Source organism: Pseudodesulfovibrio sp. JC047 (assembly GCF_010468615.1).
Classification (GTDB): Bacteria; Desulfobacterota; Desulfovibrionia; order Desulfovibrionales; family Desulfovibrionaceae; genus Pseudodesulfovibrio.
Window position 1 is genome coordinate 56,198 of the sequence record NZ_WUEH01000012.1, and the last position, 48,180, is coordinate 104,377.

Below are 48,180 nucleotides of genomic sequence, written 5' to 3' on the forward strand. Positions count from 1 at the left end.
CGCGCCGTATGGGCAGAGATATCGACACCAGAAATTCCGAATGCAGAGGCTCAACACGAGCAATCCGCCGAGTATGGACAGCGACAGGGCGGACGGATTGGTGAAGAATGCGAGCATTTTTGCGTCGGAGACCCGATTATACGGGCTGGAAATGAATGACTCCAATGCCTGGGGAGTCATGGAAAAAATGGCATAGCAGAAGCCGCCCAGAAGCAGATATTTCAGGCCCATCAGGGGGAAATTGATCCATTTGGGGGGAGTGATGGCCAGATGCAGTCGGCGTCCCGCCAGTTCCAGAAGGTGTGAAATGAATCCGACCGGGCAGATGTACCCGCAGAATCCTTTTCGAAAAAGCACGGCCATGAGCAGAATGGCAATGAAGATGGCCAGACCCGCAGGGTGGACTGTATCCCATGTCCCGGAGTGCAGGAATTGACGGAACCCCATGAGCGCGCTGATGGGAAGGAACCCTTCGACCGCGCCGGGTTTGGGAACAAAGATTTGGGATGTGCCAAGTGCCCAGGCCATGAAGGCCGCGAATCGGAATCCGACATAGGCACAGAAAAGGGTGAAAGCTGCTTGGACGGTCAGACGAAATGTGGTGGGAGTGATACGTTGTTTCATGGAATACCTACTGGATTTGGTGGGGTTCCTATACCAAGCCGGAGTGAAGGGCAACTGTGTGCAGATCATGCACACGATAACGAAGAAATGGATTGTGTGGATGACGTGACCGCACGGTCTGGAACTGTGTGGTGAGCATCAGGCGGAGTCTTTGGTCGCGTGCGGTTCGATGGAGGATATGTCCATTTCCCGACAGATGTGGGAGGCCAGCCCGATTCCCGCTTCGGCAAAGACGTTGAACGATGTGGAGACACCGGCTTCCTGAAGGATTTCGACCTCATCATCATACGTGGCCATGGCCGCGATTTTTCCCGAATATCCACGGTGTTTCAGTCGCTCGACAACAAAGAGCTGTGATGTCAGATTTGGTACAGTGAGGATGACCAGCGAGACTTTGGCTCCAATGGTGGGGAGCTTGTGCCAGAAATCCGGGTCCGTGACATCGGCGAGAAGAACCTGTTTTCCGCGTTCCTGAAGGGCATCCACGGTGTCGGCGTTGAAGTCGATTCCCAGCACGACCGGGCCGAATTTGTCCGTGAAATATGCATAGGCTCCGGTCCCGACTCGGCCCATGCCCACGACCACGATCTGCCAGGTCCCGGCGTCGTATTGTTCTTCATCTGGGTGCCGTTCCACTGTTTCGAATCGCTTCAGCATTCGGCGAAAGGTGTTGAAGAGCCTGTCAGCCATGGCATTGAATGGTGAGGCGATGACAAAGGAAAGAGACATGGCCACAGCCAGGGCCAGCAGCCAGTCGCGACTGAGCCAGCCGTTGGCAACGGCCACTCCGCAGACGATCAGACCGAATTCGCTATAGTTGGCGAGATTGAATGAGGTTATCAGGCTTGTTCTGGCTTTCAGACGGAATCGGGTGAACAGAAAAAAGAACAGGGCGACCTTGATGGGCGTGGCCAGGACAAAAAGTAGGGCCGCGTTCAGGGTGTTGATCGACGGAAGCCCGGCGAGTCCTATTTCCAGGAAAAAACCGACCAGAAGAAAATCCTTGATGGAATAAAGCGATGTGGCGAGGTCGCTGGCTCTGGCATGAGGGGCGAGCAGCATTCCCATGATGAGCGCGCCGAGGTCCGCCTTGAGTCCCACGATGTCAAAGGCCCAGGCTCCTGCCACAAAGGCGAGGAAGAACCCGAACAGGATTTGCAATTCGCCGTGCCCGATACGGTTGAGGATGCGCATGAACAGCCAGCGGGCCACAGGCAGGGCCGCAATGACCGCAATGGCCCATGCCGAGGGGATTTTGCCGGTGGAAAAGGCGAGGAACAGGACCGCGAAAATATCCTGAATGATGAGGACGCCGATGGCGGTTCGTCCGTTGAGTGACGAGGAACGGCCGCTTTCATCAAGAATTTTGACGGCGAATACCGTGGAAGAAAAGCTGAGGGCAAAGGCAATCAATGCGGCGGTTCGCCAATCCAGATCCGTGAAAAATGTCAAGCCGGAGGCCGCCAGACCAAGGAGGCCGATGGTGAAGAGTGTCACGGTGATGAGCATGTGCAGGGATGCCCCGGCCCAGACTTCGGGACGGAGCAGGCTCTTGATCTTGAGTTTCAGCCCAATGGTGAACAGGAGAATCGTGACACCGATGTCGGCGATTTCCTGAATGATCGGTCCGGTCGTGTATCCCTGTGTGGAAAGAATGAATCCCGCGACAAGGTAGCCGACCAATGGAGGGAGCCCTGTCCGGCTGGCAACATAGCCGAATCCAAAGGCACAGACGATGACGAGGGGGTCGATATACATGAAGGAATCCTAGGTTTTCTGGGAGTCTTGTACTTGAACGACACCACGAGTGATGATGCCGACCATGAGCGCGAACATGACGTAACTGACCAGGCATTGGACGATGAGCATGAGTTTGCCGTCCCATGTGGAGGGGACAAAATCGCCGAATCCCAAGGTGGTCATGGTCACGACCGTATAATAGAGGGAATTGAGAAAAATATCTCCTCCATCCATCATGAATCCGAAAGGAGGACGACTGCCGAGCAAAAGGTGTGCGCCTTCCAGCGTTGCATTGAGCAGCGTGAATCCGGCAAGCATGGTCATATAGATGCGCATGAGTTCGGAGACGTCACCCCAAGTGGCAATGTTGCCGGGTTTGAGCATCTTTATGATGTGGTGATTGAAAATTTTCAGGTGCCAGGCGAGAATGAAGATGACCACGATGGTGACGAGAATGACCCCTTCGGCGTGCAGCAGAAGCAGGACGTCGAGCGCACCGCCGATGAATCCGAGAATGGTGGCATAGAGTATTTCTGTTGGTTGGAAGGGGTGGGAAGACTGTTTGTGCCTGCGTTTGATGCGTCGATTGCGGTTGATGTGAAAGAGGAAGACAATTCCCCCGGTGAGAAGCCCGTTGCAGATGCCGATGAGTATGTCCTCCTTGCCAAACATGCCTTGGGCCAGAGCGGTCACGGTTTCTTTGGGAAGGATGCCACTGAGGACATACAACAGAAAGACACCGATGAAAAAGCAGGGGACGAAGTGAGTGAAGGCGATGAGCCAGAATGAGGCGGTCGGTGTTTTTTTCATGGTGGTGTTCTTTGTCTTGAGACTTTTCGTGTGCCGGTCTGTCTTTTTTATTGTGGAGTGTTCAGATGAATGACGGCTCTGGTCCCAATGGAGAGTCGCTTGATGGATTTGGCCCAATATTTGGCGATGAGTATGTCTATCAAACCTGTTTTTTTCGCTTTTTCAAGCGCATCAGAGAGTATTTGCGCAAGTTGTGGTTGCGTGGGGCTGACATAAAAAATGAAGTCGCGATCATACATAATGAGAATATGCGGCTCGATGGCAAGGTCAGGATGCAATTCGGATTCACGGAGAATCTCATTCATGCCTCGGGAAAAGTAATCCACGCCGCGAGTGCCTTTGGCCACCATGCCGTAAATGTGATGCCATTGGGGAACTTCCAAGTAGGGTAGGTCATTTGCTTTCCAGACATCGGCGTCGAACCAGCGAGAGCCGAGTCCGCCGATTTTTCCGAGTTTCTTGAAATCGTGAAGTGTCGAAACTGCGCGGTAGTCGTTTTTTTGGGCCGGAGGAACCAGAAGAATGCGTTTCCCTACCATGCCGTTGGTCAGATTGACGGGAATCGGAAGATAGCGTCGGTCCTTTTCTTCGGAACGGACCCGCCACAGCACGTTGAATTCACCCTTGTCCAACATGTCCAATTCTCGCAGGTGTGGTATGTCGTATACCTGACGGATAATGGTTGTATGCCCGGCCTGGGCGAGTGCGGAAGACAAGAGTTCGACAAAATACCGGTGACTGCCATCGGAGTATCCGGGGATCGAGAGCGTCAGGGATTGGGCACGAGCGATGCCCCCGCTTGCGATGAACAGGATTAGCCCGAGTAGTATGAAGAAAAAACGAAAACGGTTCATTGAGACTCCTGTCTCTAGTTTCCTTGAAGCAAGACGCCAAGTCAATGGGGTCATACATATCTTTTTTATGCGATAAAAGCACGTTTGCGAGACGGATCAATACGGTGTCCTGAGTGTTGTTGAGCTTGACTATATTGGCGATCTGGCTTAACAAACCACCTCTTTGCCCGCGCTGGACGGGAGTTGTGCGCGTGGTAGATATTTGGAAAACGAGATAATCCCGGGAGATAGGACAGTTGTTCGAGAGCCTGCAAGAGAGACTTGGCAACACTTTTTCGAAGTTGAGCGGCCAAAAGGTCCTTGATGAAAATAACATCAAGGATGGTTTGCGTGAAGTGCGTCTTGCACTGCTCGAAGCCGACGTGAACTTCAAGGTGGTCAAGCAATTCGTCGATCAGGTCAGGGACCGAGCCCTCGGCGACGAGGTTATGAAAGGGCTTGACCCCGGCCAACAGATTATCAAGATCGTCAATGAAGAGTTGATAGAACTCCTTGGCGGTGAACAACAAGGTTTGGACCTGAAGGCCCAGCCACTCAAGGTGATGATGGTTGGTTTGCAGGGGTCTGGTAAGACGACCAGTTCCGGCAAATTGGCGATGTATCTTCGCAAACAGCATGGGAAAAAACCGTATTTGGTGCCTGCGGACGTGTACCGTCCAGCAGCCATCGATCAGTTGAATACCCTGGCAAAACAGCTCGATGTGCCTGTCTATCCGTCCACGACGGATATGAATCCAGTTGATATCTGCAAGGATGCACTGGTCAAGGCCGAAGAATTGGGATGCGACCTTGTCCTTTTCGATACTGCGGGTCGGTTGCACGTTGACGAAGTCTTGATGGAGGAACTTGCCACCATCAAGCGGGAATGTCAGCCGCAGGAAATTTTGTTTGTGGCGGATGCCATGACCGGTCAGGATGCGGTCACTGTTGCCGAGAGTTTCAATGAAAAACTCGAAATTTCAGGCGTGGTCCTGACCAAGATGGATGGTGACGCCCGAGGTGGTGCCGCCCTGTCCATCAAGACCGTGACCGGCAAATCGGTCAAGTTCGTGGGTGTGGGCGAAAAACTCTCTGAATTGGAGTTGTTCCACCCTGACCGTATTGCCTCGCGTATTCTCGGCATGGGCGACATGATGACGCTCATCGAGAAGGCGCAAAGCGAAATCGATGAAGATGAAGCCAAGGCCATGGCTGAAAAGATGGCCAAGGCTGAATTCGATTTTGAAGATTTTCTTGGACATATGCGCAAGCTCAAGAAGCTTGGTTCCATGGAAGGGCTGCTCAAGATGATTCCCGGTATGGGGAACATCATGAAGCAGATGGGCAACGCGACGTTGCCGGAAGATGAAATGAAGCGCACCGAAGCGATCATTTCGTCCATGACCATGCAGGAACGTCGTCAACCAAAACTCATCAATGCGAGCCGCAAAGAGCGGATTGCCAAGGGTTCCGGGGTCAAGGTTGCCGATGTGAATGTGCTCATCAAGAATTTCAAGCAGATGAGCAAGGTCATGCAGTCCATGATGGGCGGCGGCAAAAAGAAGAAAGGTAAATTCGGTTTGCCGAAAATGCCTGGCTTGGGCGGTGGAATGCCGAACATGGACGCGCTTGGCGGAATGCCTGGCATGGGTGGAATGCCCGGAATGCCGGGGATGCCCGGGATGGGAATGGAGGAAGAGGGCGGAAAACGTTCTTTATCCAAGAAAACCCTGAAGGCGCGTAACAAGAAGAAATTGAACAAGAAAAAGAACAAGAAGAAGAAAAAGAAGAGATAGGAACTGAAGGCGATTCGTCTTTGAACGATATTAACTTGCCATAAAGTCGGCAAAAACGTATTAATCAATTATTGGGAGAATAAGCTCATGGCTATGAAAATCAGACTGACCCGGATGGGTTCCAAGAAGCGTCCTTTCTACCGCGTAGTGGCTCTCGACTCAGCCGTTCGCCGCGATGGACGCCCCGTAGAATTCCTCGGGCATTACAATCCGATGGTCGAGCCCAACGAAATCAAGCTCGATATGGATAAAATCGAAAAATGGTTGGAAAAGGGCGCAGAGCCCAGCAACACCGTTCGTTCTCTGCTGAAAAAGGCCGGCAAGTAGCCTCGTGCTTCAACATGCAGAAAAGGCTGTAGGCCTTCCTGTATGGTCCGGTTCACATTTGGCAGCTCAAGTTCATGGCACGAGACGATGTGCCAGCCCCGGAGGTGACGTCATGTTGAAAGAGATGATTGAGTACATTGCCAAGTCCTTGGTGGACAACCCGGACGAAGTGCAAGTTTCGGAAGTCGAAGGCGAACAGACCTCGGTGATCGAACTGAAGGTGGCCAAGGAAGATCTTGGCAAGGTGATCGGCAAACAAGGTCGCACGGCTCGCGCCATGCGGACGTTGCTCGGTGCCGCATCTACCAAAGTTCGAAAACGCTCCGTTTTGGAGATTCTCGAGTAGTTTCGGTAGATCGATGACCATGAAGCAACCCGCTAAGGGATTTATCCCTGTGGGTGGGGTGGTCAAGCCGCACGGAATTCGTGGGGAGTTCTGCATAAAGAGTTATGCAGACTCCCCGTCCATTTTCGGCACGATCCCCGCCGTCTATCTTCAGGATGGGAAGAAACCACCACAACCCGTCACCATTGCGTCTTGGCGTGAGCATAAAGGCCTTGTCCTGCTCACGGCCAAAGGTGTGACTGATCGCGATCAGGCGGAAGCCCTTCGTGGTCGGACTGTTTTGGTGCGCGAAGTGGACCTGCCCGAACTGGGAGACGACGAACAATATCTGTATCAGATGATTGGTTGTCGTGTTGTGGTGACGGATGGGACAGATGTTGGTGAATTGACAGGGTATTACGAAACCGCTGAACAGGACATTTGGGTCATCGTCAACGAAGCCGGGACAGAAATTCTGCTTCCTGCCGTGCCCGAGTTTGTTCTGGATATCGACCTTGACGAAGAATGTATCACCATCGATCCCCCCGAGGGACTGCTGGATTTGTATCTGAACCCGGACCCACCCAAGAAAAAGCGAAAACGTCGTCCGCCTCGCACGAAAAAGTCAAAGCAGTCATGAACTACCATCTGGTTTCTATTTTTCCGCATTATTTCGAATCCCCGTTGTCAAATGGCCTTATGAAAAAAGCCGTTGAGAACGGGTTGGTCAATCTGGATTATGTCGATGTGCGGCTGTTTGCCGGAGGCGTCCACAAGTCCGTTGATGACCGTCCTTTTGGTGGTGGTCCCGGCATGTTGCTCAAGCTCGATTCCATGGTGAAGGCCCTTGATTCTGTCGAATCCAAGGGGCGTATCCTGATGATGTCGCCACGCGGCAAGCCGCTGGATCAGGCCATGGCTCGTGAGTTGTCGCAAGAAGAGGACATCACGCTGATCTGTGGCCGATATGAGGGGATTGATGAGCGGTTGCTCGATCTCTATCCCGTCGAAATGGTTTCTGTGGGAGATTTCGTGCTCAATGGCGGTGAAGCCGGTGCCGTGTGCCTGGTGGAAGCCGTGTCCCGTCTCTTGCCCGGTTTCATGGGCCATGAGGATTCAGGCGACGAAGAATCCTTTTCTGCCGGATTGTTGGAATATCCGCATTATACGCGGCCTGATACCTACGATGGGTTGAAGGTCCCTGACGTTCTGCGTAGTGGTGACCATGGCCGTATCGCGGACTGGCGTCGTGAATGCAGTCTTTCAATGACGTTAAATGACCGCCCCGACATATTGCCGGGGGCGACCTTGACGGTTGAAGACATCGATTTTTTACGGGAACAGTCGCGAACTCGACTGGGGCGCAATCTGTACATTGCGTTGTGTCATTATCCCGTGGTCAATAAATTTGGTGAAAAGGTCGCTGTTTCAGTAACCAATCTGGACCTGCACGACATGGCGCGGGTGACTCGTAGTTACGGGCTGGGGGGATTCTACGCCACCACGCCCATCGACGACCAGAAAGCCCTGGCCAATCGGCTGCTTGACCACTGGAAGGATGGGGCCGGAAGTCTGGCCAATCCCGACCGGGCCGAAGCCTTTTCCAAAGTGAAGGTTTTTGACGATATTGACGCTGCTGTCCTTGACATTGAGGCGCAAACAGGGCAATGTCCCCGCCTCGCGGCTACGTCAGCACGGCTGGATCGTCGCAAGAAAGCCGAGCCTGCAATGACCTATCAGGAATTGCGAAGCTGGCTTGCCAACTCTCCGGTTTTATTAATTTTTGGAACCGGACACGGTTTGGCGGAAGAAGTCCTCTCCAAAACCGAAGGCATTGTAAGGCCGGTGCGGTATTTGGACGACTACAACCATCTGTCGGTACGAAGTGCGGTTGCGATTATCGTGGATCGGCTTATCGCGGATGAGTACTAAGAATTTAGGAGACTATCATGGACATTATCAAAAAGATCGAAGCCGAGCACATTCGTTTGGATATGCCCGAGTTCAAGGCCGGTGACACCGTCAAGGTTCACTACCGCATTATCGAAGGTGAAAAAGAGCGTATCCAGGTCTTCCAGGGCGCAGTTCTTCGTCGTCGTCGCGGCACCACCAACTCCACCTTCACCGTTCGTAAAATTTCTGACGGTATCGGCGTTGAGCGCGTGTTCCCCATGCACTCCCCCTTCATCGATCGCGTTGAAGTGGTTTCCGAGGGTAAAGTCCGTCGGTCCCGCATCTACTATCTGCGTAACCTGCGCGGTAAGGCTGCTCGCATCAAGTCCAAGCAGATCTGGGAATAGTCTTCGATCTCGCGGTTACCAGTATCGCGACTCGAAAAATATCACCCATTTTGTGACGATATATATGCCCGGAGTATCTCTTGATACTCCGGGCTTTCGTGGTTGACACGTTGTTGTCGAGTGGTGCCTTCGGCGACTGGGGGAAAGGGAGAGACAAACCCTTTGAAAAGGGTTTTTTCTCTCCCTTTCCCCCAGACCCCCTATCTCTCTTTTTTCCTGAACTTTTTATCGCTCGCTTCGCTCGAAGCTCTTCAGTATCAGGACGCTCTTTCATGGAAAATCAGTCCATTTGCCGACGAGTGCCTGATGCCACCCCCGCCGAAGGCGCACCAAAAAGTTTTGGAGATTCTCAAGAACCTTTTTCAAAAGGTTCTTGAGCCGCCGGAGGCATCTTTTCCTTCGCCTGTTTTTGCTTGCTGGGGGATTGTGATTGAGGCACAACGGTCACGGAGGAATTGATGCACCAGATATCATTGTATTCGGTGAAGGGGTGTGCGGTCACGGAGATTGCGGGCGTTGATGAGGCCGGGCGTGGGTGCCTGGCTGGTCCAGTGGTGGCCGGGGCGTGCATTTTGCCGGTGGAGTATGACCTGCCGGGGCTGAATGATTCGAAACAACTTTCGGCATCGAAACGTGAAGTTTTGTACGATCAGATTCGGGAACAGGCGGTTGCCTGGTCGGTGGGCGTTGCGTGGGCACCGGAAATCGATTCGATCAATATCTTGCAGGCAACGTTTCAGGCCATGGCCCGGGCCGTACACGGATTGAAAGTCGAACCGAAATTTTTGCAGATTGACGGTGATAAAACCATCCCACCACATGCCTTGCAGCACATGATTCCGCAGGAATCCATCATTCAGGGCGATGGAAAGATCCCTGCAATTTCAGCCGCATCTATCATGGCCAAAACATTTCGGGATCGGTTGATGGTCAAATTGGCCAAACTGTATCCGGGATATGGCATTTCCAAACACATGGGGTACGGAACCAAAGACCATATGGAAGCCATTCGAAAACTCGGCCCGTGTCCACAGCATCGGTTGACATTCCGGGGCGTCAAACCGGAAACGAAGAAACAGGAACAGGCTCGGTTGATTTTTTAGGGAACACGACAGATTTCGTTGAAAGGGAAAACGCTCCGTCTGCGGTTTGCAGGCGGAGCGTTTTTTTGATTGTTGACAACGAGACCGGACAAGGCCGGAGTGCCGGTGGTTATTTGTAGGTCGCCATGGTTCTGGCAAAACCGTCCATGGCGCGGAGAATGACTTCTTCGCTGACACAGAATGCAAGGCGGACATAGCCGGGACAGCCGAAGCCGGTGCCGGGCACAGCCAGAATCTTTTCTTCTTGCAGGGCCGCGCAAAAGGCGACGTCGTCCCCGTCCGGGGCCTTGGGGAAGAAGTAAAAAGCGCCTTTTGGCATGGTGTATTCGCATCCGGCGTTGTCCAGAACCGAGGCCATGGCTTTGCGACGGGTGTCGTAAATGGACGTGTCCACGGAACTGCCAAGGGCCTTGCCGAGGATCTTTTGAGCCAGAGCAGGGGCGTTGACAAAACCGAGAATGCGGTTTGCCAAGACAATGGCACTGACGAGCCTGTCCTTGTTTTCCATGGCGGGGTTGACCAACGCGTATCCGATGCGCTCACCTGCCATGGAGAGGTTCTTGGAGAACGAGGAGCAGACCACGGAATAGGGGTAGACATCCAACATGCTGGGCACGGTGACCCCGTCAAAGGCGAGGAACCGATATGGTTCGTCAGCCAGAATGTAGATGGGCTTGTCGCGATTTTCGTTGTGCTTGTGGAGAATGGCGGCCAGACCGTCCAGCTCCTGACGGGAATAGACCGCACCCGTGGGGTTGTTGGGTGAGTTGATGATGACAACGCGGGTCTTGTCCGTGATGGCGGCGTCCATGGCTTCGAGATCCAGCTCGAAGGTCAGGGGCTTGGCCGGGACGGAAACCAGTTTGGCACCGTGGTTCTCACTGTAGAATCCGTATTCCACGAAATACGGGGCGGGTGATAACACTTCGTCGCCGGGTTCGAGCACGGCCCGGAAAAACGAGTTGAGTGCACCAGCCGCGCCACAGGTCATGACCAGACAGTCGGCGGTGACAGGGACACCCTGTTCTCGACTGACTTCCTGAGCCAGCTTTTCGCGAACGTCGGGATACCCGAAGTTGGGCATATAGCCCATGAAAAATGGGGTTTCCGCCTGGGCCGAAAGGTCGGCCAAAGCTTCTTTGATGGCCGGCGGCGGGGGGAGATCCGGGTTGCCCAGGCTGAAGTCGCAGACGGCGTCTTCACCATATTTCTTTTTGAGGGCAATGCCTTCTTCGAACATTTTTCGGATCCAGGAAGATCCTTTCATGTACTCAGCTATTTGTGATGAGATCAATTGCATTTTTCGCTCCTTTGCAGCGTTGACGGGTCACTGTAAGACAAAGAGTGTCTACTCGCAAGACTCTCGGTCTTGGAGAACAATGGCTTTTTTGGCGATGGCGGACGGGGGCAAAAGAGAGGGAACAGTCGGGGCGTTCCGCCTTGCGTGAAGAACGTTTCAGGGCTACATGGATGCAAACAGATGAATTCTTTTTGGGGGAGGGGGCATGGAAACGGTATCGACAGCGGCCCGACAACAGGCGATTATAGAAGAGCAGCGTCAACGCATTCGGGAGCTCGAATCTGAATTGGATAAATTCCAGGGCGTTATGGATTCCATGTCCGATGGATTGCTGATTCTTCAAGATACGTTTTTTGAATGTAACCAGAGCGCGTGTCGAATCTGGAAGGCGGATAAAGGGGAGATTCTGGGGCGGTCTCCGGCGGAATTCGCGCCGGAAAAACAACCCAATGGGCGGAATTCCCGGCTCATGGCACAGGAGAAGATCCGGGCGGCCGCCGAAGGGACACCGCAGCGTTTTTTCTGGAAGGATAAGCGGGGAGACGGATCGCTTATTGATACGGAAGTCACGCTCAAGGCCATGGTCATCAATGATGAAGAATATGTGGTGGCCACCATTCGTGACATTACCGACGACCTGCGCAAGGAACGCAAACGCGCCACCCTGTTTGACCGGATGGAGTGTATCATTGAGAAGCGGACCGAGGAGCTGCGGTCTTCGCATGACGCCTTGAAAGATGAACGCTCGTATCGAACCCGGGTGGAAGAGGATCTGGAGCGAGCTGACATGGAGTTGAGTCAGGTCTTTGAAACGTCCATGGACGGTCTGATCGTGACGGATAACAAAAAGAATATCCTCAAGATCAACCGGGCGTTTTCTGAACTGTCAGGATTCGGGCACGATGATATCCAGAGCAAGAAATGTTATGAAATTTTTCCATGTCAGGGATGTGACGGGGTGCACTGCATGGCGTCGCATCGGCTCATGGGGCGCGATCTGGCTGATTATGAAACCGAATGTCGGGCCGCGTCCGGGCAATTGATTCCGTGCTCGTTGACCGCGACCAAGCTCAAGGATTCTGATGGGGTGCCGCTGGGCATGGTGGTGAGTTATCGGAATATCACGGACTATCGACAATGGGTGGAGGCCTTGCAACATTCCGAGGCCCTGCACCGGATCACCCTGGCGTCCATCTCCGATGCCGTTTTCATCACCGACGATGACGGGCATTTCATTTACATCAGCCCCAGCGTGAAAAGCGTTTTTGGCTACACCGAACACGAAGTCCGGTGGTTCGATACGATTTTCGCCTTGTTGGGTGACGATTTTTATGACCGGGAGCGGCTGGCGAGTTTTGGTGAAATCCGCAATATCGAAGTGTCGGTGTGTGACAAGTTAGAGCGGCAACACGAACTGATGGTCAACGTCAAAAAGGTTTCCATCCAGAGTGGAACCACGTTGATTACCTGTCGGGATATCACGGAAAAGCGGGAGGCCGAGCGAGAAGCCAGTCTGAAACAGGAGCAACTGGTGCAGGCTGGAAAGATGGTCAGCCTCGGTATTCTCGTGTCCGGGGTGGCGCATGAAGTGAACAATCCGAACAATTATATCATGCTGAATTCTCAACTGCTGGCCCGTATGTGGGCCGGGGCCATTCCAGCCTTGGACCGGTATTATGCGGACAATGGGGATTTCACGCTTGGCGGTTTGAAGTACAGCCAGGCCCGGGATCGGGTGCCCCGGTTGTTTGACAGCGTGTTGGAAGGCTCGGAGCGCATCAAGCGTATCGTCAAGGATTTGAAGGATTATGCCCGGCATGATTCCACGGAAATGGATCAGGGCGTGTTTCTCAATTCCGTTCTCAAACACTCCTTGAATCTGTTGGCCAATCAGATCAAACAGGCCACCTCGCATTTCGAGGTCGAGTATGACCATGGTCGCCCCATGGTGCGCGGGAATTATCAGAAAATCGAGCAGGTCATCATCAATCTGGTGCAGAATGCCTGTGAATCCCTGCCGGAAAAACGGTGTGCGATGAGTGTGAAGACCCGGCTGGATGCGGAAACCGGCACGGCAGTGGTTGAAGTCGTTGACGAAGGAGTGGGCATTTCAAAAAACGATTTGCCCCATGTGACCGACCCGTTTTTCACGACCAAGCGGGATATTGGCGGGACCGGACTGGGATTGTCTGTTTCTCACAAGATCGTGAGCGAACACGGCGGCACCCTGGAATTCTTTCAGCGGACAGGCAATGGCACACGGGCCATGTTGATTTTGCCTGCCGAACCGCATTCAAAGTAGGATAGCAGCATGTATACCCCTCACGTCCTTATTGTGGATGATGAATCCGCTTCCATTGACAGTTTTGAATTGATTCTCATGGCCGGTGGCGTGGCCAATATCACCCGGTGTGACGACGGACGTCAGGTCATGTCGCTTCTGGACGAACGGCCATATGATCTCATGTTGCTCGATCTGGTCATGCCCCATGTGACTGGCGAGGAATTGCTTGAACAGATCAAAGAGACGTATCCCAATGTCGAAGTGGTCATTATTACCGGCATCGACACCGTGGATTCTGCGGTGAATTGTATGCGGTTGGGTGCGTTTGATTATCTGGTCAAACCCGTGGATGAAACCCGGCTCATGTCCACCGTGACCCGCGCCTTGGAAATGCGTCGTCTCAAGCGGGAAAATTCCAGTTTGCGGAGCGGCTTCTTGTCCGATGCCCTGGACCATCCTGATGCCTTTGCCGCAATGATCACCCGTGATGCCAGGATGCTGCGCATGTTTCGATACGTGGAGGCCGTGGCCGGGTCGGGACAGCCTGTGCTCATCACCGGGGAATCCGGGACAGGCAAGGAACTCTTGGCCCGTGCGCTGCACACACTGACTTCGGCAGAAAATCCCTTTGTGCCGGTCAATGTGGCCGGGGTGGATGACACGGTGTTCAGCGATACTTTGTTCGGTCATATCAAGGGGGCGTTTACCGGCGCGCAGGGAGCACGTGCGGGGCTGGTGGATCAGGCATCCGGCGGCTGTCTTTTTTTGGATGAAATTGGCGACTTGTCCGCAGCCTCGCAAGTCAAATTGTTGCGATTGATTCAGGAACGGGAATATTTGCCACTCGGTGCTGATCTCCCGAAACCCGCTGAGGCACGCGTGATCGCCGCGACCCATTGCGATCTGGAAGCGGCCCGGGATGATGGCCGATTTCGGGCGGATTTGTACTATCGTTTGTGTATCCATCATGTGCATATTCCGCCGTTGCGGGAACGGCCCGATGATCTGCCGGTGCTGATGGAGCATTTTGTGCGCAAGGCGTCCACGATGTTGGACCGTGAGCCGCCGTCCATCCCGGATCGATTGATACGGGGACTGGCAACCTATGCGTTCCCCGGCAATGTGCGGGAACTGGAATCCATGATTTTTGACGCGGTCAGTAATTGTTCGGGTGATGTTTTGCCCCTTGCATCTTTTCGTGAACGGATATCGACAGAAAACGGGTCCCCGCGAGCGGATATGGACCTTTCAGATTGTATGGTTTTTCCGGACCCATTGCCAACCCTGGCCCAGGCTTCGGACATGGTGGTCGAGGAGGCCATGCGACGATCCGGCGGAAAACAGACCGCTGCCGCCCGGCTTTTGGGAATATCTCAACCGGCCTTGTCCAAACGGCTGAAACGCATGGCGGCGACGGACCGCTGATCTGCCGTGAATAGGCTATAACAAAAGGAATACAATGCCTTTTGTTATACTATGTTTTTAGTTCATTTTTTTCAGATAGATAGAGGCTTTACGCTCTGAAAATATTCCAATTGGAATACTTTCAGGGCTTTTTTTATGCGAAGTATTTTTAATTTTTATTCATATATTTCAAAGACTTTTGTGTTTCATGATTCTGGCATGAATCTTCCTATAGGGGATGCAAACACAGGAATTATTGTATGGATGATAACACTCCAGAAGGGGGAACTATGCGTAAAGACAAGGAAACGGCCATAGGGGAAAGCAAACGCTTTTCGCGGCGTGGCTTTTTGAAAACTGCGGGAAAGACTGCCGGTGGTCTGGCCGCGGGTATTTTTTATTTGAAGGAGTCCGGTTCATTGGCCTTTGCCGCACGCCCAGACGGGTGTGAAGTTCCCCCGGCCAGGTATGAACTCCGTTTTGACCCGTCCGTGTGTGCTGGCTGCGCGTATTGCGAAGTGGCCTGTGCGCAGTATCATGCCGGGGATGCCGATCCATTGGCCAGCCGGAACACGTTTGTGCTCAAGCCCGTGCTTGATTTCATCGGGGTCAGTGCGCTGTCTGCCAATGTTCCGGGATGGCCGCAGGATTTGGCCCGTGCGACGTTTGCCGAATTTTCGGAGAACGATCTGTGTCAGCAATGCGCGTCTCCCGAATGTATGGACGCTTGTCCGGAGAACGCGATCTATGTTGACCCGAAGACCGGCGCGCGCGTGGTCAAGGAAGAACTCTGTGTTGGCTGTGGTGACTGTGAAGAGGCCTGCCAGTTCAACATGATAAAGGTCAATCCACATACGGATATCGCGACCAAGTGTGACCTGTGCGGTGGTGATCCGCAATGTGTTGCCTGGTGTCCCACGCACGCCATTACCTTTCACAAGATTTAAGACTTCCGGGAGAAAATGCTATGACACAAGAAGTATACGGTAATATGGGCGTCATCTTGCGTGTGGATCTGACCACCGGGTCGATCGAACGCGAGGATGCGTCCAAATATAATGAGAAATGGCTGGGTGGTCGGTGTTTGGGGCATTACCTGTTGTTCAATGAAGTGGATGTGGCCAAGACTGATCCGTTGTCACCGGACAACAAGGTCTATATTGGTACTGGCGCATTGGGGGCGACGACCTTTCCCAGTTCAGGCCGGACCCACGCCACGTATCTCTCACCCATGAACTACTCGGGGTGGGGCGATTCCAACTGTGGTGGACATTTTGGCCCGGCACTCAAGCGGTGTGGGTATGACATGCTCGTCATCAGCGGCAAGGCCAGCAAGCCGGTCTGTCTGTACATCGAGGACGACGAGGTTCGTTTGGAATCCGCAGCCGATGTTTGGGGCAAGGGGACCATTGATACCCAGGCGGAACTGATTCACAAATACGGCGAACCTACCAAACTGCTCTGTATCGGGCAGGCCGGTGAAAATCTGATTCGATATGCCAATGTCCGCACGGAAACCACCAACTCCATGGGACGATGCGGTATGGGCGCGGTCTTCGGGTCCAAGAATCTCAAGGCCGTGGTGGCCAAAGGGTCCAAGCCGGTCAAGCTGTTCAAGCCAAAGGAGTTTTACAAGGTCACCAAGCAGCTCCGTGATGAGTTGATGGACCCCAAATTTGGCAAGGTGCATAGTGCTAGCTATGAGCTGATGTCCAAGTGGGGTACGCCCGGTATTACCAATCTGATCGGCACCACGGGTATGGTCCCCATCCGCAACTGGCAGCGGTGCGGTATTGATCCCAAGTTCGACCGTCTGGTGCGGGCTTGGAGCGAGGATCACGGGACCCGTCGAGAAGCCTGTTTTGCCTGTCCTGTGCATTGTCACGCGGCCTATGCCGTCAAGGACGGCAAATATCCCACACGCGGTGGTGGACCTGAATATGAAACCACCACGGCCCTGGGCCACAAGTGTGACATTACCGATGAAAAAATCGTGCTCAAGCTCAATTCCATGTGCAATGACTATGGGTTGGACACTGTTGAAACCGGAGCCATGTTCTCCACGCTGATGGAATTGATGGAACGGGAGTTGATCGACGCGTCATTCATCGACGGGCTTGATTTGCAGTTTGGCAACGGAGACGCCTGCGTGGCATTGATGCCCAAGATCGTGTTCCGCAAGGGATGTGGCGACAAATTCGCTGACGGACCGTACCGTGTGGCCAAGGCGTTGGGCGAAAAGGCCCTGCAATCCGTGTATCATCAGAAGGGCATGTGTGCCACGGGTGTTGAAACCCGGTCCACCATCGGGTCCATGTTGCAGTTCGCGGTTTCGCCGCGCGGTTCGCACCATCTGAACGGACTGCCCACAGCGGAGTGGGTCAACATCCCGCCCGTGGCGGTCAAGGTGTCTGGATTCAAGGAAGGCGGTGATGTCCGGTCCTATCATCCTCAGGCCAAGGCCCGGCTGGTTCAGTATTATGAAAACATGTTCTTCTTGTCCGACAGTCTGGGTATCTGCAAGTTCAACTTCGGTCATCTCGGGTACTGGCACGACAAGGTCGAGGATCTGGACCACATGTACGATCTGATCTGCAAGTCCATCTATTATGCCTCTGGTATCAAATACACGACAGAGGATCTGTTCAAGATCTTTGAGCGGTCCAATCAGATCGAGCGAGCCACCATTGTGATGCGTGGAATCCGTCGCAAGGATGATCAGCCCAACTGGAAATGCCTGAACAAGGAATGTCCGGGCGAGCATCCGGTGGGACCGATTCCGTTGCCGCCGATTGATGGGGTGAAATACAACAAGGTTCTGGACGCCTATTACAAGGAACGCGGCTGGAACCAGGACGGTATCCCGGAGACAAAGCATCTCAAGGAACTCGACCTCGACTTCGTGGCTGCAAAAATGAACAAGGCACTCTCCGTTTAATCAACCAATTCGAAATACGGGGCGGACCATGTGGTTCGCCCCTTTTCATGTGCTGGATGCACGCTGTGTCGAGTGGGGTTTAGTGTGTCAGCCCTTGGGACCAGACATAATAGAACCCCGCCTTGGGCGGCATGATGAATCGGGCGTCCACCCCCAACAGGTTCATGGGTGCCGATGTGGTCGAATCCAGCGTGTTATACGGGTTGTCATTGGGATAGACACTGCGCCGATAGCTGACAATCCGGCTGTCTTCGGGCAATCCGGAAAGGTCCCGGGCTTTGGCAAAGGCGTCCTGAATGTAGCCCACTTGGTCAATCAGTCCGATGTCCTGCGCCTGAGTAGCGGTAAAGACCCGGGCGGTTTTTACGGTATTCATGGCCGACGCGGACAGGGAGCGGTGTGTGGCGACCAGTGTGTGGAAGCGGGCCGCGAAATCATCGATGATGGCCTGGAACAGTGCCTTTTCTTCTGCCGTGGTCGGACGGAATGGCGACCCCATATCCTTGTCATTGCCGGATTTGGAGACCTCGACATCCACGCCGATCTTGTCCATGAGGCCGACCAGTTTGGGACGGATGAACACCACGCCCACCGAGCCGGTGATGGTGGTGGGGTGTGCCAGAATCCAGTCTGCCGGAAGGGCGGCGTAATAGCCTCCCGAGGCAGCCACATCCATCATGGCGACCACGATTCTCTTGCCGGTGCGTTCCTTGAATTGCATGAGTTCGTGATAGATGACATCGGACCCGGTGGTGGTACCGCCGGGAGAATCAATGGTCAGGACCACGCCTTTCACCGCTGCGTCTGCTTCGGCGAGCTTGAGTGCGCTGACCAACTCCTGAACCGGGCTTGGCTTGGCACGGAGCATCTCCTGCCTGGGCTGCGAAGAAATAAATCCCTGAAGGTGGATCAGGGCGATTTTCCCCTCGCCTTTTCCTTCGACCACAAATTCCTTGAGCGGTTCAGTGGCCGGAGACGCGAAGATCTTCAGCTTGGGCGCACACGCCGGGATGGTCAAAATCACCAGCATGAGTGCGAGAATGCAACGGATAGGCATGGGGCCTCCTTTATTCCATTGAAATCCAGGCAGTGTCCTGTTTGGAGCTTTCGAGACACGCTTCCATGAAACGGACGCCTCGCAGTCCATCGTCGCCTGTGGGGAAATCAACGGCCTGTCCATGGATGAGTGTTTCGCAAAAAGAGGTGTAGATGTTGGCAAAGGCCAGCAACCATCCTTCAGGATGCCCGGCGGGGGTGTGCGAATAGGCCATGGCTCCGGGCATGAGGTCCGGGCTGCCGCGTCGTAATGTTCGGGTTGGTTTTCCCAGCGGCATGTGGTGGAGGATTTCCGGGTTTTCCTGAAACCATTCCAGTCCGCCTGTTTCGCCGAAAATGCGGATTTTCAAGCCGTTGACCGATCCGGTTGCGGCCTGAGAATACCAATACATCCCGCGCGCGCCGGAGTCGTATTCGGTCAGGATGGTCCCGTTGTCATCAAGCAGACGGCCTTCCACCAGCGAGTCGAGTCGGGCGGCCAGCCGGGTGACCTTCAGGCTCGTCACGTGCGGAACGAGATATTCAATGTGTGATCCGACATCGCCAAGTGAGAGCGTGCCGCCACTCCTGACCGGGTCGGTGCGCCATTCGGCCTGCATGTGCCCGGTGGTTTCAAGCAGCTCCGCCAACCACCCTTGTGGGTATTCACAGTTGATGAATCGGACCGCGCCGATGTCGCCCCGGGCGATCATTTCCCGCATCTGTCGGACCATGGGGTATCCGGCATAGGTGTATGATACACCCAGATGCAAGCCCTTGTGCCGGGCGAGTTCCACCAGCTCTTCGGCCTGGGCGGACGTGTGGGTGAACGGCTTGTCGCACATGACATGAATGCCGTTTTCCAGACACGTCTTGACGTTGGAATAGTGCGCCTCATTGGAGGTGACTACCACGGCGAAATCAATATCACCCGCTTCGAGCCGGGACAATTCCTCAGGCGTGGCGTACAGCCGGTCCTCCGCCAGTTCCAATTGGGCACCGAGTTGCCGAGTTTTTTCCAGATCTCGGGAAAAACAGCCCGCTACCAATTTGGCATGGCCGTTCAAGGCCAGAGCGTGTCTGTGTACTTTGCCGACGAAGGCACTCGGGCCACCGCCTATCATTGCGTATTTGAGCATGAATTTTCAACCTCCTCCTATTTCCCTATACCGTAGATACATATAAATTTAAATGCGAAGAACGGGAAAATTCCATGCTCCATTCGATTTTTTTGAGAGGAACTTCGTTCTCAGCGTGAAAATTCCCTGTTTCAGACGGCTCTGGCCTCCTGATACCCCCTGTGCTAGTAATCGCAGGCATGGGGTTCTTTACAAAACGTCTCTCAACACAGCGAATCGGTTCATTAGGTGAACGCGCAGCAGCTCGGTATCTGGAAACAAAGGGATACCGTGTGCTGGAACGAAATTGGCGGTATCGTCAGTGGGAGCTGGATCTTATTTGTCGGGATCGTGAGACCGTGGTTTTTGTGGAAGTGAAGACGCGAAAAGCGCACTCCATGTCTTCTCCCGCAGACGGACTGACACCCGCGAAACAGCGTCGATTGGTCAAGGCGGCCAGCCATTACCTGACGCAAAAAGATTTGTGGGACGCGCCCTGTCGATTTGATCTGGCCGCCGTGACAGAAAATGGAACGTCCATGGATGTGGACCATTGTGAAAACGCATTTGATCTCAGTGGAATGAATATATGACTGATACAGGAACGTTGTGGGTGATCGCTACCCCTCTGGGCAATGTTGGTGACATGTCGCCTCGTGCCCGTCATTTATTGACGGAATCAGACGTGGTGCTGGCCGAAGACACGCGCCGGGCCGGGCTGCTTTTCAAGCGACTTGAACTGGAGCACCATGGCCGACTGGTGTCTTTTTTCGAGCACAACGAAGACAAGCGGTTGCCCCGTGTGCTTGAGCTTTTGGATGAGGGGCTTGATGTGGCCCTGATTTCCGATGCCGGGACCCCGCTTTTGTCAGATCCTGGATTCACCTTGGTTCGTGCGTGTCGTGACAAGGGGATTCGTGTTTCTCCGGTGCCGGGACCGAGCGCGCCAGTGGTGGCGTTGTCTGCCAGTGGACTTCCGCCGCTGCCTTATTCCTTTCTCGGATTTCCGCCGCGTAAGAAAAGCCATACGGAAAAGTTTTTCAAGGCCCATCGGGAGACCGGAGCTACTTTGGTGTTTTTTGAACGAAAATCTCGCTTGAAAGGGACGTTGTCCATAGCTTTCGAGATGTTGGGTGATCGGGAATTCTGTGTGGCGCGTGAATTGACCAAGGAGTACGAAGAATTCATTCGAGGCACTCTCGGGTCGATTGCGTCCATGGATCTTGATCTGCGGGGAGAACTGACGGTTATCATCGCTCCGCCGACCGAGTCGGGGCGGACCGATGAACAGACCATTGTCGATCTGTTGGAAGAAGAGCGTCTTGATGGGGGAAAACCCAAGGAGGTGGCCCGGCGTGTCGCTGAACGGGCCAATGGCTGGACAGCCAAGGAAGTCTACGCAGCCATGCGGCAATGAATTTTTCGACCAAGAATAAAACGGGAGGCCGGAAGCTGGGAATGTCCCGGCTTCCGGCCTCCTGATTTTTCAAGAGAATTTCAACGCGTTAGTTAACTGCGATGAAAGGCATTTCTTTTGAAAAAGCAGTAAAAGGAGTCCTCGTCATCACACAAAACAGGATACCGTTTTGAGAAACGAGCCGCACATCGGCGCAAAAAAGAACGTTTTTGCAAGAAGTGTGTCGAAAACGAATGTGCCATCCCCATGAACAGTGCAACTGCGACAAAGGAGACGACAACGCCAAAAAAGAATAATTCCAAATACATAAACTCTACCTCCGCAAAAATTCGGTCTTAATTCTACCCCTTTTTCTTCATTGGTCAATACCCTTTTCAAATTCTATTTTTCACATAATCCAAATTGATGATTGTTGACATGATTTGTCTATCGCGCTTATAAATATAAATTTTGTAAAATTTCATTTCATATATAGTGGTGTGTTTGGCCGTTGGTCCTGAGTTCTATGCGTCCTGTGGTCATTGAGGAGATGAGCTATGGTGCCAGAAGTGCAAATTTTCGTGTCACTTGACTTCTCTTTGAGCCTGTCTCACTAATACCTGTTGATCGTAGATACGCGGTCATTGATTCTATCCAGAGGACTCCATGAGTTTGCAGACATTATTCCGTAAAGTCCTTGACGGGTACTTTCTTGCGGATGCCGAAATACGATATATTCTTGCCCTGCCCGACGACAGGTTGAACGAGCTGTTGGCCTGTGCCCATGCGATCAGGGTTGCCCGATTCGGCACAAAAATCGGGCTGTGCGCCATTATCAATGCCAAATCTGGTACCTGTTCCGAAAATTGTTCCTTTTGCGCCCAGTCTGGTCATCATGGTGCCGAAAGTCCTGAGTATCCGTTGCTGCCTGCACAGGATATTGCCCAGGCTGCGGCCAAGGCCCAGGCCAAGGGGGTGACCCGTTTTGGCATTGTGGCCAGCGGTAAATTGGTCGGGGGACGTGATCTGGCCGGGTTTACCGAAGCGGTCCGGGATGTGGCAGCACTCGGCATGATGCCGGATCTTTCACCGGGAATTCTCGAACCCGCCCAATTAAAAGCATTGAAAAAAGCTGGATTGAAAGGGTATCATCACAACTTGGAAACCTCGGCATCCTTTTTCCCGCAGATGTGTACGACCCATGACTATGCCGAGGACGTGGCCGCTGTTCGAGCCGGGGTTGAAGCCGGGCTGCATGTGTGCTCCGGGGGGATTTTTGGTATTGGGGAATCTTGGGATGACCGGGTGGAGCTGGCGTTGCATCTTCAATCATTGGGTGTGCAGTCCGTTCCCATCAACTTTTTGCATCCTATCAAGGGAACGCCGCTTGAAGGACGTTCGCCTCTTTCCCCAGAAGAAGCCCTCAAATTGGTGGCCCTGTATCGATTCCTGTTGCCGGACCGGGCATTGCGAATTTGCGGTGGGCGACTGACCGTTTTTGGACAGGCGCGCAAGGCTGAATTGTTGAAAGCCGGAACCAGTGGCATCATGGTTGGTGACTATTTGACGATCAAGGGTGGCGATGTGGCCTCCGATCTCGAGGAGATCGGCCGTGCCGGATTGCAGCCGGAAACAGCGTGATGAAACATGACAGATAATTCGCTCACCGATTTGCACCAGCTTGTCTGGACCGCGCTTTTGGCCGCACTTATCAGTGTTGGGGCCTTTCTCGTGGTTCCGATTGGGCCGGTGCCGGTGTCCATGCAGCCTTTTTTCATTTTTTTGACGGGATTCATCCTTGGTCCGAAACGGGGTGTGTTGGCGGTCGGTCTGTACCTGCTGGCGGGAACCATCGGACTGCCGGTCTTTTCCGGTGGTCGGTCCGGGCTTGGACATCTGTTTGGTCCGACTGGCGGCTATCTGTTCGGATTCGTGCTTTCGGCGTGGCTGTGTGGCATGGGGCGCAAGACCAGCCCGAATCTTCATTGGGCTGCCGGACTCCTCTGGGGAATAGGTGCCTTGCTGGCTGTCTATGGAACCGGAATGACCTGGTTGAAATTCGCTTTGGATTTAAGCTGGCAGAAGGCCTTCATCGTGGGTGTCGTTCCATTCATGCCCTGGGATGCCATCAAGATTGTGGCCGCAGTGGCCTGTTGCAGATATCTTATCCGACTGAACCTGTTACCGGGCGGCAACGAGCCAACATAAACCATGCACGTCAAGGGATTCCCTCTTCATACCGATTCTCGTTCCATGGCGTTCGTGCGCAGTTTCATGCGGTCCTATCTGGCTGGAGCGGGTTTCAATACGCGAGGGATGCAGAATATCGGGCTGATGTATGCCATGCAACCCGGGCTTGAATCGATTCATTCAGATCCCAAAGCCCTTCGGGTGGCCCTGAAACGGTATGTTCGCCATTATCAATCGCATCCTTTCTGGACCCCGTGTCTCGTGGGTATTCTGCTCAATGTCGAACAGTCCATCGCCTCGGAGCATTTCCCGCCAAAAATGCTCGCCAAGGTCAAGGATACCACCGCTTATTCGTTGTCGGCCATCGGGGATTCCGTCTTTGCCGGGAGTCTGCTCATTTTTTGGGCCATGGTATCCATCTGCCTGTTGCTCAGCGGTTTCTTGCACCTTGCCTTTGCCGTCGGCCTGTTCTTTTTCATCGCATTGCAGGCCTTTCGCATCTACACGTTTAGTGCTGGTGTTCGTCAGGGATTCAAATTTCTGGAACGGCTCAAACGGTGGGATCTCATCAACTGGGGACGCCGGATAAAATACGCCAATGCGGGCCTGTTGCTGTGGTTATGGGCCCTTGTCTGGCCACAGCCGTATCGATGGTGGGAAGTTCTGCTCGGTGTCAGCGCACTGTTGCTTTTCGGACGGTTTGTCCGGACCGGCCTGCTGTCCAGAGTGTGTGCCGTTGCGGTGTTTGTCGGCCTTGTTGATCTCTTTTCCTGGATAAATGAAACCGGGTGGACGGAATTTGGCTTGTGATTTCCCTTTCAATCAGCCATAGAAACGATTTGAAGAGGTAGGTATATAATGACGGACGAAAGCGCATCAACAGACGCCAATCCTGGGGAGAGTCTTTCTCGACAAGTGATTGTTGCCAGCGAGAACGGGTTACATGCCCGGCCCGCAGGCAGGCTTGCGCAGGTCGCGCAGTCCTTTGAGTCCTCCATTGTTCTGGTCCGAGATGATCAGGAAGTGGATGCCAAATCCATCCTCGACATTCTGACCCTGGCCGCAGAACCGGGCCATGTGCTTGAATTGCGGGCCACAGGCGGCGATGCCGAAGCAGCCCTTATCCGGCTTGAACAACTGTTCAAAAACAAATTCGAGGTCTAAATGGCAGACGCGACTATCTCCGGCATACCCGTCGCCACAGGCATTGCCATCGGCAAGGCCTATTTTGTCAACCGAAATCATATGGCGCATCTGCCTCGACAGACGGTGGCGGCTTCACTGATGCCGCAGGAAATAGCGCGGCTCAAGGATGCCTTTGCTTCGGTTGAGGCAGAATTGACGACCATTCGGGAGCAGGTGCCCGAGGAGTTGAAAACCCACGGCTCGCTCATTGATACCCATCTCATGATGCTCAAGGACCCGAAGTTGGTCAACACGGCGGAAGGCTATATCACGTCGCTTGGTCTCAATGCGGCCTGGGCCTTGGAAAAATCCGTGGCCGATCAGGAAGCGGCCTTCGAGTCCATCAGTGACACGTACATTCGGGAACGAATGCAGGATGTGCGCGTGGTGGCCGATCGGGTGCAGACAAAGCTCATGGGCGTTGAAACGGACCTGACCACCATTTCCGGCCGGGCCATCATCATGGCTCACGACCTGACCCCGGCAGACACGGTCGAATTGCAGGTGGACAAGATCATGGCCTTTGCCACGGTCCGGGGCGGCAAAACGTCGCACACCGGCATCATGGCGCGTTCTCTGGCCATTCCGGCACTGGTCGGTGTGGACAAACTCGAAGATGCGGTTCGTGACGGTGATCTGGTCATCATTGACGGTCTGGCCGGGAAAATTATCGTCAATCCGACGGAAGCCGAGCTGGAAGATTACAACGAACGGGCCGCGAAGTTCGAGACGTATTCCCGAAAAATCAAGCGGCAATGTCATCTTCCAGCAGAAACTTTTGATGGTTCTCGGGTGCAGGTCTTTTCCAATATCGAATTGGTGGAAGAGGTCACTTCGGCACTGGATAATGGCGGGGAAGGTGTGGGGTTGTATCGCACGGAATATGCGTATCTCAATCGGATAGAGCTTCCCACCGAAGAGGAACTGACCGAAAAATATATCGATCTCGCGTCCATCATGTATCCGCGCAAGGTGGTCTTTCGAACCCTTGATCTCGGGTCGGATAAATTTATCGCTGCCTTTGGTGAATTGAATGAAGCCAATCCCGCCATGGGGTTGCGGGCCATCCGTTTTTGCCTGAAGAATCCCCAGTTGTTCAAGACGCAGCTTCGGGCGATCCTTCGTGCTTCGGCCTATGGCAATGTTTCCATGATGTTTCCCATGATTTCAGGGGTCAAGGAAGTGCGTCAGGCCAAGGCATGGCTGGCGCAAGCCCGGGCAGAACTGCGTCGGGAAGGGGTGAAGTACGACCCGGATATGCCTGTTGGAATCATGATTGAGCTGCCGGCTGCGGTGTTGATTGCCGAATTCCTGGCGCATGAAGTGGATTTCTTTTCCATCGGCACCAATGATCTGATTCAGTATTCCATTGGCGTGGATCGGACCAACCGGCATGTCTCCTACTTGTACCAGCCGTTGCATCCGGCAACCCTGCGCGCTATCAAGCTGGTGGTTGACGCGGCCCATCAGGCTGGCATAGAGGTGTCTCTGTGTGGTGAGGTGGCGTCTGATCCGTTTTGCATCCCCATCCTTCTTGGTATGGGAATCGATTCCATCTCCATGACACCGCAAGCCATTCCGGGCATCAAGCGGATTATCCGGCAGATCAACATGCACGATTGTCGGCTTTTATTGAAAGATGTGTTGGAGTGCCGCACGGTCAGCCGTATCAATAATTTGGTAATGGACAATATTTTCAAACACTTTCCAGAGGAAGTCTCCTTTTTCTCATCCCTGCTGGAAAATGACGAGCTGCCTTCATAGGCGAATGACATGGCAAAAAAGAATAAAAGAAAAGTTTCCGCAAACACCATCGGCACCAACAAGCAGGCCCGACGGCTGTATGAAATCCTTGAAACATTCGAGGCTGGCATTTCGCTGGTCGGGAGTGAGGTCAAGTCCCTGCGTGCCGGACAGGTGTCATTCAAGGATGGCTATGTCCAGTTTCGCGACGGTTCGGCCGTTTTGGTCGGAGTGCATATTGCGCCCTACGAAAAGACCGGCATCTATGATCAGCATGACCCGGAACGGCCTCGGCAATTGCTGTTGCACAAGCAGGAAATCGTCACACTTCAGGCCAAGACCGAACAAAAGGGGTTGTCCTTGATCCCCATGAAAATGTATTTCAGTCACGGCAAGGTCAAGGTCCAGTTGGGACTTGGGCGAGGGAAAAACGTTCATTCCAAGAAACAGGATCTCAAGGCCCGTGATATCTCTCGCGATACCGCGCGTCAGTTGGCGGCGTACAAGTAGCCAATCCGCACGGAAGGCCGCTTTAAGTGGTCTTCATCAGTCTGACAATCCCCGCTTTTCATATGAAAAGCGGGGATTTTTTGTTCACGGTGTCGTCCGTGTGGAATATTGGGGATGAAAATGGGATTACTGGAGTTTTTCGACCTTTTTGAGAACCCGCATGGCGTACCAGAATGCGATGATCGCCGAGACCCAGACAATGACGAGAATGGAGAGCCAAAGCCAGATGGTTCCATAGCCGAGAACCGAGATGAACAGGGTGAACAGGGCAAATGGTGCGATAACCTGCCGGGCCAGTCCCATCCAGATGGCGAAGAGTGGCCGTTTCATGCCCTGAAGGGTTGAGGTTGCCACAAAGATGATGACATATCCGTACAGGGTGAAGGCATCGATACGAAGGTATTCCACGCCGATGGCAATGACGCCGGGATCAGTGGTGAAGAGTCGCATCAGCCATTCCGCCAACAGGAAAAGGGGAATGGAGAGCGGCAACAACAGCACCGCGCCATATTTGAGGTTTTTGCGCACGGATTCGCGAATGCGGTCAATGCGATTTGCTCCATAGTTCTGGGCGGTCACGGTCAGTGCCGCGACACTGAGACCAATGCTCGGCAACAGGACGATCTGGTCGATGCGGGTGGCGATACCGTAGGCTGCCGCAGCTTCGGGCCCAAAGCCGGAGACATATTTGAAGATGACGAAAAATCCGAGGGCGACGGTCATGGAATTGAGTGCGGCGGGAAATCCCTGTTTGGCGATGTCCGCATAGATCGAAGGACACGGGATCAGATTCTTGCCTGAATTGGTGACAACCAGGCCGGTTTGGCGGGCCTTGTATCCGAGATAGATGGCACCGAATGTCTGGATGACCACTGTTGACCAGGCCACGCCCTGAAGGCCCATGGCTGGCAGACCGAATCCCCCGTAGATGAACCAGGGATCAAGGGCGATGTTGAGTGTCGCACCGAAAATGAGAATATTGCGAAAGCTTTTGGTATTTCCCTGTGATTGAAGAATGGCATTGAACAGGAAGATTGCCACGGTGGAAATATTGCAGGCGAAAATCGGGTTCATGTACGCCAGACAGGTTTCGAGATAGGAGCCTTCGGCTCCGAGCCAACTGAAGATGGGGCGAGCGAATGTCAGACCGAACCAGGCCAGAAAGGCGGAGACGAAAATACCGAAGCTGAGCATTTGAACGGCAATGAATGCCGCCTTTTTTCGGTTTTTGGCACCAAGTGCCGATCCCATGAGCGCGGTGGAGCCGGTGCCGATGCCGCTGGCGAGTGCCGTGATGATGAAATAGACAGGCAGGGACAGGGCCAGTGCCGCGACCGCGTGCGTATCGATACGCCCAGCCCACCATGTGTCCACCACATTGAACATGGTGTTGAAGAAAAAACCGATCGAGGCCGGAACCGCGACTTGTCGAATAACCTCGGAAATGGGGCGGGAGGTCAGGTCCGTGGTGTCTGTTGTTTGTGTCATGTTTTTTCTATACCAGATTTTGAGGATAAAACCGACCCTGTTGGTAAACGGGGGCATCCTGTTTTGGCCGTACCGCATTCCCCTTGGGTCATGCTGTTTTGGGCCGGGGCAGTATGCCAGAAGGCGTATCGGGAGTATAGTTCCTTTTGAGAACGATTTCAGACAGGTAATAAGTAGTAGTCGCCCATGAGTGGCTGTTTGCTGCCATGAAAAATCGGTGCGTATCCTGGATACGCACCGATTGATGTTTCGGGATTTGGGGGTGGTCGATTCGGAAACACCTGAATGGTTTCCGGTCGATCCTGTGACCCCATGGAGTGTTATTTCAGGCCGAGTTCCTTTTTGAGGAATTCGAAATCGATGTTATTGGAAACCAGTTCCGCACCTTGCTTGATTTTGATCGCGTCGCGCAGTTTGTGCCGGGACAGGATGTCATCCATTTTCTTGGCCACGGTAAAGGTGTCTTCACGGACCATGATGATCGGGGTTTCCAGCACCTCGGATCGGGTCAGGATGATGTCGTTGGGGTAGAGGTTGCCGGTCAGGATCAGACACGGGCAGTCGCCTTCGAGGGCCACAAGCTGCACGTCCGAACGGTCGCCGCCCACGATGATGGCGGAATTCTTCTTCTTGCGGAAATGCGTCATGAAGTTCTCGACCTGCATGGTGCCGATGAGGAAGGACTCCACCACCCGTTCACTCTTGTTGTGGGCAGAGATGATCTTGCCACCGAGCCGGTCGGCCAAGTCGCCCACCTTGATCGCGCCCATGAGCGGATCGCGGGGGATGACACCGAGAATCTTGACACCCTTTGATTCCAGAGAGGGTCCGAGCAACTGATCGATTTCATCCATGAAGTTCGGCGGAACGTCGTTGAGCACCACTCCGGCCATGAGGTCGCCCAGCGCCTCTTTCATGACCATGAGGTAATCGTATTTCAGTTCTTTTTGGAACCGATCGATGATGATGGTCTTGATGCCGAGTTTCTTGATGACGGAAATGGCGTCAGTATCGCAGTATTTCCCCGAATACATGGAGCCGGACCCTGCGACCAGGGTGACATCCTTGTCTTCGGAGACTGCGGCATAGCCTTCCACGATCTTGTCGAGCAGCCCGGTCATCTTGCCGGTGAAGGCCTTGACCTTGAAATCCTGGGTGACCACGATGGGCGTGACCATTTCGGGATCGGCGGAGACTCCGAGCACATCCTGAACGAATGCCGCATCTTCATCACCGAGTTTGCCGTCTATTTCCATGGGCATGGCTCCTACCGGCTTCATGTAGCCGACGTTGAAGCCCTCTTTCTGTAGTCGCAGGCCCAGACCCATAGCGATCATGTTTTTGCCTGAGTATCCTGTTGTCGAACCGATATAGAGACCTGCCATGGAAACCTCCTGAAGTATGGCGTGAGCGGGAGCTGGTCAAGCGTGTACCGCTCTTCTATGTCACATTGCGGAAAAACGAGCCGATGGTCAAGCGCAGGTCCGTGACGAGCGCACCTTCGGCATCTACCAGAACCGGGTTGAGTTCGACTTCCCGGATTTCCGGAAAGTCCGTCGCCATTTGCGAGATGGACAGTAAAATATCTTCGATGGCCGCCAGGCTGACTGGTTCTTCACCCCGAATGCCCCGCAGCAGCGGAAACGATTTGATCTCACGAACAATGTCCTGAACGTCTTGCAGGGTCAATGGAGCCAGTCTGTAGCTGACGTCATCGAGCACTTCGGAAGACGGGCCGGCCAGGCTGAAGGACACCAGTGGGCCGAATTGCGGGTCCTGCGTGAACCGGATGACCACTTCGCGGGCCTTGATCGGTCCCATGGTCTGGACAAGACACCCGGCGATATAGGCATCGGGACGTTTGCGCTGGGCACGGGCCGTGATGTCGAGCCAGGCGTCCCGCACGTCGCGCGGTGTCGCCAGATCAAGGGCTACGCCGTCCACGTCCCCACGACTTGGAATATGGGGTGAAACCAGTTTGAGAGCCACTGGATATTTCAGTTTCTTGGCGGCACGAACCGCCTGATCGCTGGTCCGTACCAGTCTGGTCTCGGGAATAGGCAGTTCATAGGCCATGGCGATGTTCATGGCATCCGCGAACGGCAGTTCCGTGATGCCCTGTTTCATGAGCGTCCGGATGGTCCGTTCAGCCCGTCCCTTGTCGCGGCGGAAACAGACTTCGACCGGATAGGGCCGATGCTCCCATTGATATTGGGCGTGCATGGCGGAAATGGCCCTGACAGCCGGTTCCGGGTAGCTATAACAGGGAATGCCTGCGGCCAACAACATGTCCCGGCCAGGTCCGATTCGTTCATCACCCATGAAACTGGCGAAAATTGGTTTGTCACAGGTCTGGGCCACATCGATGATGGCCTGTGCCGTTTCCGTGATTTCTGCGGAAGCCGTGGGCGTCAACAGGACCAGTATGGCGTGGGTCATGGAATCCGTGGCCACGGATTCCAATGTGGCGCGATATCGTTCGGCCTTGGCATCGCCGATGATGTCGATGGGATTGTACAGGGCGGCAAAGGGCGGCAAGACTTCGGTCAATGTTTCCAGCGTCGAACTGGATGGTCGGGCGAGGTTCAGGTTTGCCGCTTCACAGGCGTCGGCTGCCAGAATACCGGGACCGCCTGAATTGGTGACTACCGTGAGATTCGGTCCTTCTGGCAGGGGCTGTTCAGCAAAGGCCCGGGCAAGATCAAAAAGGGATTCCAGGGTATCCACCTGAATGATTCCGGCCTGCTTGAATGCGGCGGTGGAGGCCACAACCGATCCGGCCAGTGCGCCGGTATGGCTGGACGTGGCTCGTGCTCCAGCTTGCGTGGTGCCAGCCTTGATGAGGATGATCGGTTTTTTGTTCGTGACAGCTTGGGCGTTTTTCAGAAATTCCTGGCCGTCGTCAACTGACTCCAGATAGCCGATGATGACTTTGGTGTCCGGGTCTTCTCCCAGTGATGCCAAAACGTCCGCTTCAGAGATGCCAGCCTTGTTTCCCAGTGAAATGAATTTTGAAAATCCGATGTTTTCCCCGTCGGCCCAATCAAGGATGGCCGAACAGAGTGCGCCGCTTTGCGAAAAGAAGGCGATGGATCCCGTGGTCGGTTTTCCTTGGGCAATGGTCGCGTTGAGGCCAATGGAGGTGTTGATGAGGCCTAGGGTGTTCGGCCCGAGTAGGGTGATTCCCTTGTGCCGGGCCAGTTCCGCCATTTCCATTTCAAGCTCGAACCCGTCGCGGCCGGTTTCCCGAAATCCGGCGGTAATGACGCAGATCGCACTGACGTTGGCTTCGGCCAGCTCTTTCATGGCAGGCAGCATTTTGTCCCGGGGAAGGACGATAATGCCGAGGTCCGGTGGTTTTGGAAGCGCGGAAATCTCGGGAAAAGTCGGAATGTCGAGAATTTTTCCACCTGCGGGATTGACGGGGAAGATTGTCCCCTTGTACCCTGCGGCGATTAAATTGGACAAAATGACGTTGCCGAGCTTGTGCGGATTCCGTGAAACGCCAATGATGGCGATGGATTCCGGATTGAATAAAGAGTGAAGGTGTGCGTCTGATTGCATAAATACAGGGGGTTGAATGGATACCGCTGAACTACAGGATTGTATCCACCATCGGTTTGGTCAAGTCAAGTTCCTGGAGACCGCGCTCACGCACTCCTCGTTCGCCAATGAACAGGACGTGAATGCGGACAATGAAAGACTGGAATTCCTAGGGGATGCGGTTCTTGAGTTGTGTATTTCCGAGGAAGGATTCAAGCGATATTCGGAAGCTCCGGAAGGACAACTGACTCGAATTCGTTCGCAACTTGTCAAGGAACAGAGTCTTGCGTCCATTGCCCGAGATCTCAAGTTGGACAAATATATCCGGCTGGGACGAGGTGAAGAATTGCAAGGTGGTCGGGAACGGGATGCCCTGTTGGCCGATGCTTTTGAGGCCGTACTGGGAGCCGTGTTTTTGGATGGTGGCTTTGAAGTCGCCAAGAAAACCATTTTAAATATTTTCGAAAACCAGTGGCCGGAACAGGCCAAGTTGCCGGAAACAAAGGATTATAAAAGTCGATTGCAAGAAGTTGCTCAAGAGCGTTTCAAGGAACGTCCGGTGTACGTGTTGTCCGGGACCAGTGGACCTGAGCACGAAAAGTTGTTCATGATCGATGTCACCCTGCCACATGGCGAAGTCTTTCGAGGTGTCGGGACCAGCGTCAAACGGGCGGAGCAGGAATCAGCGCGGACCGCGTTGAAATTCCTTTCGGAATAATAAATGTCTTGTTTTTTCTGAAATCAGGAAATTTGTCGTTTTTTTGGCCCATGTCTGGAAACGGCCGGAACCAAACCCCGTAGCATCCGTGCTTCGGGGATGGTTCCGATCGTCTTCAGCCGTGCGTCTCTAGAGACTAACCACTGATGAGCTGCATGGCCATTCTCGGCAGAGAGTTGGCCTGCGCCAACATGGCCACAGCGGATTGGGTGAGAATTTGGTTACGGACGAATTCCGTCATTTCCTGGGCGACGTCAACATCGGAAATTCGCGATTCGGCAGACTGCATGTTCTCGGCCTGAATTTCCAGGTTTGTGATCGTGTTTTCCAGACGGTTCTGCATGGAACCGAGGTTGGCGCGAATCTTGTCCTTGGAGATAATGGCGTTGTTGATCGCGTCCATGGCAGACTGTGCCAATCCCTGAGTGGAAATGGCCTTGCCAGCATTCTGTTCTTCCCAGGTTGTGACACCTGTCTTGAGAGCGGCGTCTTGTCCCAGGCCGAATGCATCCGAGGTGGAACCTTGGATTCCGACATAATAGTAATCTTCAGCACTGTCGTTGCTGGTTCCGAAGTGGATCTTCAAAGGCCCTTCGGATTGCAGCCCCGTGCCATCATGGTCCACTGCCGGGTCGCCGCCCAGATTACCGTTTAAAAGATAAATGCCGTTGAAATCTGTTGCGTTGGCAATACGGGTGATTTCTGAAGACATCGCCTGATATTCAGAATCGATAATCAGTCGTTGGTCAGAGTTGTATGTTCCCGTGGAAGCCTGCATGGCCAGCTCTTTCATGCGGATGAGTTTTTCATCAATGACCTGCAACGCGCCGTCAGCGGTCTGGATCAATGAAATGGCATCGGACGCATTGCGTACGCCCTGATGCAGTGAGCTGATTTCCGAGCGCATAAGCTCGCGAATTGCCAGCCCGGCAGCATCATCGGCCGCCGTGCCGACCCGCAGACCTGATGACAAACGCCGTGTGGAGACTCCCAGACGATCATAATGATCGGTCAGGTTTCTCTGGGCATTCATTGCCATGAGGTTGTGGTTGATAACTAAAGACATCTGAACCCTCCTTGTTCGAGTATCAAATCCATTTGCTCTCGTTAAGCAGTATACATGCCAATACTTTTTTATTGTTAAATATCAGAAAGATAACTATCTAAAAAAAGTCTAGATGGGTTATTTTTTCCCAAAAATGAGGGGGGCTGGTCTGTGCTTTGTCAAGAGTTTGTCGGTATTGGGTGAAAAAAATGCCACATGTATCGGCAGAGGAGGCTGAGCCGATTATTTTTCAAGTGTGTCTTTTTTGAGAGGCGAGAGTGTTGTCTTTTTGAAAAGGCAGGGCTGGGAAAAAGAGAAAGCCCCTGTTCGTCGAGGCGAGCAGGGGCTTTCTTGTGAGTCTGTGAAGTTTATTTCTTTTCGGCGCGTTTGGTGCGCAGCCAGTTGTACCACTGTTCCATGTTGTCGCCTGTCCGGGCGGAAATCGGGAAGATTTCGATGTCCTTGTTCAAGGCTTTTGCATGGTTCTGTGCTTTGTCCATATCAAAATCAACGTAGGGGAGCAGGTCCACCTTGTTGAGCAGCATGGCTGCGGAGATATGGAACATGAATGGGTATTTTTCTGGTTTGTCATCGCCTTCGGCCACGGACAACAGGGTGATCTTGTAGTCTTCGCCCACATTGAATTCGGCCGGGCAGACCAGGTTTCCGACATTTTCGATGAACAGAATGTCGAGGCCCTCGGTGTCGATGGCCTTGAGCGCGTCCATGACCATGCCGGAGTCCAGATGGCATCCACCTTCGGTGTTGATCTGTACGGCCTGCGCGCCGGTGGCGGCCACGCGTTGCGCATCATTGTCAGTCTGGAGGTCGCCTTCGATGACCGCCATTTTGAATTCATCCTTCAGGTCGTGCAGGGTGCGTTCCAAAAGGGTTGTCTTGCCCGCGCCCGGAGAACTCATGAGATTCAGGCACAGGATTTTTTTGACGCGAAATTTGTTGTGCAGCTCGTCTGCCAACCGATCGTTGGCTTCGAGTACATTGCGAACTATAGTGACTTCCTTGGACATGATATCTCCTTAACTCTTATTCCTGCTGGTCATCCACTTCAATGGAATCAATCAACAGTTCTTTTCCTTCCAACACGTGATGGCCGAGGAGTGCTTCGCACTTTGGACACGGCATACATCGGGCATGTTCGGGGCTGAAAACTTCGCCACACTCACCACATGCGACCTTGACCGGAACCTCGATAATCTCTAACTCAGCCCCGTCAAATTCTCCACCCGGGATGAGTGCGTCCCAGGCAAATTTCAGGGATTCAGACACCGCTCCAGCCAATTGGCCGTTTTTGATGGTGACTTTCTTGAGTTTCTGGCCATCATATTTGACCATTTCTTCGCGTAAGATGCCGAGGATGGATTCGACGATTGACATTTCATGCATGGCTGAAAGCAGTACCCCTTTTTACGCATGCGGGCAAGGCTTCCCCCATCCTTGATTGCTTCTTTTTTACATGTTTCTGCAAGGGGTTGCGAAAAAGGATATTTTTTTGAGGAGAATCAGTTGACAACTTCATGAAACTGCTTAAACTTTTCCTAACTTGTTCTCAGGGCGGGGTGGAAGTCCCCACCGGCGGTAACCTGGTTTGCCAGGAAGCCCGCGAGCGTTTCTCTCTGTTGGGAAAGTCTGCAGACCCGGTGTGATTCCGGGGCCGACGGTAAAAGTCCGGATGAAAGAGAATGAGGCAGTCCTGTTTTCGTCGTAGCGCGTTTTAGCGTTCTGCGGCGTCAGGCCGCGGCGTGTGGTACACACGACCCGGCTGCCTGTCTTTGCGCCCTGATTCATTCATACTCTCAGGAGATTCATGATGAATCAGTCTTTACTCAATACTTTTGGTAACCCTGTGCAGAGGGTTGAAAAAGCTCTTGCGGCACTCCGTGATGGTCGTGGTATTCTTGTTACCGACAATGAAGATCGTGAAAACGAAGGTGATCTCATCTTTGCCGCTGAAACGCTCACGAACGAACAGATGGCTCTTCTCATCCGCGAGGGGAGTGGAATTGTCTGTTTGTGCATGACCGATGAAAAAATTCGTTCCCTTGAATTGCCCATGATGGTGGAGGAAAACAGCAGTCAATATCAGACCGCGTTTACCATCTCCATCGAAGCAGCCAAGGGAGTGACGACCGGAGTGTCTGCTGCTGATCGAGTGACAACCATCAAGACGGCTATTGCCGGAGACGCCACAGCCAGGGATATCGCCAGCCCTGGTCACGTGTTTCCGCTTCGCGCCCGTCCCGGTGGGGTGCTTGAACGAGGAGGCCATACCGAAGCCACGGTAGACATGGCTCGGTTGGCCGGTTTGTCGCCATGTGGTGTGCTTTGCGAAGTCACCAATCCTGATGGAACCATGGCCAGAACCCCGGAAATCGTCGCATTCGGTGAAAAACACAACATGCCCGTCTGTACTGTGGACGACATTGTTGCATACCGCAAATCTCGAAAAAGTGAGGCCGCATAACTTTTAGATATCCACTACAAAAAAACAAAATATGCAGGCTCCGTTTCCTAGTAACGGGGCCTTTCTTTTTGGCGTCGGCTTGGGATAGCGGCGCATCTGCACATTTTTCGGGCACCGCTCGATCCTCACCGTAGGAAGACTACGCCTCCGGTCGATCGGCACCCGAGAAAATGCACATCTGCACCACTCTACCAAGCCTTAACTCATCGGGGAGAGAGAGCCGCTGTTGGGGGCGGTGCCCCCAAGGTACTCCAGAAGTTTGGGGTGTCGGGGATATGGGCGATTTGGCTGAAGGATGAAGAATGGGGCCTCGGGGAAAGAGAGTCGTTGTTGGGGGCGGTGCCCCCAAGGTACTCCAGAAGTTTGGGGTGTCGGGGATGTGGGCGATTTGGCTGAAGAGTGGGGTGTCGGGGAGAGGTTTTGTTGGGGGCTATGCCCCCAAGGTATGGTTGGAGTGACGTTTTTCTTAGTGTGGTTTCTGGGCGACGATGATGAGACGGCTGCTGAGGGCTATGATTTCTGGGGTTTGGGTGTATTTCCTTTCAAGTTCTTCAAGGGCCTGAAGAGTCGTCTGGTCCTGCATGGCGGTTTGGGCAGTTGTGCTGGGAGGAAATGTGAGCATGGGTGTGAGTCCGGCCAGCGTATGAACGGTCATCCCCAGTGTTTCAAAGTTCTTCTTGAGTTCCGATGGTCCGAAAAGATGCAAGTCCATGTTCCCATGGGCTGTGTGTTCTCCGGTTTCAAGAATCGTCAAAAATGCCGCCGATGGATCTTTCGTGAAAACTTCGAGTGCCCTGCGATATTTATTTCCTGCGTCGCACAAAACATAGCCGCCGGGGCGGACGACTCGACAATATTCGCTGAATGCCTTTTCCGGATCGGCACATAACGAAATAGGTTCTCCTGTCGAAATGACCATGTCGAAGCTGTTGTCCGCAAAAGGATGCAGGTCGCAGACATCAAATTCCTTCAATATGACCCCGTTCACAAATCCTTTTCGTTCGGCATGTTCCCGAGCTTTTTTAAGCATGACCGGAGAAATATCCGTCAATGTGACAGAATACCCCAGAGGAACAAGATGTTCAGCCCATCGTCCGGTCCCGCAGCCCGCTTCCAAAATTGTCCCGCTGGGAAAATTCGACAAAAGTGGTTCAATATGTCGCCACCAACTGGTGTGATAAAAGCGACTCATGGCATCGTCCGATTCTGTTAATTTCCGCGCTGCATGATATTCCGCCCGTTCGTTCCAAATTCTCCGTAATTCGTCATTATGCATGATGACTCCTTCAGTCTTTGAAAAAAGGATAGGACAAATAGACCTTTTATGTAAAGAAGCTTAACTATTTTTTCAGAATGTCTCCGACGGCCAGAGGGGAACCTCTTGAAAGAGGTTCCCCTCTGGACTCCCCTCCAGAACTTTTTGTCGCGCCTTCGGCGAGGGCATCCGTTATCGATTGAGTGGGATTGAAGAAATATGAGAGAGAAAAGAGGGGATGGGGGAAGAATGAAGAAGCCTTTAGAGAAAAGAGCCTTTTTAAGATTTTTCAATAGAGTTTGTAAAAAATGCAATTTTTTACAACGCCTTCCCAAGAGCCGCACGAGCAAATGCTGCCGACAGCTTTCGCGAAGCGACCCAAAAAGTTTAGGAGAGTCCAGAGAACCTTTTTCAAAAGGTTCTCTGGTGGGTCCAGGGCAAAGCCCTGGTCTCGCTGAAGGCGGCCCCCGGCAGGACAGTTGTAACGACAATAGCCCAAAAAAAAGGAGGAACCGCCATGGTCTGGCGATTCCTTCTTGTTAGTTGTTTTGGTGTGTTGTTATCAGCCGCCGCACTTGGTGTATGCGCAGGACTTGCAGATGTGACACCCTTCTTCGAAAACGAGTGGCTGACCGCAGTCCGGGCAAAGCTCCTTGTTGAGCGAGGGCACCTGTACGTTGACGTGTTCGCCGCTGAGGTAGCGGGATTCGAAAACGTGGGCAATGGCATCCGGAATGGATTTGACCAGATGTTTCTTCATGAATTTGGGATTTTCGCCGCCGATCCCCTTGAGCTGCTCGACGATTTCCCGCACTTCGACACCGGAGCGCAGGGCGAGGGAGACCAACCTGCCGATGGCTTCGGCCTTGGCCGTGATTGACCCACCGGATTTGCCGATGGTGGCAAAGACTTCGAAGGGCTTGCCGTCCATTTCGTTGACCGTCAGGAACAACATGCCCAAGCCGGTGGATATTTTCTGGGTGAATCCGTAAATGACGTCCGGCCGATTTTGAACGACGGATTCTTCTTCCTTGATTTTCTTGTCACTTTCACCTGTGCACAACACCTGAGAGGTCTTGGAACCATCCCGGTAGACCGTGACGCCCTTGCATCCGTATTCATACGCTTTCCAGTAAATATCCCAGATATTTTCTTTGGTTGCGTTGCTGGGCAGGTTGACGGTCTTGGAGACCGCGTTGTCTGTGTGCTTCTGGAAAGCCGCCTGCATCTTGAGATGCCAGATCGGTTCGATGTCCATGGATGTGACAAAGATGGTCCGGAGTGCTTCGGGCAGATGCTCCATCTTTTTGATGGAACCGACGTTGGCGATTTTTTCCATGAGGTTTTCGGAATACGCGCCAGCGTCCTTGAGTGCGGATTCGAAATACGGATTTGTTTCCATAAGCTTGTCGTTGTCCATGACGTTGCGGACAAAAGACAGGGCGAACAAGGGTTCCACTCCGGACGAACAGCCCGCGATGATGGACAGAGTCCCGGTGGGCGCGATGGTCGTGGTCGTGGCGTTGCGATATGGGCCGAGATTGGTCTCGCCAAAGATGGATTCGGGATAGGTCGGGAAATGGCCGCGTTCTGCCGCAAGGGTCTTGGACGCGCTTCGCGCTTCGTCCTGAATGAACTTCATGAGACGTTCGCCCATATCGACGGCGGTTTGCGAGTTGTATGGAATCTTGAGCTGATAGAGCAGATCGGCCCAGCCCATGACGCCAAGCCCGATCTTACGATTCTTTTCAACGGTTTCCGTGATCTGCGGGAGTGGGTATTGGGATGCGTCGATGACGTTGTCCAGAAAACGGACAGCGAGATGAATGATGCGTTTCAGCTCAGCCCAGTCCACTTCGGAATCGTGACCGTTTTTCCCCTTGGCAAAGCAGGTGCCGAGGTTGATGGACCCGAGGTTGCAGGCTTCGTAGGGAAGCAGGGGCTGTTCGCCGCACGGGTTGGTCGATTCCATTTCGCCGAGCTTGGGAGTGGGATTGTCCCGGTTGATGCGGTCCAGGAAGACGATGCCCGGATCGCCGGACTCCCAGGCTTTTTGCACCAGAATGTTGAAGACATCCCGGGCATTGAGCGAGCTGACTTTTTTGCCGGTATTCGGTGCGATGAGGTCGTAGTCTTCACTTTTTTCAACGGCCTTCATGAAGGTTTCGGTCAGACCGATGGACAGGTTGAAGTTGTTGAGTTCGCCATCCCGTTCCTTGGCCTTGATGAAGTCCATGATGTCCGGATGATCGACCCGGAGAATACCCATGTTTGCGCCACGGCGGGTTCCGCCTTGCTTGATCTGTTCGGTGGCGCAGTTGAAAATTTTGAGGAACGAAAGCGGTCCGGACGCCACGCCGCCGGTGGAGCCGACCACGGAATCCTTGGCACGCAGACGGGAAAAGGAAAATCCGGTGCCGCCGCCCGATTTGTGGATCATGGCCGCGTGCTTGACCGCGTCGAAAATGCCTTCGATGTCATCCTCGATGGGCAGAACGAAACAGGCTGCGAGCTGGCCGATGTCTGTTCCCGCGTTCATGAGTGTGGGCGAGTTGGGCAGGAAACGATATGAGGTCATTAGGTCGTAGAATTCACGCGCCAGTTTGCCGGATTTGAATGAGGACTTCGTGTATTTATCTTCCTCCTTGGCAATGGAGGAGGCCACTCGCCAGAACAATTCCTTGGGAGTTTCGGCTGTCGCTCCCTTGGTGTCCTTGCGTTGGTATCGGCGGCTTAAAACTATCTTCGCGTTTTCATTGATAATCGGCTCTGGAAGGCCTGCTGGGATTGTACGTTTTGACATGAAAAGACCTTTATAAACAGTTGAAAGTTAAACTCTTTTTAGTCTGGTGCCTAGAAAGACGGCACATGAATTAGAGATTTTCTAGACTATAGAAAGTGAGCAGAAAAGACCAGCGTAAAATGGTTTTTTTTGATTCGTAAACCATATATTCCCAACCCGCTGAGGTCGTTGAAGAGTCTTATTGTTGGGAATAGTTATTGTTTTTATTTGTTGTGTAGACCGACATTTTGAGAATCGAGTTGTTTTGACCCGCGTTTGAACTTCAATGGTGGTGAGTGACGGCGGGGAATGGCGTCGAATTGAGCGGTATTCATGCACTGGATGAATGCCATGTCGGTTATTCGTAGGCCAGGGCCACCTGACGATGCAGGGTTTCTGTGAGGTCGTGTCCGGCGTCGAGAATACTGCTCGCCGAGTAAATGTTTGCTACCCGGCCATTGCGATAGACCACGACGGTTTCGGCGAATTTTTCCACGTCATCCGAGTCGTGTGTGACCATGATCATGGGGATGTCAAAGGCCTTGAGAACCTTGGCGAGTTCGTTGCGCATTCGTATTCGGAGTGGTTGGTCAAGGGCACTGAACGGTTCATCCAGCAGAAGCAATTTGGGCGACGGGGCCAAGGCCCGGGCAAGGGCCGTGCGTTGTTGCTGGCCGCCGGACAAAGCACCTGGTTTTTGTCCGGCAAGCATCCCAAGCCCGAATATTTCGATAAGCTCTTCGACTCGCCTGGCCAGTGGAGCATCGAGTGAGCCAAAGAGCGGTTTCAAGCCGAAGGCGATATTTTCACGCACGGTCAAATGCGGAAACAGGGCGTAATCCTGAAAGACGTATCCGATATTTCGGTTTCGTGTGGGGATGTTGAGACCGGCCCTGGCATCGAAAATCACTTCTCCGTTGATTTTGATGTACCCCCTGTCCGGCGTGAGCAGGCCTGCAATGGCCTTGAGTGTCAGGGTTTTGCCTGAGCCGGATGGGCCAAAAAGTACCAGGGTTTGATCTGTCGAGAAAAATTCCGAGCGAAGGAGAAATTCTTCTCCTCCGCTCTTCATGCTTTTGGTGATATCAAGTTCAAATTTCATGGAAATGAGTTTTTGCTGAAGTTAGGGACGTTTGAAACCACGTCCTTCCAGAAGGTCGGCACCAGCATCACTGCGAACGAAGTGTACAAAAGCGGTCGCCATGGCTTGTTTGTCGGATTGGGAGAGAACGGCGATGGGATAGGTGACGGGTTTTTCAAGGGGCACTTCTTCAATAATGGTGACATTTTTTCCGGCCTTGACCGCATCGGTGCGATAGACGAAGCCGCAGTCGATTTCATCACGGGACAGATAGTCCAGAATCTGTCGTACTGATTCACCAAAGATCATTTTAGGGGTGAGTGTGGCGTAGAGGTCTTTGGACGTCAATGCGCCCTTGGCATATTGTCCGGCGGGAACCGTTTCGGGCGTGCCAATACCGATGGATTTCACGGCCTGTCCAGTCAGGTCGGCCAGTGTCTTGATGTGAGCTGGATTGTCGGCTGGAGTGGCCAGGACCAGAGAGTTTCTGGCAAAAATTGCGGTGTCGGCCTGATTCACAAAGCCTTTGGTCACGGCCTTATTCATCCATTTGGGGTTGGCAGATGCGTAGACATCAGCCGGAGCACCTTGTTCGATCTGGCGATACAGCGCGCCGGACGAAGCGAAATTCATGATGACATCCACATTGGGATGAGCCGCTTCAAAGGCTGGCTCGATGTCGTTGAAGGCGTCAGTCAGGCTGGCGGCGGCAGACACGATCAATTCCTGCGCCATGGCATTGGCCGCTGTGCCAGCGATGAGAAAGAGAGAGACGATGATGGATGTAAAGGCAGTGGTTCGTTTCATGATGATTCCTTGTGGACTCGTTAGTAACGAGGTTTGAGTAATTTGCTGGTGGTCATGAGGATGATGACACAGACAATGCTGATGATGAGGACCAATGTGTTGGCCAGGGCGTTGTCTCCGGCTTGAACGGCAGAATAGACAGCCAGGGAAAGGGTTTGTGTCCTTCCCGGAAGGTTGCCGGCGACCATGAGGGTCGCGCCGAATTCTCCCATGGCGCGGGCAAAGGCGAGCATTCCACCGGATAAAACACCTCGGAAGGCCAGCGGAAGCGAGACCCGCAAAAAAACCGCGAGTTCGCCCTGTCCCAGCGTTCTGGCTGCATTCTCATATTGAGAACCAACGTCTTCCAGTGCGGCTCGGGCCGATTTGAAGACCAGCGGGAACGCCACGACCGTGGCCGCAATGACCGCTCCTTGCCATGTGAACATCAGGGTGATGCCACAATGCTCATGCAGCCATGCGCCAACAACTCCTCGGCGGCCAATGAAAATCAGTAAATAGTAGCCGAGAACCGTTGGAGGCATGACCATGGGGAGTGTACAGACCGCATCCAGAAAATCTCGTCCCGGAAAATCCCAGCGTGCGAGCGCATAGGCGACACTCACCCCCAGAATCAGTGCTCCAAGGGTGGCCAGACCAGCGACTTTCAACGTCAGGAGAAGCGGTCCGGTAAAGGCTATGTTGGTAAAATCAAACCAGACGGTATCCATGGGTGCTTGCTGCGTTGGATGAGGGTGTATATGGAATACGGATCATTGATTCTCCACCAGATAGGTATGATAAAAAACAGACGATGCGTGTATTATGCACACGGAAAATGAATTGTAAAGTGTGAAAATACTGTCACGAATATTCCAAAACGCGTGACAGTTTGTTTTTTATAAGAACATTGTATCAAGTTATGACGCTGCTATTATGTAGAATGCGGCATAATGGTATACTATGTATTTATATTGTATATAATACGACTGCAAAAAAAATGTGCCGAATTCAATATGGTGATTTATTCACTGTTTTTTTTCTGAATACTTGAATTATACAGCTATCAACCGATGTTGATACAGAATGTCTATGCCGAAAGAGTCTCTGATGCAATGTCTTTTCAAAAAAAGATACGGTGTTGAGACTCGATCAATTCAGAACGGTGGAGCGGAAGGGATGGCTGATTTTAGGGGCGATTGGCCAGTCGTGGACGGAGAAAATCGCCCAGCTCTCGATCAGTCCCCATGGTATGATCGTTCAGCCATCCATTGAGAAAATCGAGCAGTTCAAAGGTCACTGTGGCACTTCCCGAGTTGAATTGCATTTGGAGTTGCAGTGCCTGTCCTGTCAGATCGTCATGTTCTTTTTTGTGATCCGTATATTGAGGGTATTGGTATTCCTGCATATATTTTTCTTCGGTATCGAAATGCTCGACCGTATACACGATGAGGTCGTCGAAAATCGCGACAATTGCGCTGTGTTCCTGCCCTTCGATCGTGGCGGTGTGCATGGTGTTGAGTAAGGTGAACAGGTTGCGATGCTGTTCGTCTATTTCGGCGATACCGATTCTGTTTTCCTCGGTGAATTCGATAAAAGACATTGGGCGTTTCCTTTTGTGAAAAAGGTTAGAGTGTACTGATGCCGGACCACCCTTCGCCGGGTGGAATGCGCATCATGGTTTTGCATCGTTTGAAGAAAATGGAACTGATGGAGTCTTCAGGGCACAGGTGCAGGCAGTGTTCGAACCGTTCGGCAGCCTCTTCGAACTGTCCCTGTCTGTAGGCGGCCAATCCCTCGGCAAAGGGGGTGAGCAGCGACCATTTTTGGGCGGCCAATGGTGCGGGGTCGGCGTCAAAGACTTCATACAACCGCACGGGAATCTGTTTGCCCTTGACCCGAACCGTGTCGAATTCGCGGATGGCAAAGTCCTGCGGGTTCGGAAGTTTCGTGTAGACACTGTCCGAGATGACGATACGGACCCCAAAGGTCTTGGTCGATGATTCTATTCTGGCGGCCAGATTGACCACGTCGCCGATGACCGTGGCCTGAAGGCGTTCGTTGGTCCCGAGTGCGCCGAGTGTGACTTCACCGGTGTGCAGGCCGATGCCGGATGCCACGGGTTTTTCGGCGCGCGCAGCCCTGTCGATATTGAATTGCGTGATGTTGCGTTGCATGGCGATGGCGGCCCTGGTGGCCCCTTCGGCGTTGCCGTCCTTGAACAGCGCGAGTAATGCGTCGCCGTGGAAACTGTCCACAAAACCATCGTTGTGTTCGATCGGTTCATTCACGGTCTGGAAATAGGCGTTCAGAAACTGGATGACTTCCAGATGGGTCATGTTTTCAGCGAGTTTCGTGTAGGAGCGGATGTCACTGAACAGCACACACATTTCATGATCAGCATGGCTTTCCAGCGCAAGGTCGCGGTATCGGCCCTTGCCCAGCAAGGCCAGGAATTCCTTGGGAACAAATCGGGTGTAGGATTTTTGTTGTGCGATGATGTCAAGTTGTGCCTGTTTGTTGGTCAGGCGGAACATGCAGATGCAGAAAATGCCTCCCATCATCAGGAGGGAAAGCGGAATCAGGATCATGAGCAGTTTTTTTTGATACGCCCGGTGCGGCCCGGTGAGTTTGTCCGCAGGGTCATGGACCATGAATATCCATTTCCCGGCATCACTGGTGATTTGTATTCCGGCCAGTTCCGAAATGAATTCACCGGGGTCGATGGTGGCAAAGGTGAACAGCCCGTTTTCCGTCCGGAGTTGTCCATCATCCATGTGTGTGACCTGTGTCCATTCGTCCGGGAATCGGGATTGGAAGGTCAGACCGTGGCCATCCTCCCGCATGAATCCCCATTCTTCGTTTTCGTCATTGGACCGCAGCCAGTACCCTTTGTCATTGAGCAAAATGGGTTTTCCGCTGGCTTCTTCGGCTCCCAGCTCCATAATACGGCACAAGTGGTTGCCGAAATAGTTGAGCATGACCACACCGTGTCTGGTGCCGTCAGCGTCAAAAAGCGGAGCCGCGATCCGCATGATGGGTTTGGGGCACTGTTTGCAGGATGCGATTTTGGTTTCAAGATCCAGGGCGGAAATATAGACCTCGCCGACCTTCAGTTTGCGTGAGCCCTTATGGTAATAGGCCTCGCTTCTGTCCTGTAACGTCTGTTTGTCCGCGATGGAGGGATTCCCTTCCTGATAGTCGATACGAAACAGTTCCATGCCGTCTTTGTCCAGATAGCGGATATTGTCGTAGGTCTTTTTATCCAGAGAGAAGAACAGCAGGTTCCGGGCGAGTGGTGCCGTGAGCTGGCTGGTGAAAACCTGTTGGGATTCCTGCATCTTCGAGAGGAGTCGGACATCGGCCACGATATCCTCGAACTCGAATTTCAGGAGTTGACGCAGGGAGTGAATGGTGTTCGAGGCTTCTTTTGCCGTGCGGGATTCTGTATGGATTCGATTGGCACGGCACAGCGCATACGCCCCGGCGCCCACCATCAAAGAGACCAGCAGCAGTGCGGCCAGGCATTGATAGATCGTTGACTTGAGAATTGTCCTGCTCATTGCGTGTGTCCAATTTTAGGAACAATTACTATATTATAGTATAAGTGCTTCCAGTTTTTTTGTAAACACGAAAGCTGTATCGGGTGACCTCTTTTCTTGGGACGGGAGAATTGATGTGGTTATGGCTGGACGAGAAAGAAGAGGGAAAGGGCACCCCCGCATGGTTGGGAACAGGGGTGCTTTTTGACTGAGTGGCTGAACTATTTTTTGAAGACGTGGAACTCGTAGCCGTAGATATCTGGAAAATCTCTGTACAAGGCGATTTCCTTGCGGGTCATGTTGATGATGGTTTGTCCTTTGGGATCGGTGCCGTATATGGGTTCAATCTCGTTTAGACGGCGTTCCACATCCTCATAGAAGGCATCCCAGCAACGGGTGTCGATGGTGAAATTGTTCAGTGACGTGTACCCGGCGGCTTCCCCGGCACGGATATTTTCCTGTGCCGTGCGCATGGCAGGGTATCCTTCTGCCCAATAGACTTTGACAGCCTCCGGCGCGGTGTCCCGAGCCGTGTCCGAGAGCCAGACCGCATCGCTGAAACAAAGACAGCCGCCCGGTTTGAGAAAGGGTTTCCACTGCTCCAGCGCGGTGTCCACGCCCAGAAAATAGGCGGCACCTTCGCACCAGATTAGATCAAATGATTCCGGTTCGGCCTGGATATCACCCATGTCCATGATCGCGGCGATGATCCGGTCTTCCACACCGGCTTGTTGAGCGCGTTCCACCAGTCTTTCGAGAAAGGGCGGGTGGATTTCCGTGGCTGTGACAGTGCCCCCGGAAATCTGTGCCAGCGGAATGGTTGCTCCGCCCGAACCGCAGCCTAGCTCCAAGATTTCCGGTTTTCCCGGCAATCCGGTGCAGAGGTCGTAGGCGCGTTTGGTGGTGGCGAAATCGCCCGGGCCTTCCCTGTCCAGTCCTTCGTAGATCTTGAAGATTATTTCCATGACTGTTTTGATTTCCTCTTGATGGGGTGTTGTGTCTCATGATTTGTCCATGAATGGACGTTCTGATGGGTGAATATGACAATTTTTTTCTTGTTTGGGAATAAAGCGGATTTACGACAGAATTGTTTTCGTCTATTTGCAGGTGAGCGGTCACTATCATTAATCGTTAACAAGAGAGTTTTCGTATGCGTATTTCAGATCGCCTGACGCGTATCAAACCTTCCGCGACCCTGGCTGTCAATGCCAAGGCCCAGGAACTTCGTGCTCAGGGTCGCGAAATTATCAGTCTGGCTGTGGGACAGCCCGATTTTGGCACTCCCGCCCATGTCTGCGACGCCGCCAAAGCCGCTTTGGACGAAGGCTTTACCCGGTATACGCCGGTGCCGGGCATTCCCGCGTTGCGAAAAGCCGTGGCCGAGTATTACACCCGGTTCTACGGGGCAAAAACCAGTGCGGACAACGCGATTATTTCCAACGGTGGCAAACAGGCGTTGTATAACCTGCTCATGGCCGTGGTGAATCCCGGTGACGAAGTGCTCATTCCCGCTCCGTATTGGGTCAGCTATCCCGCCATGGTGCAACTGGCCGAAGGCGTGTCCGTTTTTGTGCCGACATCCGCCGAAGAACAATATCTGGTGACCGTGGATACGCTTGAAGCCGCCCGGACCGGGAAGACGCGGGTGCTCATCCTGAATTCCCCCTCCAACCCGACCGGCTGTTGTTACACGCAGGAACAGCTTGAAGCTATTGCCAAATGGGCGCGGGATAACGATATTTTCATCATTTCCGATGAGGTGTACGACCGTTTGGTCTACGCGCCGTTCGAGCCGGTTTCCCTTGCCAAAACGTGGGAGAAGTACCCGGACACCATCGCCATTGTGGGTGCATTGTCCAAGTCATTTTGCATGACGGGCTGGCGTGTGGGGTATGCCCTGGCACATGAAGAGCTGGTCAAGGCCATGAACAAGATTCAGGGTCAATCCACATCCAATATCAATTCCATTACCCAGAAGGCCGCGCTCGCGGCGTTGACAGGACCATGGGACATCGTGGACGAGATGAAGCAGGCCTTTATCCGTCGGCGTGACCGTGCGTATGAGATCATTACCGGATGGGGTGCCCCCTGTCCCAAGCCTGACGGCGCGTTTTACCTGTTTCCGGTTCTGGAGCAGTTTTACACCGAAGAAACACCGGATTCCGCGGCCATGTGTTCCCGGATTCTGGAAGAGGTTGGTGTGGCACTGGTTCCCGGGTCTGCATTTGGCGACGACAAGTGCATTCGCTTTTCCTATGCCGTTGATGACGACACATTGCTGGATGCGCTGTCCAAGGTTGGTTCGGTCCTGTTGGGCAGATAATACTGATTTCCCGAGAGTGCAGGGAATGCTCCCTGCCAGATGAAGTCACAGAAAAAAGGCCGCCATGGGTGGCCTTTTTCTTATGCGGCACCATGTCAAGAACTCCCTTTCTTCGTTGTTTTCTCTTTAATTAGGCCAGGCTTCACCCTCGCCTTATGGCGTATTAGTAATGTA

Annotated in this window: 43 protein-coding genes and 1 riboswitch (1 of these 44 running past the window's edge); of the genes, 22 read left to right on the forward strand and 21 right to left on the reverse strand. The window is 53.3% G+C overall.

Annotated elements, in window-relative coordinates:
• The 4 genes from GO013_RS09665 to GO013_RS09680 all read right to left on the reverse strand — a co-directional run.
• Nucleotides 1-624, reverse strand: the 5' portion of a protein-coding gene (locus GO013_RS09665) for a 4Fe-4S binding protein (protein WP_163810563.1). 357 nt of this gene lie to the left of the window's left edge; the window shows 624 of its 981 coding nt (coding positions 1-624); it begins with the start codon at nucleotides 622-624; the stop codon falls past the left edge of the window.
• A gap of 138 nt (nucleotides 625-762) precedes the next feature.
• Nucleotides 763-2,382 carry a cation:proton antiporter family protein gene (locus GO013_RS09670; RefSeq protein WP_163810565.1) on the reverse strand — a complete coding sequence of 540 codons (1,620 nt, stop codon included), beginning with the start codon at nucleotides 2,380-2,382 and terminating at the stop codon, nucleotides 763-765.
• Between the two features lie 9 nt (nucleotides 2,383-2,391).
• Nucleotides 2,392-3,174: a potassium channel family protein gene (locus tag GO013_RS09675; RefSeq protein ID WP_163810567.1), complete on the reverse strand. Its 783-nt coding sequence runs from the start codon at nucleotides 3,172-3,174 to the stop codon at nucleotides 2,392-2,394.
• 47 nt (nucleotides 3,175-3,221) lie between these two features.
• Entirely contained in the window at nucleotides 3,222-4,028 is an 807-nt protein-coding gene (locus tag GO013_RS09680; protein WP_163810569.1) for a hypothetical protein, read from the reverse strand.
• A 236-nt stretch (nucleotides 4,029-4,264) separates the two neighbouring features.
• Here GO013_RS09680 and ffh point away from each other — a divergent pair, with 236 nt between their 5' ends.
• The 7 genes from ffh (at nucleotide 4,265) to GO013_RS09715 (ending at nucleotide 9,858) form a co-directional block, all read left to right on the forward strand.
• Complete coding sequence (gene ffh, locus GO013_RS09685) at nucleotides 4,265-5,803, forward strand: signal recognition particle protein (protein ID WP_163810571.1); 1,539 nt, start codon at nucleotides 4,265-4,267, stop codon at nucleotides 5,801-5,803.
• Between the two features lie 87 nt (nucleotides 5,804-5,890).
• A complete protein-coding gene (gene rpsP / locus GO013_RS09690) occupies nucleotides 5,891-6,130 on the forward strand; it encodes a 30S ribosomal protein S16 (protein ID WP_163810573.1) in 240 nt (79 codons plus the stop codon).
• Nucleotides 6,131-6,242: 112 nt separating this feature from the next.
• Nucleotides 6,243-6,476 (forward strand): KH domain-containing protein, encoded by a 234-nt coding sequence (locus GO013_RS09695; protein ID WP_163810575.1) that lies wholly within the window; start codon nucleotides 6,243-6,245, stop codon nucleotides 6,474-6,476.
• A 19-nt stretch (nucleotides 6,477-6,495) separates the two neighbouring features.
• Nucleotides 6,496-7,095, forward strand: coding sequence for a ribosome maturation factor RimM (gene rimM / locus GO013_RS09700; RefSeq protein WP_239057815.1), 600 nt, complete (start codon nucleotides 6,496-6,498; stop codon nucleotides 7,093-7,095).
• The gene (gene trmD / locus GO013_RS09705) at nucleotides 7,092-8,387 is read left to right on the forward strand and encodes a tRNA (guanosine(37)-N1)-methyltransferase TrmD (RefSeq protein ID WP_163810579.1); all 1,296 of its coding nucleotides are present in this window, start codon (nucleotides 7,092-7,094) and stop codon (nucleotides 8,385-8,387) included. The genes rimM and trmD overlap by 4 nt, the downstream gene beginning before the upstream one ends.
• Before the next feature lie 17 nt (nucleotides 8,388-8,404).
• Nucleotides 8,405-8,755, forward strand: coding sequence for a 50S ribosomal protein L19 (gene rplS, locus GO013_RS09710; RefSeq protein WP_163810581.1), 351 nt, complete (start codon nucleotides 8,405-8,407; stop codon nucleotides 8,753-8,755).
• A 458-nt stretch (nucleotides 8,756-9,213) separates the two neighbouring features.
• On the forward strand, nucleotides 9,214-9,858 hold the full coding sequence (locus tag GO013_RS09715) for a ribonuclease HII (protein WP_163810583.1): 645 nt from the start codon (nucleotides 9,214-9,216) through the stop codon (nucleotides 9,856-9,858).
• A gap of 109 nt (nucleotides 9,859-9,967) precedes the next feature.
• On the opposite strand, the gene GO013_RS09720 is transcribed toward GO013_RS09715, so the two are convergent.
• On the reverse strand, nucleotides 9,968-11,158 hold the full coding sequence (locus tag GO013_RS09720; protein ID WP_163810584.1) for a pyridoxal phosphate-dependent aminotransferase: 1,191 nt from the start codon (nucleotides 11,156-11,158) through the stop codon (nucleotides 9,968-9,970).
• A gap of 205 nt (nucleotides 11,159-11,363) precedes the next feature.
• Between GO013_RS09720 and GO013_RS09725 the strand changes: the two genes are divergently transcribed.
• The 4 genes from GO013_RS09725 to GO013_RS09740 all read left to right on the forward strand — a co-directional run bounded on the left by GO013_RS09725 (nucleotide 11,364) and on the right by GO013_RS09740 (nucleotide 17,784).
• Nucleotides 11,364-13,460: a PAS domain S-box protein gene (locus tag GO013_RS09725; protein WP_163810586.1), complete on the forward strand. Its 2,097-nt coding sequence runs from the start codon at nucleotides 11,364-11,366 to the stop codon at nucleotides 13,458-13,460.
• A 9-nt stretch (nucleotides 13,461-13,469) separates the two neighbouring features.
• On the forward strand, nucleotides 13,470-14,867 hold the full coding sequence (locus GO013_RS09730; RefSeq protein WP_163810588.1) for a sigma-54 dependent transcriptional regulator: 1,398 nt from the start codon (nucleotides 13,470-13,472) through the stop codon (nucleotides 14,865-14,867).
• 269 nt (nucleotides 14,868-15,136) lie between these two features.
• Nucleotides 15,137-15,793, forward strand: a complete 657-nt coding sequence (locus GO013_RS09735; RefSeq protein WP_163810639.1) for a 4Fe-4S dicluster domain-containing protein — start codon at nucleotides 15,137-15,139, stop codon at nucleotides 15,791-15,793.
• Between the two features lie 20 nt (nucleotides 15,794-15,813).
• Complete coding sequence (locus GO013_RS09740; protein WP_163810589.1) at nucleotides 15,814-17,784, forward strand: aldehyde ferredoxin oxidoreductase family protein; 1,971 nt, start codon at nucleotides 15,814-15,816, stop codon at nucleotides 17,782-17,784.
• A 79-nt stretch (nucleotides 17,785-17,863) separates the two neighbouring features.
• Here the strand turns inward: GO013_RS09740 and sppA are convergent, their stop codons facing one another.
• Complete coding sequence (gene sppA, locus GO013_RS09745; protein WP_163810591.1) at nucleotides 17,864-18,841, reverse strand: signal peptide peptidase SppA; 978 nt, start codon at nucleotides 18,839-18,841, stop codon at nucleotides 17,864-17,866.
• Between the two features lie 10 nt (nucleotides 18,842-18,851).
• Nucleotides 18,852-19,958, reverse strand: coding sequence for a Gfo/Idh/MocA family oxidoreductase (locus GO013_RS09750; RefSeq protein WP_163810593.1), 1,107 nt, complete (start codon nucleotides 19,956-19,958; stop codon nucleotides 18,852-18,854).
• Between the two features lie 179 nt (nucleotides 19,959-20,137).
• Between GO013_RS09750 and GO013_RS09755 the strand changes: the two genes are divergently transcribed.
• From GO013_RS09755 to smpB, 8 genes are all read left to right on the forward strand, one after another.
• Nucleotides 20,138-20,530, forward strand: a complete 393-nt coding sequence (locus GO013_RS09755) for a YraN family protein (protein WP_163810641.1) — start codon at nucleotides 20,138-20,140, stop codon at nucleotides 20,528-20,530.
• On the forward strand, nucleotides 20,527-21,354 hold the full coding sequence (gene rsmI / locus GO013_RS09760; protein ID WP_163810594.1) for a 16S rRNA (cytidine(1402)-2'-O)-methyltransferase: 828 nt from the start codon (nucleotides 20,527-20,529) through the stop codon (nucleotides 21,352-21,354). Before GO013_RS09755 ends, rsmI begins: the two co-directional genes overlap by 4 nt.
• A 645-nt stretch (nucleotides 21,355-21,999) precedes the next feature.
• Nucleotides 22,000-22,974 (forward strand): biotin synthase BioB, encoded by a 975-nt coding sequence (gene bioB, locus GO013_RS09765; protein ID WP_163810596.1) that lies wholly within the window; start codon nucleotides 22,000-22,002, stop codon nucleotides 22,972-22,974.
• Nucleotides 22,975-22,980: 6 nt separating this feature from the next.
• On the forward strand, nucleotides 22,981-23,541 hold the full coding sequence (locus GO013_RS09770) for a biotin transporter BioY (RefSeq protein ID WP_163810598.1): 561 nt from the start codon (nucleotides 22,981-22,983) through the stop codon (nucleotides 23,539-23,541).
• Between the two features lie 3 nt (nucleotides 23,542-23,544).
• Nucleotides 23,545-24,333, forward strand: coding sequence for a PTS system mannose/fructose/sorbose family transporter subunit IID (locus GO013_RS09775; protein ID WP_239057816.1), 789 nt, complete (start codon nucleotides 23,545-23,547; stop codon nucleotides 24,331-24,333).
• Nucleotides 24,334-24,381: 48 nt separating this feature from the next.
• Nucleotides 24,382-24,687: an HPr family phosphocarrier protein gene (locus tag GO013_RS09780; RefSeq protein ID WP_163810600.1), complete on the forward strand. Its 306-nt coding sequence runs from the start codon at nucleotides 24,382-24,384 to the stop codon at nucleotides 24,685-24,687.
• Nucleotides 24,688-26,472, forward strand: coding sequence for a phosphoenolpyruvate--protein phosphotransferase (gene ptsP, locus GO013_RS09785; protein ID WP_163810602.1), 1,785 nt, complete (start codon nucleotides 24,688-24,690; stop codon nucleotides 26,470-26,472).
• 9 nt (nucleotides 26,473-26,481) lie between these two features.
• Nucleotides 26,482-26,961 (forward strand): SsrA-binding protein SmpB, encoded by a 480-nt coding sequence (smpB, locus tag GO013_RS09790; RefSeq protein WP_163810604.1) that lies wholly within the window; start codon nucleotides 26,482-26,484, stop codon nucleotides 26,959-26,961.
• Between the two features lie 126 nt (nucleotides 26,962-27,087).
• Here smpB and GO013_RS09795 read toward each other — a convergent pair whose 3' ends face one another.
• From GO013_RS09795 to GO013_RS09805, 3 genes are all read right to left on the reverse strand, one after another.
• Nucleotides 27,088-28,449 (reverse strand): MATE family efflux transporter, encoded by a 1,362-nt coding sequence (locus GO013_RS09795; protein WP_163810606.1) that lies wholly within the window; start codon nucleotides 28,447-28,449, stop codon nucleotides 27,088-27,090.
• A gap of 320 nt (nucleotides 28,450-28,769) precedes the next feature.
• Nucleotides 28,770-29,834 (reverse strand): phosphotransacetylase family protein, encoded by a 1,065-nt coding sequence (locus tag GO013_RS09800; RefSeq protein WP_163810608.1) that lies wholly within the window; start codon nucleotides 29,832-29,834, stop codon nucleotides 28,770-28,772.
• A gap of 55 nt (nucleotides 29,835-29,889) precedes the next feature.
• Complete coding sequence (locus GO013_RS09805; RefSeq protein WP_163810610.1) at nucleotides 29,890-32,013, reverse strand: acetate--CoA ligase; 2,124 nt, start codon at nucleotides 32,011-32,013, stop codon at nucleotides 29,890-29,892.
• Between the two features lie 16 nt (nucleotides 32,014-32,029).
• On the opposite strand from GO013_RS09805, the gene rnc reads away from it, so the two are divergent.
• Nucleotides 32,030-32,710 carry a ribonuclease III gene (gene rnc, locus GO013_RS09810; protein ID WP_163810612.1) on the forward strand — a complete coding sequence of 227 codons (681 nt, stop codon included), beginning with the start codon at nucleotides 32,030-32,032 and terminating at the stop codon, nucleotides 32,708-32,710.
• A 136-nt stretch (nucleotides 32,711-32,846) separates the two neighbouring features.
• Here rnc and GO013_RS09815 read toward each other — a convergent pair whose 3' ends face one another.
• From GO013_RS09815 to GO013_RS09825, 3 genes are all read right to left on the reverse strand, one after another.
• Entirely contained in the window at nucleotides 32,847-33,776 is a 930-nt protein-coding gene (locus GO013_RS09815) for a flagellin (protein WP_163810613.1), read from the reverse strand.
• A gap of 347 nt (nucleotides 33,777-34,123) precedes the next feature.
• Nucleotides 34,124-34,783 (reverse strand): hydrogenase nickel incorporation protein HypB, encoded by a 660-nt coding sequence (gene hypB / locus GO013_RS09820; RefSeq protein WP_163810615.1) that lies wholly within the window; start codon nucleotides 34,781-34,783, stop codon nucleotides 34,124-34,126.
• A gap of 16 nt (nucleotides 34,784-34,799) precedes the next feature.
• A complete protein-coding gene (locus tag GO013_RS09825; protein WP_239057817.1) occupies nucleotides 34,800-35,159 on the reverse strand; it encodes a hydrogenase maturation nickel metallochaperone HypA in 360 nt (119 codons plus the stop codon).
• Nucleotides 35,160-35,314: 155 nt separating this feature from the next.
• Nucleotides 35,315-35,461: riboswitch (FMN riboswitch) on the forward strand.
• A gap of 122 nt (nucleotides 35,462-35,583) precedes the next feature.
• On the opposite strand from GO013_RS09825, the gene ribB reads away from it, so the two are divergent.
• A complete protein-coding gene (gene ribB, locus GO013_RS09830; protein ID WP_163810617.1) occupies nucleotides 35,584-36,237 on the forward strand; it encodes a 3,4-dihydroxy-2-butanone-4-phosphate synthase in 654 nt (217 codons plus the stop codon).
• A 466-nt stretch (nucleotides 36,238-36,703) separates the two neighbouring features.
• Here the strand turns inward: ribB and GO013_RS09835 are convergent, their stop codons facing one another.
• From GO013_RS09835 to GO013_RS09870, 8 genes are all read right to left on the reverse strand, one after another.
• Nucleotides 36,704-37,513, reverse strand: a complete 810-nt coding sequence (locus GO013_RS09835) for a class I SAM-dependent methyltransferase (RefSeq protein ID WP_163810619.1) — start codon at nucleotides 37,511-37,513, stop codon at nucleotides 36,704-36,706.
• A gap of 541 nt (nucleotides 37,514-38,054) precedes the next feature.
• Entirely contained in the window at nucleotides 38,055-40,295 is a 2,241-nt protein-coding gene (locus GO013_RS09840; RefSeq protein ID WP_163810621.1) for a vitamin B12-dependent ribonucleotide reductase, read from the reverse strand.
• Nucleotides 40,296-40,632: 337 nt separating this feature from the next.
• A complete protein-coding gene (locus tag GO013_RS09845) occupies nucleotides 40,633-41,376 on the reverse strand; it encodes an ATP-binding cassette domain-containing protein (RefSeq protein WP_163810623.1) in 744 nt (247 codons plus the stop codon).
• Between the two features lie 21 nt (nucleotides 41,377-41,397).
• On the reverse strand, nucleotides 41,398-42,162 hold the full coding sequence (gene modA / locus GO013_RS09850) for a molybdate ABC transporter substrate-binding protein (RefSeq protein WP_163810625.1): 765 nt from the start codon (nucleotides 42,160-42,162) through the stop codon (nucleotides 41,398-41,400).
• A 20-nt stretch (nucleotides 42,163-42,182) separates the two neighbouring features.
• On the reverse strand, nucleotides 42,183-42,872 hold the full coding sequence (modB, locus tag GO013_RS09855) for a molybdate ABC transporter permease subunit (RefSeq protein WP_163810626.1): 690 nt from the start codon (nucleotides 42,870-42,872) through the stop codon (nucleotides 42,183-42,185).
• 458 nt (nucleotides 42,873-43,330) lie between these two features.
• Nucleotides 43,331-43,744: a bacteriohemerythrin gene (locus tag GO013_RS09860; RefSeq protein WP_163810628.1), complete on the reverse strand. Its 414-nt coding sequence runs from the start codon at nucleotides 43,742-43,744 to the stop codon at nucleotides 43,331-43,333.
• Between the two features lie 25 nt (nucleotides 43,745-43,769).
• A complete protein-coding gene (locus GO013_RS09865) occupies nucleotides 43,770-45,704 on the reverse strand; it encodes an adenylate/guanylate cyclase domain-containing protein (RefSeq protein WP_163810630.1) in 1,935 nt (644 codons plus the stop codon).
• 200 nt (nucleotides 45,705-45,904) lie between these two features.
• Nucleotides 45,905-46,648, reverse strand: a complete 744-nt coding sequence (locus GO013_RS09870) for a class I SAM-dependent methyltransferase (RefSeq protein WP_163810631.1) — start codon at nucleotides 46,646-46,648, stop codon at nucleotides 45,905-45,907.
• A gap of 185 nt (nucleotides 46,649-46,833) precedes the next feature.
• Here GO013_RS09870 and GO013_RS09875 point away from each other — a divergent pair, with 185 nt between their 5' ends.
• Nucleotides 46,834-48,006, forward strand: a complete 1,173-nt coding sequence (locus GO013_RS09875; RefSeq protein ID WP_163810633.1) for a pyridoxal phosphate-dependent aminotransferase — start codon at nucleotides 46,834-46,836, stop codon at nucleotides 48,004-48,006.
• The last annotated feature ends 174 nt before the right edge of the window (nucleotides 48,007-48,180 follow it).

What these genes read in the sequence shown, in the direction of transcription:
- GO013_RS09670 (WP_163810565.1), bottom strand. Translation starts at nt 2,382, where the DNA reads ATGTATATCGACCCCCTCGTCATCGTCTGTGCCTTTGGATTCGGCTAT.
- GO013_RS09675 (WP_163810567.1), bottom strand. Translation starts at nt 3,174, where the DNA reads ATGAAAAAAACACCGACCGCCTCATTCTGGCTCATCGCCTTCACTCAC.
- GO013_RS09680 (WP_163810569.1), bottom strand. Translation starts at nt 4,028, where the DNA reads ATGAACCGTTTTCGTTTTTTCTTCATACTACTCGGGCTAATCCTGTTC.
- rpsP (WP_163810573.1), top strand. Translation starts at nt 5,891, where the DNA reads ATGGCTATGAAAATCAGACTGACCCGGATGGGTTCCAAGAAGCGTCCT.
- GO013_RS09695 (WP_163810575.1), top strand. Translation starts at nt 6,243, where the DNA reads ATGTTGAAAGAGATGATTGAGTACATTGCCAAGTCCTTGGTGGACAAC.
- rimM (WP_239057815.1), top strand. Translation starts at nt 6,496, where the DNA reads ATGAAGCAACCCGCTAAGGGATTTATCCCTGTGGGTGGGGTGGTCAAG.
- trmD (WP_163810579.1), top strand. Translation starts at nt 7,092, where the DNA reads ATGAACTACCATCTGGTTTCTATTTTTCCGCATTATTTCGAATCCCCG.
- rplS (WP_163810581.1), top strand. Translation starts at nt 8,405, where the DNA reads ATGGACATTATCAAAAAGATCGAAGCCGAGCACATTCGTTTGGATATG.
- GO013_RS09715 (WP_163810583.1), top strand. Translation starts at nt 9,214, where the DNA reads ATGCACCAGATATCATTGTATTCGGTGAAGGGGTGTGCGGTCACGGAG.
- GO013_RS09720 (WP_163810584.1), bottom strand. Translation starts at nt 11,158, where the DNA reads ATGCAATTGATCTCATCACAAATAGCTGAGTACATGAAAGGATCTTCC.
- GO013_RS09725 (WP_163810586.1), top strand. Translation starts at nt 11,364, where the DNA reads ATGGAAACGGTATCGACAGCGGCCCGACAACAGGCGATTATAGAAGAG.
- GO013_RS09730 (WP_163810588.1), top strand. Translation starts at nt 13,470, where the DNA reads ATGTATACCCCTCACGTCCTTATTGTGGATGATGAATCCGCTTCCATT.
- GO013_RS09735 (WP_163810639.1), top strand. Translation starts at nt 15,137, where the DNA reads ATGCGTAAAGACAAGGAAACGGCCATAGGGGAAAGCAAACGCTTTTCG.
- GO013_RS09740 (WP_163810589.1), top strand. Translation starts at nt 15,814, where the DNA reads ATGACACAAGAAGTATACGGTAATATGGGCGTCATCTTGCGTGTGGAT.
- sppA (WP_163810591.1), bottom strand. Translation starts at nt 18,841, where the DNA reads ATGCCTATCCGTTGCATTCTCGCACTCATGCTGGTGATTTTGACCATC.
- GO013_RS09750 (WP_163810593.1), bottom strand. Translation starts at nt 19,958, where the DNA reads ATGCTCAAATACGCAATGATAGGCGGTGGCCCGAGTGCCTTCGTCGGC.
- GO013_RS09755 (WP_163810641.1), top strand. Translation starts at nt 20,138, where the DNA reads ATGGGGTTCTTTACAAAACGTCTCTCAACACAGCGAATCGGTTCATTA.
- rsmI (WP_163810594.1), top strand. Translation starts at nt 20,527, where the DNA reads ATGACTGATACAGGAACGTTGTGGGTGATCGCTACCCCTCTGGGCAAT.
- bioB (WP_163810596.1), top strand. Translation starts at nt 22,000, where the DNA reads ATGAGTTTGCAGACATTATTCCGTAAAGTCCTTGACGGGTACTTTCTT.
- GO013_RS09770 (WP_163810598.1), top strand. Translation starts at nt 22,981, where the DNA reads ATGACAGATAATTCGCTCACCGATTTGCACCAGCTTGTCTGGACCGCG.
- GO013_RS09775 (WP_239057816.1), top strand. Translation starts at nt 23,545, where the DNA reads ATGCACGTCAAGGGATTCCCTCTTCATACCGATTCTCGTTCCATGGCG.
- GO013_RS09780 (WP_163810600.1), top strand. Translation starts at nt 24,382, where the DNA reads ATGACGGACGAAAGCGCATCAACAGACGCCAATCCTGGGGAGAGTCTT.
- ptsP (WP_163810602.1), top strand. Translation starts at nt 24,688, where the DNA reads ATGGCAGACGCGACTATCTCCGGCATACCCGTCGCCACAGGCATTGCC.
- smpB (WP_163810604.1), top strand. Translation starts at nt 26,482, where the DNA reads ATGGCAAAAAAGAATAAAAGAAAAGTTTCCGCAAACACCATCGGCACC.
- GO013_RS09795 (WP_163810606.1), bottom strand. Translation starts at nt 28,449, where the DNA reads ATGACACAAACAACAGACACCACGGACCTGACCTCCCGCCCCATTTCC.
- GO013_RS09800 (WP_163810608.1), bottom strand. Translation starts at nt 29,834, where the DNA reads ATGGCAGGTCTCTATATCGGTTCGACAACAGGATACTCAGGCAAAAAC.
- GO013_RS09805 (WP_163810610.1), bottom strand. Translation starts at nt 32,013, where the DNA reads ATGCAATCAGACGCACACCTTCACTCTTTATTCAATCCGGAATCCATC.
- rnc (WP_163810612.1), top strand. Translation starts at nt 32,030, where the DNA reads ATGGATACCGCTGAACTACAGGATTGTATCCACCATCGGTTTGGTCAA.
- GO013_RS09815 (WP_163810613.1), bottom strand. Translation starts at nt 33,776, where the DNA reads ATGTCTTTAGTTATCAACCACAACCTCATGGCAATGAATGCCCAGAGA.
- hypB (WP_163810615.1), bottom strand. Translation starts at nt 34,783, where the DNA reads ATGTCCAAGGAAGTCACTATAGTTCGCAATGTACTCGAAGCCAACGAT.
- GO013_RS09825 (WP_239057817.1), bottom strand. Translation starts at nt 35,159, where the DNA reads ATGCATGAAATGTCAATCGTCGAATCCATCCTCGGCATCTTACGCGAA.
- ribB (WP_163810617.1), top strand. Translation starts at nt 35,584, where the DNA reads ATGAATCAGTCTTTACTCAATACTTTTGGTAACCCTGTGCAGAGGGTT.
- GO013_RS09835 (WP_163810619.1), bottom strand. Translation starts at nt 37,513, where the DNA reads ATGCATAATGACGAATTACGGAGAATTTGGAACGAACGGGCGGAATAT.
- GO013_RS09840 (WP_163810621.1), bottom strand. Translation starts at nt 40,295, where the DNA reads ATGTCAAAACGTACAATCCCAGCAGGCCTTCCAGAGCCGATTATCAAT.
- GO013_RS09845 (WP_163810623.1), bottom strand. Translation starts at nt 41,376, where the DNA reads ATGAAATTTGAACTTGATATCACCAAAAGCATGAAGAGCGGAGGAGAA.
- modA (WP_163810625.1), bottom strand. Translation starts at nt 42,162, where the DNA reads ATGAAACGAACCACTGCCTTTACATCCATCATCGTCTCTCTCTTTCTC.
- modB (WP_163810626.1), bottom strand. Translation starts at nt 42,872, where the DNA reads ATGGATACCGTCTGGTTTGATTTTACCAACATAGCCTTTACCGGACCG.
- GO013_RS09860 (WP_163810628.1), bottom strand. Translation starts at nt 43,744, where the DNA reads ATGTCTTTTATCGAATTCACCGAGGAAAACAGAATCGGTATCGCCGAA.
- GO013_RS09865 (WP_163810630.1), bottom strand. Translation starts at nt 45,704, where the DNA reads ATGAGCAGGACAATTCTCAAGTCAACGATCTATCAATGCCTGGCCGCA.
- GO013_RS09870 (WP_163810631.1), bottom strand. Translation starts at nt 46,648, where the DNA reads ATGGAAATAATCTTCAAGATCTACGAAGGACTGGACAGGGAAGGCCCG.
- GO013_RS09875 (WP_163810633.1), top strand. Translation starts at nt 46,834, where the DNA reads ATGCGTATTTCAGATCGCCTGACGCGTATCAAACCTTCCGCGACCCTG.